Annotated in this window: 46 protein-coding genes and 1 other RNA gene (1 of these 47 cut by a window edge); 22 read left to right on the top strand and 25 right to left on the bottom strand. The window is 60.0% G+C overall.

What is annotated here, in order from left to right:
• Positions 1-127 precede the first annotated feature (127 nt).
• The 6 genes from CKW16_RS13170 (at position 128) to ffs (ending at position 9593) form a co-directional block, all read left to right on the top strand.
• Positions 128-787: a GntR family transcriptional regulator gene (locus CKW16_RS13170; protein WP_046047881.1), complete on the top strand. Its 660-nt coding sequence runs from the start codon at positions 128-130 to the stop codon at positions 785-787.
• A 2-nt stretch (positions 788-789) separates the two neighbouring features.
• On the top strand, positions 790-4278 hold the full coding sequence (smc, locus tag CKW16_RS13165; RefSeq protein ID WP_095128780.1) for a chromosome segregation protein SMC: 3489 nt from the start codon (positions 790-792) through the stop codon (positions 4276-4278).
• A gap of 258 nt (positions 4279-4536) precedes the next feature.
• The gene (gene zipA, locus CKW16_RS13160; RefSeq protein WP_095128779.1) at positions 4537-5391 is read left to right on the top strand and encodes a cell division protein ZipA; all 855 of its coding nucleotides are present in this window, start codon (positions 4537-4539) and stop codon (positions 5389-5391) included.
• Between the two features lie 137 nt (positions 5392-5528).
• Positions 5529-7886, top strand: coding sequence for an NAD-dependent DNA ligase LigA (gene ligA / locus CKW16_RS13155; protein ID WP_095128778.1), 2358 nt, complete (start codon positions 5529-5531; stop codon positions 7884-7886).
• Positions 7887-8040: 154 nt separating this feature from the next.
• A complete protein-coding gene (locus tag CKW16_RS13150) occupies positions 8041-9207 on the top strand; it encodes a putative zinc-binding metallopeptidase (RefSeq protein ID WP_095128777.1) in 1167 nt (388 codons plus the stop codon).
• Between the two features lie 289 nt (positions 9208-9496).
• An RNA gene (gene ffs, locus CKW16_RS13145) (signal recognition particle sRNA small type) lies at positions 9497-9593 on the top strand.
• Between the two features lie 181 nt (positions 9594-9774).
• Here the strand turns inward: ffs and CKW16_RS13140 are convergent.
• Positions 9775-10089 carry a helix-turn-helix domain-containing protein gene (locus tag CKW16_RS13140; protein ID WP_008146799.1) on the bottom strand — a complete coding sequence of 105 codons (315 nt, stop codon included), beginning with the start codon at positions 10087-10089 and terminating at the stop codon, positions 9775-9777.
• Positions 10090-10372: 283 nt separating this feature from the next.
• On the opposite strand from CKW16_RS13140, the gene CKW16_RS13135 reads away from it, so the two are divergent.
• Positions 10373-12073, top strand: a complete 1701-nt coding sequence (locus CKW16_RS13135) for a bifunctional diguanylate cyclase/phosphodiesterase (RefSeq protein WP_095128776.1) — start codon at positions 10373-10375, stop codon at positions 12071-12073.
• Positions 12074-12225: 152 nt separating this feature from the next.
• Here CKW16_RS13135 and CKW16_RS13130 read toward each other — a convergent pair whose 3' ends face one another.
• Positions 12226-12972: an ABC transporter substrate-binding protein gene (locus CKW16_RS13130; RefSeq protein ID WP_095128775.1), complete on the bottom strand. Its 747-nt coding sequence runs from the start codon at positions 12970-12972 to the stop codon at positions 12226-12228.
• 144 nt (positions 12973-13116) lie between these two features.
• On the opposite strand from CKW16_RS13130, the gene dnaX reads away from it, so the two are divergent.
• The 5 genes from dnaX to CKW16_RS13100 all read left to right on the top strand — a co-directional run bounded on the left by dnaX (position 13117) and on the right by CKW16_RS13100 (position 18914).
• Complete coding sequence (gene dnaX, locus CKW16_RS13125) at positions 13117-15201, top strand: DNA polymerase III subunit gamma/tau (RefSeq protein ID WP_095128774.1); 2085 nt, start codon at positions 13117-13119, stop codon at positions 15199-15201.
• Positions 15202-15268: 67 nt separating this feature from the next.
• Positions 15269-15607, top strand: a complete 339-nt coding sequence (locus tag CKW16_RS13120; protein ID WP_008028561.1) for a YbaB/EbfC family nucleoid-associated protein — start codon at positions 15269-15271, stop codon at positions 15605-15607.
• 272 nt (positions 15608-15879) lie between these two features.
• A complete protein-coding gene (locus CKW16_RS13110) occupies positions 15880-16914 on the top strand; it encodes an NADP-dependent oxidoreductase (RefSeq protein WP_095128772.1) in 1035 nt (344 codons plus the stop codon).
• Positions 16915-16979: 65 nt separating this feature from the next.
• Positions 16980-17582 (top strand): recombination mediator RecR, encoded by a 603-nt coding sequence (gene recR, locus CKW16_RS13105; protein ID WP_046047871.1) that lies wholly within the window; start codon positions 16980-16982, stop codon positions 17580-17582.
• 183 nt (positions 17583-17765) lie between these two features.
• A complete protein-coding gene (locus tag CKW16_RS13100; protein ID WP_095128771.1) occupies positions 17766-18914 on the top strand; it encodes an acyl-CoA dehydrogenase family protein in 1149 nt (382 codons plus the stop codon).
• Between the two features lie 144 nt (positions 18915-19058).
• Here the strand turns inward: CKW16_RS13100 and CKW16_RS13095 are convergent, their stop codons facing one another.
• The 8 genes from CKW16_RS13095 to ccoG form a co-directional block, all read right to left on the bottom strand.
• Complete coding sequence (locus tag CKW16_RS13095; protein ID WP_008146813.1) at positions 19059-19607, bottom strand: adenine phosphoribosyltransferase; 549 nt, start codon at positions 19605-19607, stop codon at positions 19059-19061.
• A gap of 78 nt (positions 19608-19685) precedes the next feature.
• Positions 19686-20420, bottom strand: coding sequence for a fumarate/nitrate reduction transcriptional regulator Fnr (gene fnr, locus CKW16_RS13090; RefSeq protein ID WP_046047868.1), 735 nt, complete (start codon positions 20418-20420; stop codon positions 19686-19688).
• Positions 20421-20549: 129 nt separating this feature from the next.
• Positions 20550-21932, bottom strand: a complete 1383-nt coding sequence (hemN, locus tag CKW16_RS13085; protein ID WP_095128838.1) for an oxygen-independent coproporphyrinogen III oxidase — start codon at positions 21930-21932, stop codon at positions 20550-20552.
• 268 nt (positions 21933-22200) lie between these two features.
• Entirely contained in the window at positions 22201-22884 is a 684-nt protein-coding gene (locus CKW16_RS13075; protein WP_095128770.1) for a sulfite exporter TauE/SafE family protein, read from the bottom strand.
• Positions 22877-23095 carry a cbb3-type cytochrome oxidase assembly protein CcoS gene (gene ccoS / locus CKW16_RS13070; RefSeq protein WP_007905420.1) on the bottom strand — a complete coding sequence of 73 codons (219 nt, stop codon included), beginning with the start codon at positions 23093-23095 and terminating at the stop codon, positions 22877-22879. The genes CKW16_RS13075 and ccoS overlap by 8 nt, the downstream gene beginning before the upstream one ends.
• 22 nt (positions 23096-23117) lie before the next feature.
• A complete protein-coding gene (locus CKW16_RS13065; protein WP_095128769.1) occupies positions 23118-25568 on the bottom strand; it encodes a heavy metal translocating P-type ATPase in 2451 nt (816 codons plus the stop codon).
• A gap of 135 nt (positions 25569-25703) precedes the next feature.
• Complete coding sequence (locus CKW16_RS13060) at positions 25704-26243, bottom strand: FixH family protein (RefSeq protein WP_095128768.1); 540 nt, start codon at positions 26241-26243, stop codon at positions 25704-25706.
• Positions 26244-26254: 11 nt separating this feature from the next.
• Positions 26255-27667: a cytochrome c oxidase accessory protein CcoG gene (ccoG, locus tag CKW16_RS13055; RefSeq protein ID WP_056744262.1), complete on the bottom strand. Its 1413-nt coding sequence runs from the start codon at positions 27665-27667 to the stop codon at positions 26255-26257.
• 495 nt (positions 27668-28162) lie between these two features.
• Between ccoG and CKW16_RS13050 the strand changes: the two genes are divergently transcribed.
• Positions 28163-29182 carry a metallophosphoesterase gene (locus CKW16_RS13050; RefSeq protein ID WP_095128767.1) on the top strand — a complete coding sequence of 340 codons (1020 nt, stop codon included), beginning with the start codon at positions 28163-28165 and terminating at the stop codon, positions 29180-29182.
• Between the two features lie 80 nt (positions 29183-29262).
• Here CKW16_RS13050 and ccoP (CKW16_RS13045) read toward each other — a convergent pair whose 3' ends face one another.
• The 8 genes from ccoP (CKW16_RS13045) to ccoN (CKW16_RS13010) all read right to left on the bottom strand — a co-directional run bounded on the left by ccoP (CKW16_RS13045) (position 29263) and on the right by ccoN (CKW16_RS13010) (position 36174).
• Positions 29263-30237, bottom strand: a complete 975-nt coding sequence (ccoP, locus tag CKW16_RS13045) for a cytochrome-c oxidase, cbb3-type subunit III (RefSeq protein ID WP_095128766.1) — start codon at positions 30235-30237, stop codon at positions 29263-29265.
• Entirely contained in the window at positions 30234-30419 is a 186-nt protein-coding gene (locus CKW16_RS13040) for a CcoQ/FixQ family Cbb3-type cytochrome c oxidase assembly chaperone (protein WP_003175465.1), read from the bottom strand. The genes ccoP (CKW16_RS13045) and CKW16_RS13040 overlap by 4 nt, the downstream gene beginning before the upstream one ends.
• Before the next feature lie 5 nt (positions 30420-30424).
• On the bottom strand, positions 30425-31033 hold the full coding sequence (gene ccoO, locus CKW16_RS13035; RefSeq protein ID WP_018925301.1) for a cytochrome-c oxidase, cbb3-type subunit II: 609 nt from the start codon (positions 31031-31033) through the stop codon (positions 30425-30427).
• The gene (gene ccoN / locus CKW16_RS13030; RefSeq protein ID WP_008157290.1) at positions 31033-32475 is read right to left on the bottom strand and encodes a cytochrome-c oxidase, cbb3-type subunit I; all 1443 of its coding nucleotides are present in this window, start codon (positions 32473-32475) and stop codon (positions 31033-31035) included. The genes ccoO (CKW16_RS13035) and ccoN (CKW16_RS13030) overlap by 1 nt, the downstream gene beginning before the upstream one ends.
• 483 nt (positions 32476-32958) lie before the next feature.
• Positions 32959-33912 (bottom strand): cytochrome-c oxidase, cbb3-type subunit III, encoded by a 954-nt coding sequence (gene ccoP / locus CKW16_RS13025; RefSeq protein WP_095128765.1) that lies wholly within the window; start codon positions 33910-33912, stop codon positions 32959-32961.
• Positions 33909-34109, bottom strand: a complete 201-nt coding sequence (locus CKW16_RS13020) for a cbb3-type cytochrome c oxidase subunit 3 (protein ID WP_095128837.1) — start codon at positions 34107-34109, stop codon at positions 33909-33911. Before CKW16_RS13020 ends, ccoP (CKW16_RS13025) begins: the two co-directional genes overlap by 4 nt.
• Positions 34110-34130: 21 nt before the next feature.
• Entirely contained in the window at positions 34131-34739 is a 609-nt protein-coding gene (ccoO, locus tag CKW16_RS13015; protein ID WP_008157297.1) for a cytochrome-c oxidase, cbb3-type subunit II, read from the bottom strand.
• A 10-nt stretch (positions 34740-34749) separates the two neighbouring features.
• Positions 34750-36174 (bottom strand): cytochrome-c oxidase, cbb3-type subunit I, encoded by a 1425-nt coding sequence (gene ccoN / locus CKW16_RS13010; RefSeq protein WP_095128764.1) that lies wholly within the window; start codon positions 36172-36174, stop codon positions 34750-34752.
• A 109-nt stretch (positions 36175-36283) separates the two neighbouring features.
• Here ccoN (CKW16_RS13010) and CKW16_RS13005 point away from each other — a divergent pair, with 109 nt between their 5' ends.
• On the top strand, positions 36284-36961 hold the full coding sequence (locus CKW16_RS13005) for an alpha/beta family hydrolase (protein WP_095128763.1): 678 nt from the start codon (positions 36284-36286) through the stop codon (positions 36959-36961).
• A gap of 138 nt (positions 36962-37099) precedes the next feature.
• Here the strand turns inward: CKW16_RS13005 and CKW16_RS13000 are convergent, their stop codons facing one another.
• The 3 genes from CKW16_RS13000 to acnA all read right to left on the bottom strand — a co-directional run bounded on the left by CKW16_RS13000 (position 37100) and on the right by acnA (position 42546).
• Complete coding sequence (locus CKW16_RS13000) at positions 37100-38665, bottom strand: PAS domain-containing methyl-accepting chemotaxis protein (RefSeq protein WP_095128762.1); 1566 nt, start codon at positions 38663-38665, stop codon at positions 37100-37102.
• 103 nt (positions 38666-38768) lie between these two features.
• Positions 38769-39560 carry a CPBP family intramembrane glutamic endopeptidase gene (locus CKW16_RS12995; protein ID WP_095128761.1) on the bottom strand — a complete coding sequence of 264 codons (792 nt, stop codon included), beginning with the start codon at positions 39558-39560 and terminating at the stop codon, positions 38769-38771.
• A gap of 244 nt (positions 39561-39804) precedes the next feature.
• Positions 39805-42546 carry an aconitate hydratase AcnA gene (gene acnA / locus CKW16_RS12990; protein WP_095128760.1) on the bottom strand — a complete coding sequence of 914 codons (2742 nt, stop codon included), beginning with the start codon at positions 42544-42546 and terminating at the stop codon, positions 39805-39807.
• A 222-nt stretch (positions 42547-42768) separates the two neighbouring features.
• Here acnA and rlmM point away from each other — a divergent pair, with 222 nt between their 5' ends.
• The gene (gene rlmM / locus CKW16_RS12985) at positions 42769-43842 is read left to right on the top strand and encodes a 23S rRNA (cytidine(2498)-2'-O)-methyltransferase RlmM (RefSeq protein WP_095128759.1); all 1074 of its coding nucleotides are present in this window, start codon (positions 42769-42771) and stop codon (positions 43840-43842) included.
• A 185-nt stretch (positions 43843-44027) separates the two neighbouring features.
• On the top strand, positions 44028-44279 hold the full coding sequence (tusA, locus tag CKW16_RS12980) for a sulfurtransferase TusA (RefSeq protein WP_007907805.1): 252 nt from the start codon (positions 44028-44030) through the stop codon (positions 44277-44279).
• Here the strand turns inward: tusA and CKW16_RS12975 are convergent.
• Entirely contained in the window at positions 44276-45685 is a 1410-nt protein-coding gene (locus tag CKW16_RS12975) for an MATE family efflux transporter (RefSeq protein ID WP_095128758.1), read from the bottom strand. The two genes, tusA and CKW16_RS12975, sit on opposite strands and share 4 nt — an antisense overlap.
• Before the next feature lie 331 nt (positions 45686-46016).
• Between CKW16_RS12975 and pdxB the strand changes: the two genes are divergently transcribed.
• Entirely contained in the window at positions 46017-47162 is a 1146-nt protein-coding gene (gene pdxB, locus CKW16_RS12970) for a 4-phosphoerythronate dehydrogenase PdxB (RefSeq protein ID WP_095128757.1), read from the top strand.
• 182 nt (positions 47163-47344) lie between these two features.
• On the opposite strand, the gene CKW16_RS12965 is transcribed toward pdxB, so the two are convergent.
• Entirely contained in the window at positions 47345-47524 is a 180-nt protein-coding gene (locus tag CKW16_RS12965) for a PA1571 family protein (protein ID WP_095128756.1), read from the bottom strand.
• Positions 47525-47785: 261 nt separating this feature from the next.
• Between CKW16_RS12965 and CKW16_RS12960 the strand changes: the two genes are divergently transcribed.
• Entirely contained in the window at positions 47786-49573 is a 1788-nt protein-coding gene (locus CKW16_RS12960) for an ABC transporter transmembrane domain-containing protein (RefSeq protein WP_176471550.1), read from the top strand.
• Positions 49574-49687: 114 nt separating this feature from the next.
• Here the strand turns inward: CKW16_RS12960 and CKW16_RS12955 are convergent, their stop codons facing one another.
• Positions 49688-51616, bottom strand: a complete 1929-nt coding sequence (locus CKW16_RS12955) for a transglycosylase SLT domain-containing protein (protein WP_095128755.1) — start codon at positions 51614-51616, stop codon at positions 49688-49690.
• A 213-nt stretch (positions 51617-51829) separates the two neighbouring features.
• On the opposite strand from CKW16_RS12955, the gene CKW16_RS12950 reads away from it, so the two are divergent.
• Positions 51830-53749 carry an ATP-binding cassette domain-containing protein gene (locus tag CKW16_RS12950; RefSeq protein WP_095128754.1) on the top strand — a complete coding sequence of 640 codons (1920 nt, stop codon included), beginning with the start codon at positions 51830-51832 and terminating at the stop codon, positions 53747-53749.
• Positions 53750-53816: 67 nt separating this feature from the next.
• Here the strand turns inward: CKW16_RS12950 and CKW16_RS12945 are convergent, their stop codons facing one another.
• Positions 53817-54254 carry a universal stress protein gene (locus CKW16_RS12945; RefSeq protein ID WP_008151425.1) on the bottom strand — a complete coding sequence of 146 codons (438 nt, stop codon included), beginning with the start codon at positions 54252-54254 and terminating at the stop codon, positions 53817-53819.
• Positions 54255-54358: 104 nt separating this feature from the next.
• Between CKW16_RS12945 and CKW16_RS12940 the strand changes: the two genes are divergently transcribed.
• The 3 genes from CKW16_RS12940 to fadA form a co-directional block, all read left to right on the top strand.
• Entirely contained in the window at positions 54359-54796 is a 438-nt protein-coding gene (locus tag CKW16_RS12940) for a hypothetical protein (protein WP_095128753.1), read from the top strand.
• 540 nt (positions 54797-55336) lie between these two features.
• The gene (gene fadB / locus CKW16_RS12935; protein WP_095128752.1) at positions 55337-57484 is read left to right on the top strand and encodes a fatty acid oxidation complex subunit alpha FadB; all 2148 of its coding nucleotides are present in this window, start codon (positions 55337-55339) and stop codon (positions 57482-57484) included.
• 29 nt (positions 57485-57513) lie between these two features.
• Positions 57514-57671: the 5' end (the start) of an acetyl-CoA C-acyltransferase FadA gene (gene fadA / locus CKW16_RS12930; RefSeq protein WP_076030378.1), read on the top strand. It continues 1018 nt past the right edge of the window; the window shows 158 of its 1176 coding nt (coding positions 1-158); the start codon lies at positions 57514-57516; its stop codon lies off the right edge, out of view.

Genomic DNA, 57671 nt, shown 5'->3' with positions numbered 1-57671 from the left:
CCCTCACGGGATAGCCTGCTTTTTGCTTGAATCGTGCCAAAAACCGCTGAGTGGGCACTCCGCCATGACCCTTCATGTGCGTTACACTGCGCCGCTTGTGCAGATCGAAGAGTTTGAAGGGACAACCATGACGTTCAAGGCGCCGGACAGCCTCGCCGAGCAAATTGCTCACCACCTCGCCGAACGCATCATTCGTGGCGAAATGAAGCCCGGGGAGCGCATCCAGGAACAGAAGGTCACGCTGGCCCTCAATGTCAGCCGCGGTTCGGTCCGTGAAGCCTTGCTGATCCTCGAGCGCCGCCACCTGATCGCGATCCTGCCGCGACGTGGCGCCCACGTGACCGAGCTCACGGTTCACAAGGTCCAGAGCCTGTGCACGCTGATGAGCGAGCTTTACATCCTGCTGGGCAATGCAGTGGCCAGCGGCTGGCAAGTCCAGGCCGACATGGCGCCGTTCGTGCAAATCCAGCAGCGTCTGACCGCCAGCTACGAGCGCCAGGACATTCGCACCTTTGTCGACGACAGCTTCAGTGTGATGCGCGCCGCGTATCCGTTCGCCAACAACCCGTACTTGCAGGAAACCGTCGAGAATCTGCAGCCGGCGATGAGCCGCGCGTATTTCCTCGCCCTGGAACAGCGCAAGGCCTCGATGAGCGAGTTCCTGGAGTTGTTCGAACGCTTGCTCGCCGCCGTGCTGGCCCGTGATTTTCCGCAGATCCGCATTGTGCTGACGGCGTATGCCCAGCGCAGCAGTGATCTGGTGGTCTCCGCCCTGACGGACGCTTAAGCGTGCGGCTAAAGTGCATCAAGCTGGCGGGGTTCAAATCCTTCGTCGACCCGACCACGGTGAACTTCCCCAGTAATATGGCGGCGGTGGTCGGGCCCAATGGTTGCGGCAAGTCGAACATCATCGACGCCGTGCGTTGGGTGATGGGCGAGAGCTCGGCCAAGAACTTGCGCGGCGAGTCGATGACGGACGTCATCTTCAACGGCTCGACCAGCCGTAAACCGGTGAGCCAGGCGAGCATCGAGCTGGTGTTCGATAACTCCGACGGCACCCTGCTCGGCGAATACGCGGCCTACGCGGAAATTTCCATTCGCCGCAAAGTGACCCGCGACAGCCAGACCACTTACTACCTCAACGGCACCAAATGCCGTCGTCGCGATATCACGGATATTTTCCTCGGCACCGGCCTCGGCCCGCGCAGCTACTCGATTATCGAGCAGGGGATGATCTCCAAGCTGATCGAGTCCAAGCCGGAAGACTTGCGCAACTTCATTGAAGAAGCGGCAGGCATCTCCAAGTACAAGGAGCGCCGGCGCGAGACTGAAAACCGCATCCGCCGCACCCACGAAAACCTGGCTCGCCTGACCGACCTGCGCGAAGAGCTCGAGCGTCAGCTTGAACGCTTGTACCGCCAGGCCGAGGCTGCCAAGAAGTATCAGGAATACAAGGGCGAGGAGCGTCAGCTCAAGGCCCAACTGTCGGCCCTGCGCTGGCAGGCGTTGAATGAACAGGTCGGTCAGCGCGAAGCGATCATCGGCAATCAGGAAGTCACCTTCGAAGCGCTGGTGGCCGAGCAACGTAATGCCGATGCGGCTATCGAGCGCTTCCGGGACGGGCACCACGACCTGTCCGAACGCTTCAATCTGGTGCAGGGGCGCTTCTATTCGGTCGGCGGCGACATCGCCCGGGTCGAGCAGAGCATCCAGCACGGTCAGCAGCGTTTGCGCCAATTGCAGGACGACCTGAAAGAAGCCGAGCGCGCGCGTCTGGAAACCGAATCTCACCTGGGCCACGACCGCACGTTGCTGCTGACGCTAGGCGAAGAGCTGGACATGCTCACCCCCGAACAGGAAGTCACCAGCGCCGCCGCCGAAGAGGCCGCCGCCGCGCTGGAAGAATCCGAAACTACCATGCACGCCTGGCAAGAGCAGTGGGACACTTTCAACCTGACGGCCGCCGAGCCGCGTCGCCAATCCGAAGTTCAGCAGTCGCGGATCCAGCAGCTGGAAACCAGCATGGAGCGCCTGGCCGATCGTCAAAAGCGTCTTGGCGAAGAGCGCGCGTTGCTCTCGGCAGACCCGGAAGACGCGGCGATCATGGAACTCAGCGAGCAATTGGCCGCGAGTGAAGCGACGCTGGAAGATTTGCAGGCCAGTGAAGAAGCCCAGGTCGAACGCCTCGAGCAACTGCGTCAGGAATTGCAATTAGCGCTGCAAAATCAGCAACAGGCTCAGGGCGATTTGCAGCGTCTGAACGGTCGCCTCGCCTCCCTTGAAGCCTTGCAGCAAGCCGCGCTCGATCCGGGCACCGGCACCGCTGAATGGCTGCGCGAACAACATTTGGCTGACCGTCCGCGATTGGCCGAAGGCCTGAAAGTCGAAGCCGGTTGGGAGCTGGCGGTGGAAACCGTGCTTGGTGCCGACCTGCAAGCGGTGCTGGTGGATGACTTTAGTGACTTCGATCTGGCCGGTTTTGCCCAGGGCGATTTGCGTTTGCTCAGCCCCGCCACTGATGGCGTGCGGGTGCCCGGCAGCTTGCTCGATAAAGTTGAAGCGCAGATCGATCTGGCGCCATGGTTGGGGCAGGTTAAACCGGTCGACAGCCTCGAACAGGCGTTGGCCCTGCGCAATCAATTGACCGCCGGCCAGAGCCTGATCAGCCGCGACGGTTACTGGGTCGGTCGACACTTTTTGCGCGTGCGCCGGGCCAGCGAAGCGGAAAGCGGTGTGCTTGCCCGCGGCCAGGAAATCCAGCGTCTGGGCCTTGAGCGCGAAGAGCGCGAAGCCACGGTCGAAACCCTGGAAACCCAACTTCAGAATCTCAGGGCGCAACAGCGTCAGCAGGAAAACGGTCGCGAACATCTGCGCCGTCTGCTGCAAGACGAAGCCCGTCAGCAAGGTGAGTTGAAAGCCCAGTTGTCCGCCGGCAAAGCCAAGGCCGAACAACTGACCTTGCGCCGTACACGACTGGACGAAGAACTCACCGAGCTGGCTGAGCAACGCGCTCTGGAACACGAAAATATCGGCGAAGCACGCCTGCAATTGCAGGAAGCCCTCGACAGCATGGCGCTGGACACCGAGCAGCGCGAGTTGCTGCTGGCCCAGCGCGACAGCTTGCGCGAGCGACTTGATCGGGTGCGGCAGGAAGCCCGGCAGCACAAGGATCACGCCCATCAACTGGCAGTGCGTCTGGGTTCGCTCAAGGCACAACACGACTCGACGCGTCAGGCGCTGGAACGTCTGGAAATGCAATCCGAGCGCCTGACCGAGAAGCGCGAACAGCTCAGCCTCAATCTGGAGGAGGGCGAGGCGCCGCTGGAAGAACTGCGGTTGAAACTTGAAGAACTGCTCGACAAACGCATGACCGTCGACGAAGAACTCAAGACTGCGCAGATCGCTCTGGAAGACGCCGACCGTGAACTGCGCGACGCGGAAAAACGTCGCAGTCAGGCTGAGCAGCAATCGCAATTGATTCGCGGCCAGATGGAAACCCAGCGCATGGAATGGCAAGCCCTGACCGTGCGCCGCAAGACTCTCGAAGATCAGTTGCTCGAAGACGGCTACGATCTGCATGGCGTGCTCGCCACGCTGACGGCTGAAGCCAATGAAAAGGACGCCGAAGAAGAGCTCGAACGCATTGCCGCGCGGATTCAGCGCCTCGGTGCGATCAACCTGGCGGCCATCGACGAATACCAGCAACAATCCGAGCGTAAACGTTATCTGGATGCGCAGAACGACGATCTGGTCGAGGCGCTGGATACGCTCGAAAACGTGATTCGCAAGATCGACAAGGAAACCCGAAACCGCTTCAAAGATACCTTTGATCAGATCAATGGCGGTTTACAGGCCCTTTTCCCAAAAGTTTTCGGTGGAGGACGCGCCTATTTGGAACTGACGGGCGAAGATCTACTCGATACAGGGGTAACGATCATGGCGCAGCCGCCAGGAAAGAAGAACAGCACCATCCATTTGCTCTCCGGTGGCGAAAAAGCCCTGACGGCCCTGGCTCTGGTTTTTGCCATCTTCAAGTTGAATCCGGCGCCGTTTTGCATGCTCGATGAAGTTGACGCGCCATTGGATGACGCTAACGTTGGACGCTACGCACGACTGGTCAAGGAGATGTCGCAGACGGTGCAGTTCATCTATATCACCCACAACAAGATCGCTATGGAAATGGCCGAGCAACTGATGGGGGTGACGATGCACGAGCCGGGTTGTTCGCGTCTGGTAGCGGTGGATGTCGAGGAGGCGATGGCGATGGTGGATGCCTGAGTCGGCGCTTGTAGGAGAGGTATTTTTGAGTTGTAGGACTTATTTACCTGCCCTGACTTGCTGGCCAATCGACATATTCGCGCAAGCCGTTGTGACAGACGGTGTAAAGTTGCCTTTGGTCGTGCTAGTTTAATGTCAATTTTTCGTATACGTGGGCAAAACGCCTGTCAGAACATAGAGTTGGCGCCACGTTTTAAAGCGGTTTGCGAGTTGTAAACCCCTTATTTTTCAGCATTTTTTATAGAGGCACGGGATTACATGGAAATCGGTCTGCGCGAGTGGCTGATCGTCATCGGCATTATTGTCATTGCCGGTATTCTTTTCGATGGCTGGCGTCGCATGCGCGGCGGCAAGGGGAAACTGAAATTCCGTCTCGACCGAAGTTTGTCCAACTTGCCGGACGAGGACACCAGCGCCGAGCTGTTGGGCCCGCCCCGCGTGCTGGACACGCATAAGGAACCGCAACTGGACGAGCACGATCTGCCGTCCGTGAGCATGCCTGCTCGTGAGCCGCGTGAGTCGGGTTCCAAGCGCGGCAAGCGTAGCCATGGCGAGCCTTCGCAAGGCGACATGAACCTCAGTCTGGATCTGGACGGCGGCCCGAGTTTCAGCAGCCGTGACGACGATTTCCCGGATGACACCAAGGCTTCGAGTTCGGCCAGCGACAAGGAACAACCGCAGGCCGAAGAAGTGCTGGTGATCAGCGTGATCTGCCGCGACGCTGCTGGCTTCAAAGGCCCGGCGCTTCTGCAGAACATTCTGGAAAGCGGTCTGCGTTTCGGCGAGATGGACATTTTCCACCGCCACGAAAGCATGGCCGGCAACGGCGAAGTCCTGTTCTCGATGGCCAATGCGGTCAAGCCGGGCGTTTTCGATCTGGACGATATCGACCACTTCAGCACACCGGCGGTGAGCTTCTTCCTCGGTCTGCCAGGCCCACGTCATCCGAAGCAAGCCTTCGACGTGATGGTGGCCGCAGCGCGCAAACTGTCCCAGGAGCTGAACGGCGAACTGAAAGACGACCAGCGCAGCGTACTGACTGCCCAGACGATCGAGCACTACCGTCAGCGCATCGTTGAATTCGAACGTCGCGCCTTGACCCAGAAGCGTTGATCTGTAGGAGCACGGCTTGCCGGCGATAGCGTTCTCAGGATCGCCATCGCGAGCAAGCTCAGCTCCTACAATGAGCTTTAGCCGCATCAACAGATAGAGCAGCCTCGGCTGCTCTTTTGCTTTATGAGAGAACACCCATGACCGCCGCCAAAAACCGCATTCTAGAGCTGCGTGCTGAGCTGGATCAGCACAACTATCGCTACCACGTGCTGGACGAGCCGAGCATTCCGGACGCGGAATACGATCGGTTGTTCCACGAGCTCAAGGCCCTCGAAGCGGCCCATCCCGAACTGATCACCAGCGACTCGCCGACCCAGCGTGTCGGCAGCGCGGCGCTGTCGGCGTTCACTCAGGTGCGTCACGAAGTACCGATGCTCAGCCTCGGCAACGCCTTCGAAGAAACCGATATGCGTGAGTTCGATCGCCGGGTAACGGAAGGTCTCGACCTGCCGGTTGGCGACTTGTTCGGCGGCGGCGCGGCGGTGGAATACAGCTGCGAACCCAAGCTTGATGGCCTGGCGGTCAGCTTGCTGTATCAGGACGGCGTGCTGGTGCGCGGTGCGACTCGCGGCGACGGCACCACCGGCGAAGACATCAGCGTCAACGTTCGTACCGTGCGCAACATTCCGCTCAAGTTGCACGGCACTGGCTGGCCAGCGACCCTGGAAGTACGCGGCGAAGTGTTCATGTCCAAGGCCGGTTTCGAACGCCTCAACGCCACTCAGCTGGAAGTCGGCGGCAAGACCTTCGCTAATCCGCGCAACGCGGCGGCCGGCAGCTTGCGTCAGCTCGATTCGAAGATCACCGCCAACCGTCCGCTGGAGTTCTGCTGCTATGGCATCGGTCAGATTTCGGCCGATATTGCTGATACGCACATTGGCAATCTGCAGCAGCTCAAGGCTTGGGGCATGCCGATCAGTCATGAGTTGAAACTGGCTCATGGCATCGTTGAATGCCTGGACTATTACCGCGACATCGGTGAGCGCCGAAATTCGCTGCCCTACGAAATCGACGGCGTGGTGTTCAAGGTCAACAGCATTGCCTCTCAGCGTGAGCTGGGCTTCCGTGCTCGTGAACCGCGCTGGGCGATCGCGCACAAATTCCCGGCGATGGAAGAGCTCACTGAATTGCTCGACGTGGAATTCCAGGTCGGTCGTACCGGTGCGGTGACGCCCGTGGCGCGCCTGAAACCGGTCAAGGTGGCCGGCGTGACCGTGGCCAATGCGACGCTGCACAACATGGACGAAGTGGCGCGTCTGGGCCTGATGATCGGCGACACGGTGATCATCCGCCGCGCCGGCGATGTGATTCCGCAGGTGGTGCAAGTGGTCATCGAGCGCCGCCCGGACAACGCACGACCCGTACAGATTCCCGAGAAGTGCCCGGTCTGCGGCTCGCATGTCGAGCGCACGCAACTGGTCAAGCGCAGCAAAGGTCGCGAGACCGTCAGCGAAGGCGCGGTGTACCGCTGCGTCGGTCGTCTGGCCTGCGGTGCGCAACTCAAGCAGGCAATCATTCACTTCGTCTCCCGTCGTGCCATGGACATAGAAGGCCTGGGTGAGAAGAGCGTCGAGCAGTTAGTGGATGAAGGACTGGTGAATTCGCCGGCCGATCTATACGCCCTGACGTTCGAGCAAATCGTCGATCTGGAAGGCTTTGCCGAACTGTCGAGCAAGAACTTGCTCAGCGCCATCGAAGACAGCAAGCAGCCGAGCCTGGCACGCTTCATCTACGCCCTCGGAATTCCCGATGTCGGCGAAGAGACGGCGAAGGTGCTGGCGCGTTCTCTCGGCTTGCTGGAGCGGGTTCAGCAGGCGTTGCCGCAAGTGCTCACGTATTTGCCGGACGTTGGTCTGGAAGTGGCTCACGAGATTCACAGCTTCTTCGAAGATGCGCATAACCAGCAGGTGATCAAGGATCTGCTCAAGCACGGCATGCACATTCAGGATCAGGGTGAGCTGGGTGCCGAGTTTTCCGCCAGCACTACGTTGGGTGGCTTCCTCGACAAGCTGCACATTCCCTCGGTGGGGCCAGGTGGGGCGCAGAAACTGGCGGACAAGTTTGGTTCGCTTGAAGGGGTTTTCAACGCCGACTGGCTGGATATGCGTCAGGCGCTGCCAGAAAAACAGGCTGCTTCGGTTCGGGAATTCTTTGCGGTTGCGCAACATCGTCAGATTGCTGAAGCCGCCGAGAAACAGCTGCGTGATTTCGGCATGCATTGGCAGAGCGAGAAGAAAGTCGTTGAAGGCTTGCCGCTGGCTGGGCAGACCTGGGTGCTGACCGGTTCGCTGGAGTTGATGAGCCGCGACATCGCCAAGGACAAACTTGAAAGCCTCGGTGCCAAGGTGGCGGGCTCGGTATCGGCGAAGACCCATTGTGTGGTCGCCGGGCCAGGAGCAGGTTCCAAGTTGGCGAAGGCCAATGAGCTGGGGTTGAAGGTTCTGGATGAAGAGGCGTTTGTCGAATTCCTGACGAAGCACGGTATTTCTGTTTAGTCGATCGTTCCCACGCTCCGCGTGGTAACGCATCCCGTGACGCTCCGCGTCACAGCGGACGCGGAGCGTCCGGGGTGGCATTCCCACGCAGAGCGTGGGAACGATCTTCGCGCGGGAATGATCTAGTCTTGGCAAGCCTCAGGGAGAGATCGTCATGTACCGCTTCTTCGAACAGCTCAGCTCACGCATCGCCGCGCCCTTCATCGGCGAAAGCTCGCGAAACAGCAAGGTCTGGCAGTGTCGCTGCGGGCAGTCGCTGTTTTTTCGCAACAGCCAGTGCCTGGCCTGTTCGGCGGCGTTGGGGTATCAACCGGAGGAGAGTCGCCTTTCGTCGCTGCAGCCCGGCGTGCAGGCTGATACCTGGTTGCTCGACGCCGATCTCGAAGCAGGCGTCTGGCGCCGCTGCGCCAACCTCGATTCCCCGGCCGCGTGCAATTGGCTGTTGCCCGCCAATGACCATGATGCGTTATGCATCGCCTGTAGCCTGAACCACACCATCCCCGACCTGTCGATTGCCGAAAACCACGAACGCTGGCGCAAGGTCGAAACGGCCAAGCGGCGTCTGGTCGCACAGTTGGTCAGCCTGGGTTTGCAGGTGATTCCCAAAACCGTGGACGAAGAGACGGGGCTGGCTTTCGATTTCATCGGTGTCGACCTCGAAGGCAAGCCGCCGACCACTGGTCACGCCAACGGGCTGATCACCCTCGATATCAAAGAAGCCGACGACGCTCATCGCGAGCAGATTCGGGTGCAGATGCACGAACCTTATCGCACGCTGCTCGGGCATTTTCGTCATGAAGTCGGGCATTACTACTGGGATCGGCTGATCGCCAACAGCCATTGGCTGGAACCGTTCCGCGGCCTGTTCGGCGACGAGCGCGCCAGCTATGCCGACGCCCTCGAACGGCATTACCAGCAAGGTGCGCCGCTCGACTGGCAGCAACATTACGTCAGCGCCTACGCGACCATGCATCCGTGGGAGGATTGGGCCGAAACCTGGGCTCACTACCTGCACATGATGGACGCGGTAGATACGGCGTTGGGGTTCGGGATGAGTGCCAGGGAGATGGACTTCGACTATCAGCCGTTTCCCCCAAGCACCCTCTACGATCCACAGCATCCCGGCGGCGCGGCGTTCCTGTCGTTCGTCAATGCGTGGATCGAACTGGCCGGCATGCTGAATGAACTGTCACGCAGCATGGGGCAGCCGGATTTCTATCCGTTCGTCCTGCCGCCGACAGTGATCGCCAAGCTGCACTTCATCCACCTGGTGATCCAGCAAGAGGGCGGCCGGGCGGATGAGGTGATGCAAGACCTGTAGCAGCTGTCGAGCCTGCGAGGCTGCGTTCGGCTGCGTTCGGCTGCGAAGCAGTCGTCGATCCGAAACTCGTGAAATTTACCTGAAAAACCGCGCTGTCTGATTTTACGACTGCTTCGCAGACGAACGCAGCCTCGCAGGCTCGACAGCTGCTACCGGCAGTGGTGTTCCGCGCCCTGTGCATGTCCTTGACCTGATTCATATTTTTAATCTGGATCGAACGGTTGTAACTTCGTCTCAGATAGGTACAATGGCGCCGTTCGCCGTCAGGTGAACGTCGTTATGGTGATCCCATCGGTCCCCCCGCAACGATTACCCGTGAACCTGGTCAGATCCGGAAGGAAGCAGCCACAGCGGGAACATTGTGTGCCGGGGTGTGGCTGGTGGGGTTGCCTCCATAACGCACCGCGAGTCCTCTCTCGCGTTATCTGTCTAAAAATACATTCTTGTTGCTCTGCCATGGATCTTGTCCAGGGCGGTGTTTTTTCGTTTCCGGTTTTCAGAGCGAACACATAAAAGGAGGCCGAACTGTCGAATGCGACAGCTCGGCCTCCTTTTTTATTTCTGGCGCTAAGGCTTGGACAAGGCCTGGTCAACCGCTGCAATCAGCTTTCCCAGATCCTTCGGGGTGGCTTTATGTATGACACCGAACAGATACGCCCGCTGTTCATCTTCATCGCCTAAATCTGCGAAAAAGGCTTTCAGCTTCACACCCAGCACATCGGCAAACAGGAACAAGGCTTCCACGCTGGGGGTGTAGGTGCCGGTTTCGAAGCGGCTGATGGTTTTGGGGTCAAAACCGGTTTTTTCACCGAGTTCAGCCTGAGTAAGCCCAGCGACCTTGCGGTAGCGCCGAATGGCCGCACCCAAACTTGAAATTTGCATCGCTTAATTCCCATTTAGAATCAAGAACTTAACGATAGATTTTTGCATTAGACAACTGCATGATCCATCACCTTGCTTTGCAAAATGTGATGCGTTTCGTAGAATTGCCGCACAAAATGGGTATTTTGGGCCTTTAAGGTTAGTTGATCTCTGCTATCAGGAGGCCATCAAACGCTGTTCATGGAGCGATATCGTGTTGCTGCGCATTACCTGTAAAAACACCTCTTCCGGGCATCCTGCACGGGTCGAGCGGTACCACCGCTAGCCACAGCGAGCCTGACTCATGGATGAGAAATACCGCAGGGCCGTGGATGCCGCCGCGATTTTTTCCGAGACCGATCTGAGCGGCCGGATCACCCACGTCAACGATCAGTTCTGTGTCGTGTCCGGCTACAGCCGCGAAGAACTGCTCGGGCAGAACCATCGTCTCCTCAACTCGGGTCTGCACTCCGCCGATTTCTTCGCGGCCATGTGGCGCACCATCGCCTTGGGCAACGTCTGGAAGGGCGAGATTTGTAATCGCGCCAAGGACGGCAGCCTGTATTGGGTCGACAGCACGATGGTGCCGGTGCTCGATGACGCTACCGGGCGGGTTAACCGTTATCTTTCGATTCGTTTCGACATCAGCGAAAAACACCAATTGCTGCATTCACTGCAATGGCGGGTGGGGCATGACGTGCTGACCGGGCTGCCGAATCGCGCCTTCCTCTCGGATTTGCTGGATCAGGCGCTGGAGTTCTCCCGTCACGAAAACATCCCGCTGGCGGTATGCATGCTCGACCTCGACGGCTTCAAGGCGGTCAACGATGGCTACGGGCATGCCAGTGGCGATCTGCTGTTGGTCGAGGTGGCCAAGCGTTTGCGCACCATTGTGCGCGGCGAAGATGTGGTGGCGCGGCTGGCCGGTGATGAGTTTGTGCTGGTGTTGCGTTACGTGCGGGATCTGCCGGAACTGCGTGCGGCGTTGAACCGGGTGCTCGGCGCCATTTCGGCGCCGTACTCGTTGCATGGCAAGGGCGTCAATGTGTTTGCCAGTATCGGCGTCACCTTGTTCCCCGACGACAATCAAGATGCCGAAACCTTGTTGCGTCATGCCGATCAGGCCATGTACGTGGCGAAACAACGTGGTCGCAATCGCTTTCATTTGTTCGACGTGTCCCGGGATCAGGAGGTCAAGGCCACTCACCAGACGGTTGAGCGAGTACGTCAGGCGCTGGCTGCCGGTGAGTTGCGAGTGCATTTCCAGCCCAAGGTGAACATGCGTCGCGGTGAGGTTGTCGGCTTCGAGGCGTTGTTGCGTTGGGAGCATCCGCAACACGGCATGGTGCCGGCCCGGGAGTTTTTGCCGCTGGTGGAAGAAACGGACCTGATCATCGATATTGGTGAGTGGGTGATGGATCAGGTCCTGTCGCAGTTGCACCATTGGCAGCAAGCGGGGCAGGGCTGGCCAGTCAGCATTAATATTGCGGCACGACATTTCCAGCGCGCGGATTTCGTCGACCGGCTCAAGCACGTGCTCGCCCGGCATGCCCAAGTGGCTCCGCAGATGCTCGATCTGGAAATCGTCGAGTCGGTGGCGATCGAGAATATTCAGCATGTCAGCGCCTGTTTACAGGCCTGTCAGGCGCTGGGGGTGCAGTTTTCACTGGGGGACTTTGGCACCGGTTATTCGTCCCTGAGCTACCTCAAGCGTTTGCAAACCCAAACCATCAAGATCGACAAATCGTTCGTGCGCGACATCCTTAATGATCGGGATGATCTGGCCCTGACCATGGCGGTCATTGGTCTGGCTCGGGCCTTTGGTCGGCAGGTGATCGCCGAAGGGCTGGAAAGTATCGAGCACGGTGAATTGCTGCTGCGCCTGGGCTGCGAAGTTGCTCAAGGCCATTTCATTGCCCGGCCGATGCCGCCCGCAGAGGTGGCGGGCTGGGTCGAGGGTTTTGTCGCGCCGCCGCAATGGCAGGTGCTGGATCAAGCAGGCTGAACTCGGTCCATGTAGCAGCTGCCGAAGGCTGCGTTCGGCTGCGAAGCAGTCGTCAAAATCAGACGCTTATTTTTCCCGATAAATCCTGCACACTGGTTTTGCGACTGCTGCGTCCGATCGCGGCCCGAGCCGAACGCAGCCTTCGGCAGCTGCTACAAATCTCCGGGACCACCGATATACAGTCGGATAATGTCGTCGATTTCCCCGGACATTTTCATTCGCTCCAAGGTGCGCAAAATGCGCTGCACGGGCACCTTGGGATCGTTGCGGATATAGCAACCGACACTCTGTTCCTGCAAAACCGCCACGCCTTGCAGTTGCTGTCCAGGCAGCAGGCGCTGATTGAACCAGTCCAGCGTCCATTGATTGCTCACGGCGTAGTGATAGCGTCCGGCCAGGAGTTTTTCCAGCACCTGTTCCTGGTTGCGCGCATCTTCGCGATGCAGTCGGTCGGCGTCGAACAGCGGTTGCAGGGTCGGGTAGCTGTAGCCGAGTACCGTGCCGATGGATTGTCGCGACAAGTCCGCAGGCGCCACTGAGGTCAGCGGATCTGCCCGGCTGATCAGCATGTCGCGCTGAAACCAGAGTGGAATGCTCCAGATGTAATCCCCGGACGGATTCGGCTGCCAGGACTGCGCCGCATAGCAGCGGATATCGACTTCGCCGTGCTCCATGGCGTTTTGCACTCGCGTGCGAGGCAGCACGTGAAACTCAGCCGGCGCGCCGACCTGGGTCGCGAGGCTGACCATCACGTCGTGCAGGATGCCTTGAGTGGAGCGGCCGCGGTCCAGTTGCACCATAGGCATCGCCCAACTGTCGGGCACCACGAAGCGCAATGGCGGCTCGGCGCCAGCGACATTCAGGCTGATCAACAGCAGTGCCCCCAAGGCCAGCCGCATAAACGCTCCGGTGCTGATAAAACCCGAGCCGATAAAAGCCCCCCAAAGACCATCTTAGCCAGATTAGACGAGCGCACCGGATGCAATTTTGGCCTTGCTCCGATAGCATTAGCCGCTTCTGTTCCTTCGTTGCGACGGTTTTCGATGAGTTATCAGGTTCTTGCACGTAAATGGCGTCCGCGCTCGTTCCGCGAAATGGTCGGCCAGACCCATGTGCTCAAGGCTCTGATCAATGCCTTGGACAGCCAGCGGCTGCACCACGCCTATCTGTTTACCGGTACCCGCGGGGTCGGCAAGACCACCATCGCGCGGATCATCGCCAAATGCCTTAACTGTGAAACAGGTATCACTTCAACGCCTTGCGGCGAGTGCTCGGTGTGCCGCGAGATTGATGAAGGTCGCTTTGTCGACCTGATCGAGATCGACGCCGCGAGCCGGACCAAGGTCGAGGACACCCGCGAACTGCTCGACAACGTGCAGTACGCGCCGAGCCGCGGGCGCTTCAAGGTCTACCTGATCGACGAAGTGCACATGCTCTCCAGCCATTCCTTCAATGCGCTGTTGAAAACCCTTGAAGAGCCGCCGCCCTACGTCAAGTTCATCCTGGCGACGACCGATCCGCAGAAACTTCCTGCAACCATTCTTTCGCGGTGCCTGCAGTTCTCTCTGAAGAACATGACGCCGGAGCGCGTGGTCGAGCATTTGACCCACGTGCTGGGTGTCGAGAACGTGCCGTTCGAAGACGACGCGCTGTGGCTGCTGGGCCGTGCTGCCGACGGTTCGATGCGCGACGCCATGAGCCTGACCGACCAGGCGATTGCCTTCGGTGAAGGCAAAGTCATGGCCGCCGACGTACGGGCAATGCTCGGCACGCTCGATCACGGTCAGGTCTACGACGTTCTGCATGCGCTGATCGAAGGCGACGCCAAGGCCTTGCTCGAAGCTGTCCGTCACCTGGCCGAACAAGGCCCGGACTGGAACGGCGTACTCTCGGAAATTCTCAACGTGCTGCACCGTGTCGCCATCGCCCAGGCCCTGCCTGAGGGCGTCGACAACGGTCATGGCGACCGTGACCGGGTGCTGGCACTGGCTCAGGCTCTGCCAGCCGAAGACGTGCAGTTTTATTACCAGATGGGCCTGATCGGTCGCCGCGACTTGCCGCTGGCGCCGGACCCGCGCGGTGGCTTCGAAATGGTCTTGCTGCGGATGCTCGCGTTCCGACCGGCAGACACCGAGGACGTCCCGAGGCAACCGCTAAAGCCAGTGGGGATCAGCCAGGCCACAGTTGATTCCGCAAACTCAGTGGCTGCCGCGCCCGTTGTTGCGCCGGTAGTCGCTACGGCAGTTGCACCCGTCGCGCCTGCGCCGGTGGCGGCGGTGGTTGCTCCAGTGCAAGCGCTCGCGCCTGAGCCGGTTGCGCCCGTCGTTGCGCCCGAGCCTGTCGTTGAGGCCGCAGCGGCCGAAGCCGTCGTCGATTTGCCCTGGAACGACCCGATAGAACCCGAAGTCGTTCAGCAACCCGCCGTCGAGCCGGTGCTGGAAATCGCCAGCGAACAACCCGAATTGGCGCCGATGCCATTGCCGACCCCCGACAGCGTAGTGCCGGACGCGCCGGAGTGGGCCGCTGCGCCGATTCCTGAGCCGTCGGTAGCCGAAGTCGATGCCGCGACACCGGGCATGGACCTGGACGACGAGCCGCCGCTGGACGAGGACTACATCGAGCCGGACATGGAATCGGCCTACAGCTACCTCGATGAACTGGCCAGCGAACACACCGCTGAGCCAGCGCCGGAAGCCGAACCTGAACCGGCCGCCATGCCGGCCACCGGTCTGGCGGCGCAATGGCTGGAGTTGTTCCCGAAACTGCCGATCTCCGGCATGACCGGCAGCATCGCCGCCAACTGCACGCTGATCGCCGTCGAGGGTGACAATTGGCTGATGCACCTGGACCCGGCCCACAGCGCGTTGTTCAACGCGACTCAACAGCGTCGCTTGAACGATGCGTTGAACCAGTTTCACGGGCGTACGCTGACCCTGCGCATGGAGTTGATCAAGCCCGAGCAGGAAACTCCGGCCCAGGCGGCGTCCCGCCGTCGTGCGAACCGTCAGCGCGAGGCCGAAGAGTCGATCCACGGTGATCCGTTCATCCAGCAAATGATGCAGCAGTTCGGTGCGGTGGTCCGTAACGATACTATTGAACCTGTCGAGACCCTGGTCACTCAGGGCTAATAACTGAAGGTGTTCGGCCAAAAGGGCCGGGCGCTGTATTTATCCAAGTACTTTTGAGGTGATTCCCATGATGAAAGGTGGCATGGCCGGCCTGATGAAGCAGGCACAGCAGATGCAGGAAAAAATGGCCAAGATGCAGGAAGAACTGGCCAACGCCGAAGTCACCGGTAAAGCCGGTGGCGATATGGTCACTGTGGTGATGACTGGTCGTCACGACGTCAAGCGCGTGACCATCGATCCAAGCCTGGTCGAAGGCTTGAGCGAAGACGACAAAGAGATGCTGGAGGCCGTGTTCGCCGCCGCTGTCAACGATGCCGTGCGCAAGATCGAAGCCAACAGCCAGGACAAAATGTCCGGCATGACCGCTGGCATGCAACTGCCACCGGGTATGAAACTGCCATTCTGATTCGCCAAAGCGCGTCGGATGGGCTACAAAAAAATGCCAGGCATCGCGCCTGGCATTTTTGTTTCTGGCACACCGATCGTTTCCACGCTCTGCGTGGGAATGCCTCTTGTGACGCTCTGCGTCACGCTTTGGGACGCGGAGCGTCCCGGGCTGCATTCCCACGCAGAGCGTGGGAACGATCAGTGCCGGTGTGTCAGAAACATCGAACGCGCTATCGTCACAACGGTCTGCTCCCTATACCGCCGAATTCATCGATCAAAGGAGAAGCTCACATGCCACAAGCATTGACCCTCAACCAACGTATCGTCCTGGCGTCCCGCCCGGTAGGCGCGCCGACGCCGGAGAATTTCCGCCTGGAGCGCGTTGCGCTGCCGGACCTGGCCGACGGCCAGGTGCTGCTCAAGACCCTTTACCTGTCACTCGACCCCTACATGCGCGGACGCATGAGTGACGCGCCGTCCTACGCCGCTCCGGTTGAAATCGGTGAGGTGATGACCGGTGGCGCTGTCAGCCGGGTCGAGCGTTCGCTGAATCCGAAATTCCACGAAGGTGATCTGGTGGTCGGTTCTACCGGTTGGCAGAGCCACAGCATCAGCGACGGTCGCGACATCATTCCGGTGCCGTCCGGGCTGCCGAGCCCGTCAATGTCGTTGGGCGTGTTGGGCATGCCCGGCATGACCGCGTACATGGGTCTGATGGACATCGGCCAGCCCAAGGCCGGCGAAACCCTGGTGGTTGCGGCTGCATCCGGCGCCGTGGGTTCGGTGGTCGGCCAGGTGGCGAAGATCAAGGGCTTGCGCGTGGTCGGCGTGGCCGGTGGCGCGGACAAGTGCCGTTATGTGGTCGATGAGCTGGGTTTTGATGCCTGCATCGATCACAAGGGCCCGAACTTCGCCGATGAATTGGCCAAGGCGTGCTCCGAAGGCATCGACATCTATTACGAAAACGTCGGCGGCAAGGTGTTCGATGCGGTGCTGCCGTTGCTCAAGCCCAAGGCGCGAATTCCACTCTGCGGTCTGATCGCGTCCTACAACGCTCACGAAGCACCGACCGGCCCGGATCGTCTGCCGCAATTGCAGCGCACGCTACTGACCAAACGTGTGCGAATCCAGGGCTTCATCGTGTTCGACGACTACGGTGATCGTCAGCCGGAATTCGTCAGCGCCATGGCGCCTTGGGTGCGCGACGGCAAGGTGAAGTTCCGCGAAGACGTGGTCGATGGCCTGGAGCAGGCACCTGAAGCGTTCATCGGTCTGCTGGAAGGACGCAACTTCGGCAAACTGGTTGTGCGGGTCGCCCAGGACTGAGTAATTGACGCTAAACAGAGGCGCGGGTATAAACCGCGTCTCGTTGTTTTGTCGGACTTTTCACCATGAGCTTCAGCCCTTTGATTCGCCAACTGATCGACGCCCTGCGAATTTTGCCAGGTGTGGGTCAGAAAACTGCCCAACGCATGGCGTTGCAGCTGCTCGAGCGTGATCGCAGCGGCGGCTCGCGACTGGCGCTGGCACTGAGCCAGGCCATGGAAGGGGTGGGCCATTGCCGGTTGTGCCGCACGCTGACCGAAGACGACCTCTGCCCGCAATGCGCCGATACCCGTCGCGACGACACCTTGCTCTGCGTGGTGGAAGGGCCGATGGACGTCTACGCGGTGGAGCAGACCGGCTTCCGTGGTCGCTACTTTGTGCTCAAGGGCCACCTGTCGCCACTCGACGGACTCGGGCCGGAAGCCATCGGTATTCCGCAACTGCTGGCGCGGATCGAAGAGGCGGGCACGTTCACTGAAGTTATTCTGGCGACCAATCCGACCGTGGAAGGTGAGGCCACGGCGCACTACATCGCCCAGTTGCTCAGTAACAAAGGCCTGATCGCCTCACGCATCGCCCATGGCGTGCCGTTGGGTGGCGAGCTGGAACTGGTGGATGGCGGGACGCTGGCGCATTCGTTTGCCGGGCGTAAGCCTATTGTCTTGTAGTGCTTGAACTGACGCCATCGCGAGCAAGCCCGCTCCCACATTTGACTTGTATACGCTGGAGATCAAATGTGGGAGCGGGCTTGCTCGCGAAGGACGCGCCTGGGTTTATCTGATTCACACAATTCTGTTGAAAACCAAGCAAGCGCTCGGTTAACTTCGCTGAACCTTCAGTGGAGCTCGCCGATGCCTGCCTTTCAGGAATACTTCGACCCCAGCCACCAATTGGTCCGCGACAGCGTCAGACGTTTCGTCGAGCGCGAGATCTTGCAGGACATCGACCAGTGGGAAGAAGCCGAAAGCTTTCCCCGTGAGCTCTACCTCAAGGCCGGCGCAGCGGGGATTCTGGGGATCGGTTATCCCGAAGCCCTGGGTGGCAGCCATGAAGGTGATCTGTTCGCCAAGGTCGCCGCCAGCGAAGAGCTGATGCGCTGTGGTTCCGGCGGCTTGGTGGCGGGGCTCGGCTCGCTGGACATCGGCCTGCCGCCGATCCTCAAGTGGGCCAGGGCTGAAGTCCGCGATCTTGTTGTGCCGCAAGTGCTCGCCGGCGAGAAGATCAGCGCCCTGGCCGTGACCGAGCCCAGCGGTGGCTCCGACGTCGCCAACCTGCAAACCCGCGCCGTGCTTGACGGCGACTTCTACCGGGTCAGCGGCAGTAAAACCTTTATCACCAGCGGCGTCCGCGCGGATTTCTACACCGTCGCGGTGCGCACCGGTGCGCCGGGTTTCGGTGGCATCAGCCTGCTGTTGATCGAGAAGGGCACGCCCGGTTTTACCGTCGGCCGTCAGTTGAAGAAAATGGGTTGGTGGGCGTCGGACACTGCGGAACTGTTCTTCGACGATTGCCGGGTGCCGGTAGGCAATCTGATTGGTGCTGAAAACATGGGCTTCGCCTGCATCATGGGTAACTTCCAGAGCGAACGCCTGGCGCTGGCGCTAATGGCCAACATGACCGCGCAACTGGCGCTGGAAGAGAGCCTGAAATGGGCTCGCCAACGTGAAGCATTCGGTAAACCCATAGGCAAGTTTCAGGTGCTCAAGCATCGCCTTGCCGAAATGGCGACGGCGCTGGAGGTGTCACGGGAATTCACCTATCGCCAGGCAGCGAAAATGGCGGCGGGGCAGAGTGTGATCAAGGAGATTTCCATGGCCAAGAATTTTGCGACTGACACGGCAGATCGGATTACCACGGATGCGGTGCAGATTTTGGGTGGCCTCGGTTATATGCGCGAGAGCCTGGTGGAGCGGCTGTATCGGGATAACCGGATCTTGTCGATCGGCGGCGGTACGCGAGAAGTGATGAACGAGATCATCAGCAAGCAGATGGGGCTTTAACAGACATTGAGATAGGTGGTGCTGCCATTCGCGAGCAAGTCGAATCGTCGCACCGCCGCTCCCACATTAGACCGCGTCCGCCTGGACAACTTGATCAACTGTGGGAGCGGGCTTGCTCGCGAAGGCGTCGGTGCAGACGCCGCGTTACTTATCAGACAACGCAAACTGCGTCAGGCAAAACGTCGGAATTCCCATATCTTCCAACCGCTGGGACCCGCCCAACTCCGGCAAATCAATGATCGCCGCCGCTTCATGGACCCGTGCGCCCATGCGCCGAACCAGGTTCGCCGCCGCAATCAGCGTCCCGCCCGTGGCGATCAGGTCATCGAACATCACCACCGAATCGCCCTCGCACAGGCTGTCGGCGTGGACTTCGAGGAAGGCTTCGCCGTATTCGGTCGCATAACCCTCGGCCAGCACGTCGGCCGGCAGTTTGCCTTGCTTGCGGAACAGCACCAGCGGCTTGTTCAACTGATAGGCCAGGACCGAACCGATCAGAAAACCACGCGCGTCCATCGCACCGATGTGGGTGAAGTCGGCCTCGACATAACGGTGGGCGAAGCTGTCCATCACCAGGCGTAGGGCCGTGGGCGACTGGAACAATGGGGTAATGTCGCGAAAGATCACGCCCGGCTTGGGAAAGTCGATCACAGGGCGGATGAGGGATTTGATGTCGAAGGAGTCGAAGACCATCGTCGGGTGTCCTGGCAGGCTGCAAACGACGCAGTATAACGGCGGCTGAACCGTTTCGCTCAGCCGCCATCGCCGAAATCAGCCGTCTAGCGAGCCGCCGGCCAAGGCGCAGAGCTGGATCGGGTCGAGGATATGGATTTCCTTGCCTTCGGCGGCGATCAGTTCGTTTTGCTGGAAGCGCGTGAACACCCGGGACACGGTTTCCACCGCCAGGCCCAGGTAATTGCCGATTTCGTTGCGCGACATGCTCAGGCGGAACTGGTTGGCCGAGAAACCCCGAGCGCGGAAACGGGCCGACAGGTTGACCAGGAACGTGGCGATGCGCTCGTCGGCGGTTTTCTTCGACAGCAGCAACATCATTTGCTGATCGTCGCGAATCTCGCGGCTCATCACGCGCATCAACTGACGGCGCAGTTGCGGCAGTTGCAGCGCCAGTTCGTCGAGGCGTTCGAAAGGGATTTCACACACCGATGTGGTTTCCATGGCTTGCGCCGAGACCGGGTGTTTTTCGGTGTCCATGCCCGACAGGCCGACCAGTTCGCTCGGCAGGTGGAAGCCAGTGAGTTGTTCTTCGCCGCCATCGCTCAGGCTGAACGTCTTCAGAGCGCCAGAGCGTACTGCATAAACGGAATCGAAGGTGTCGCCCTGGCGGAACAGGAATTCGCCCTTTTTCAGCGGGCGGCCACGTTTAACGATTTCGTCCAGCGCATCCATGTCTTCCAGATTCAAAGAAAGTGGCAAGCAGAGGGGGGCCAGGCTGCAATCCTTGCAATGGGCCTGACTATGAGCGCGCAGCTTTACTGGCTCGGACATTTCTTAAATCCTTGTGGGAAAACACACATAAGCCGTAAGGGTAACCCACGGGAGGACATTCAGGCACGCGGCGATTTTGTCGCAGGGGCGTAAAGCCTGCGTTTCGCAGACCGGCCGGTGAATTGATGGCTAGATCACCCGCGAAAACCGCTGGCGATTGTGCTGTTCCAGGTACGCGTCGAACACCATGCACACCGAACGCACCAGCAATCGTCCGGCGGGCAGTACGGTAATCCGTTCGTTATCCAGTTCGATCAGGCCGTCTTCGGCCATTCCCTGCAACTGTGGCCAGAGTTCGCCGAAGTAACCCTGAAAGTCGATGTTGAAGGCGTGTTCGATCTCGGCGAATTCCAGGCTGAAATTACAGATCAGTTGTTGGATGACCGCACGTCGCAGGCGGTCATCGGCGTTGCACAGCAGACCACGGCTGGTGGCTAGCTGCGCGCTGGCCAGCGTGTTCTGGTACTGATTCAGGTCGCTGCTGTTCTGGCAATACAAGTCGCCGATCTGGCTGATGGCCGACACGCCCAGGCCAATCAGGTCGCAATGACCGTGGGTGGTGTAGCCCTGGAAGTTGCGTTGCAGGGTCGATTCTTCCTGAGCAATCGCCAGTTCATCGTCGGGCAGCGCGAAGTGATCCATGCCGATGTAGCGGTAACCGGCCTGGGTCAGTTGTTCGATGGTGCCCTGGAGTATTTCCAGTTTTTGCGCCGGAGTCGGTAGCTCGTCGCTGTTGATTCGCCGTTGCGGCATGAAGCGTTCCGGCAGGTGCGCGTAGTTGAACACCGAGAGGCGGTCCGGTTGCAGGTTGATCACTTCATCGACGGTGCGGGCGAAATTCTCGGGTGTTTGCCTTGGCAAGCCATAGATCAGGTCAATGTTGATCGAGCGAAACTGCAGCGTGCGGGCAGCGTCGATCACCGCGCGGGTTTCTTCCAGGCTTTGCAGGCGATTGACTGCCCGTTGCACCGCCGGATCGAGGTCTTGCAGGCCGATACTGACCCGATTGAAACCCAGTTCACGGAGCAGGCCCATGGTCGACCAGTCGGCTTCGCGAGGGTCGATTTCGATGCCGTAGTCGCCGGAATCGTCGTCCAGCAAGTTGAAGTTTTTACGCAACTGGGCCATCAACTGGCGCAGTTCATCGTGACTGAGAAAGGTCGGGGTGCCGCCGCCGAAATGCAATTGTTCGACTTTCTGCGCGGGGTCGAGGTGGCAGGCGATCAGCTGGATTTCCTGCTCAAGGCGCTGCAAATAGGGCTGGGCCCGGCCGCGGTCCTTGGTGATGACTTTGTTGCAGGCGCAGTAATAGCAAATGTTCGCGCAGAACGGCACGTGCACATACAGCGATAACGGGCGCAGGGCTTTACGGCTGTCGCGCAGGGCGTGGAACAGGTCAAACGTGCCGACCTGACCGTCGAATTGCGCCGCGGTCGGGTAGGAGGTGTAGCGCGGTCCCGCCAGGTCGTAACGGCGGATCAGATCGGTGTCCCAACGAATGGCGTCGAGCATCATGCGGGCATTCCCCCGGATAGGCTGGCAGTGTCAGCGAGTCTAGGGGGCGCGGCGGTGGGGCATCTTGATTTGCATCAACGGTGTCATTGCCAAACATCACCCTGTAGCAGCTGCCGAGCCTGCGAGGCTGCGTTCGGCGGCGAAGCCGTCGTGAAATCAGGCTGTGCGGTGCTTCAGGTGAATTTGGTACTCAGGGTTTACGACGGCTTCGCCGCCGAACGCAGCCTCGCAGGCTCGGCAGCTGCTACAAGGGTGTGCTGCCGATCTAATGGCCCATGAGCCAATGCTGATGCGGTCCCGGCAAGGTCCAGATGCCGAACAGGATCACCAGTAACCCGCCCGTCATCCGCACGCTACGTTTGCGCAACAACGCCGTGACCCGCTCAGCCGCCAACCCCGTGGCGAGCAACACCGGCCAGGTGCCGAGCCCGAACGCGAGCATTAAAAGCGCACTGTCCAGCGCATTGCCCTGACTCGCCGACCACAGCAGGGTGCTGTAAACCAGCCCGCACGGCAGCCAGCCCCAGAGCGCGCCCAGCAGCAACGCGCGGGGTAGGCTCGACACCGGCAACAGTTTGTTGGCAACCGGCTGGATGTGCCGCCACAGGCCACGACCGAGGCTTTCGATGCGAGTCAGGCCGCTCCACCAACCGGCGAGGTACAGGCCCATGGCGACCAGCAGCAATCCGGCAATGACGCGCATGAACATCGCCGCCGGGCTGTTGGCCACCGCCCAACCGGCCAGACCGATCAGCAGGCCGGCTGTTGCATAGCTGAGAATTCGCCCCAGGTTGTAGGCCAGCAGCAGTCGAAAGCGTCGGCTGCGTTGCTCCTTGGGAATTGCCAGGGTCAACGCGCCCATCAATCCGCCGCACATGCCCAGGCAATGCCCGCCACCGAGCAGACCGAGAATCACCGCAGACACCAGCAGTGGCGCCAACTCAAGCATGAGGCGGCGCCTTGTCGTCCGGTTTGGCCGGATGGCCGCTGGCTTCGTCGACTGCAGCTTTGTGGTTTGGGTCCTGATCGTCGAACAGGATGCTGTGGGCCGGGCCGTCGAGGTCGTCGTACTGACCGCTGTCGACTGCCCAGAAGAAGATGTAAATAGCGATGGCCACGATCAGCAGCGCGGCCGGGATCATCACGTAGAGAGCTGGCATCTTGACTCCATGCCCGCGCGGCTCAGGCCGGCAGCGGACGGGTTTCTGGCGTGGCGCTGATCGCAGGCGTGTTTGGCATGCGAGTCAGGCGCAGGGCGTTCAGCACCACGGTCAACGAACTGATGGACATGCCGACCGCGGCCCATACCGGAGTGATCCAGCCGAGGGCGGCGAACGGCAACATGAGGCCATTGTACAGCCCGGCCCACAGCAGGTTCTCGATGATTACCCGACGGGTGCGTCGAGCCAGGCTAAAGGCTTGGACCAATGCATCGAGGCGGTTCGACAGCAATACCGCGTCGGCACTGGTTTTCGCCAGATCGGTGGCCGAACCCATGGCCACGCTGATGTCGGCGGCGGCCAGCACGGGCACGTCGTTGACCCCGTCACCGAGCATCAACACCTTGCGGCCTTCTTTGTGCAGCTGTTGCAAGACCTGCAATTTATCGTCTGGACGCAAGCCGCCTCGGGCTTCATCGATGCCCAGTTCCGCAGCGACACTGGCGACCATCGGTGAGCTGTCGCCGGACAGCAGCAGCGTGCGCCAGCCGCGAGCCTTGCAGGCCGCGAGCAGGGCGGGCGCGTCGGCACGCAGACGGTCGTCGAGAACAAACCATGCCAGCGGCCCCTGGCTGTCGCCAAGCAACAGCCATTGACCGGCTTCGTCCGGCATCGATGGCACGGCAGCACCACTGAGTTCACAGACAAAACCCGGTTGGCCGATGCGCAGGCGTTGTTCACCGACCAAGCCTTCGAGGCCTAGCCCCGGCGTGCTGTGGACTTCTTCGGCGGCCAGCGGCGCCCGACCAAACGCGCGGGCGATCGGGTGCTCAGAGCGGTTTTCCAGGGCGGCGGCCAGGCTCAGGCATTGATCGCTGTTGAGCGCGCCGAGCGGGCGGATCGAACGCAACGCCAGGCGCCCTTCGGTGAGTGTGCCGGTCTTGTCGAAAATTACTGTGTCGATCTGGTTCAGACCTTCCAGCACATGGCCGCGAGTCAGCAGCAAGCCGAGTTTGTGCAGTGTGCCGGTGGCGGCGGTGAGGGCGGTCGGTGTGGCCAGGGACAGGGCGCACGGGCACGTTGCAACGAGCATCGCCAACACAATCCAGAAGGCTCGCGACGAATCCAGTTCCCACCAGATCAGGCCGATGACGGCGGCGGCAATCAGCGACAGCAGCAGGAACCACTGCGCGGCGCGGTCGGCAATTTCCGCCAGTCGCGGCTTCTCGGCCTGAGCGCGGTCCAGCAGACGGACGATGGCGGACAGTCGGGTGTCCTGGCCAAGGGCCAGGACTTCCACGGTCAATGCACCTTCGACGTTCAGGGTGCCGGCGGTGACGGCATCGCCCGGCGTGCGCGGCTGTGGCAGGTATTCGCCGGTCAGCAGGGATTCGTCGATGCTCGACTGGCCGTCGAGGATCTTGCCGTCAGCCGGGAGGATCGCGCCGGGGTGCACCAGCACTTGATCGCCGACGCGCAGTTCGCTGAGCAGGATCCGCTCGCTCTGGCCGTCGGCACTCAGGCGCAGACACGAGGCGGGCAATAGATTGACCAGTTGTGCGGTGGCGGCGGCGGTACGTTCGCGGGCGCGACGCTCCAGATAACGCCCGGCCAGCAGGAACAGTGCGAACATGCCGACCGCATCGAAATACAGTTCGCCGACGCCGGTGATCGAGGTCCAGATCCCGGCGATGTAGGCGCTGCCAATCGCCAGCGACACCGAAACGTCCATGGTCAGGTGGCGGGTGCGCAAGTCACGCATGGCGCCTTTGAAGAATGGTGCGCAGCTGTAGAACACGATCGGAGTGGTGAGGAACAGCGCGACCCAACGCAGGATGGTGTGCAGTTCGGGACTGAGGTCGATGTTGAATTCCGGCCAGGTGGCCATGGTCGCCATCATCGCCTGGAACCACAGCAGCCCGGCTACGCCGAGTTGGCGCAGGGCCAGGCGGTTTTCGCTGGCCAGTTGTTCGCTGGCGCGGTCGGCCTGATAGGGGTGCGCGGCGTAACCGATGTGGCGCAATTCGCTGAGTACCTGGCTCAGCGGCAGTTGCGCATCGGCCCAGCGCACATGCAGGCGATGGTTGGACAGGTTCAGGCGCGCTTCGGCCACCGCCGGCAAGCCACGCAGGTGTTTCTCGATCAGCCAGCCGCAGGCGGCGCAACTGATGCCTTCCATCAACAGGGTGGTTTCGGCGAGTTCGCCTTCGTGGCGGACGAAGGGGGCTTGCACGTCGGCGCGGTCGTACAGCGCCAGTTCATCCACCAACTGCACCGGCAGCGCTTCGGGGTTGGCCGATGACTCGCTGCGATGCTGGTAATAGGTTTCCAGTCCGCCGGACACGATGGCTTCGGCCACGGCCTGACAACCCGGGCAGCAGAACTCGCGGGTTTCACCGAGGACGGCAGCGGTGAAGCGGCTGCCGGCCGGGACGGGCAGGGCGCAGTGGTAGCAGGGGAGTGGAGTGTTCATGAGGCGTAGTCCGATGATCGTTCCCACGCTCTGCGTGGGAATGCCTCCCCGGACGCTCCGCGTCCGCTTCGGCTGGGACGCGGAGCGTCCCTGGCTGCGTTCCCACGCAGAGCGTGGGAACGATCAGGGTAAGGCTTACTTCTTCAGGTCTTCGGCGCCTTGCAGCGGTTCATCACCCAGCAGCAGATCCTTGTCATGGCTGACCTGTTCTTCTTCGAACATGCGCCAGGTCTTGTCATCCTGCACGCCCAGCAGTTCTACAAAACGGCGACCGTCGACCTTATCGTTCAACTGGCCAATGTAGCGGCCCTGTTCGGTTTCGCTGCGTGCCAGGGTGATCTTGCGATCCTTCTCCGGCTGGGTCGGCGAGATCAGGTTCAGCTCCAGGGTTTTGGGTTGGCTGTTGCCGCTCAGACGCAGGTCGACTTCGCCGGTCACGCCGTCCAGATGCACGCTGGCGCGCAGCAGCAGGGTCTGCGCCAGCAATTCACGGTCGAGGGAGCGGTTGATGCCTTTGCCGGCCTCGTAATAGTTGTCGTTGACCAGGTTGTCCGGGTTGTTCACCGCGATCGTCACCATGGACAAGGTCAGGGTCACGGAACACGCCAGGATGGCGATGATGATCCACGGCCAAAGGTGCTTGTACCAGGGGCTTGCGGCAGTTGCTGTGGGCATGATCACTTCTCTCAACGAACTTGTGGGCCGATGAACCGGCTCTTGGCTTCAATGTGGACGCTGTCGTCATCGGCATCCTTGAGGATGAATTTCACCTCGTTGGTGCTCGATGGCAGTTTTTCCGGTGCGCTGGACAGTTCGACCGGCTGGCTGAAAATTTCCCCGGCGGCGACCTTGATCTCGCGCTTGCCTTGCAGCTTGAGGTCCGGCAGGCCAGCGGCTTCGAGCACGTAGGTGTGGTCGCGCTGATCCTTGTTCATGATCTTCAGGCTGTAGACGTTTTCGATCCGGCCTTCGGCGTTCTCGCGGTACAGCACGCGGTCCTTGCTGACGTCGAAACCGACCAGCGAACGCATGAAGAACGCGGTCATCAGCAAGGCGATCATCGCCAGCAGCACCGTGGCATAGCCAATCAGGCGCGGGCGCAGTTTATTGGTTTTTTGCCCGGACAGGTTGTGCTCGGTGGTGTAGCTGATCAGGCCGCGCGGGTAATCCATCTTGTCCATGATGCTGTCGCAGGCATCGATGCAGGCCGCACAGCCGATGCATTCGACTTGCAGGCCGTCGCGGATGTCGATACCGGTCGGGCAGACCTGGACGCACATGGTGCAGTCGATGCAGTCGCCCAGGCCCATGGCCTTGTAGTCGGCGCCTTTCTTGCGCGGGCCGCGGCCTTCACCACGACGCGGGTCGTAGGAAACGATCAGGGTGTCTTTATCGAACATCACGCTCTGGAAGCGCGCGTACGGGCACATGTAAATGCACACCTGCTCGCGCAACCAGCCGGCATTGCCGTAGGTGGCGAGGGTGAAGAAACCGACCCAGAAATACGACCAGCCGTCGGCTTCGCCGGTGAAGAAGTCGATGGTCAGTTCGCGGATCGGCGAGAAGTAACCGACGAAGGTCATGCCGGTCACAAAACCGATCAACAGCCACATCGTGTGTTTGCTGAATTTGCGCAGGAATTTGTTGGCGCTCATGGGAGCTTTGTCGAGCTTGATGCGCTGGTTGCGGTCGCCTTCGGTGACCTTCTCGCACCACATGAAAATCCAGGTCCAGACACTCTGCGGGCAGGTATAGCCGCACCAGACCCGTCCGGCGTACACGGTAATGAAGAACAGGCCGAAGGCGCTGACGATCAAGATCCCCGAGAGCAGGATGAAGTCCTGAGGCCAGAAGGTTGCGCCAAAGATGAAGAATTTGCGTTCCGGCAGGTTCCACCAGACGGCCTGATGGCCGCCCCAGCTCAGCCAGACCGTACCGAAATACAACAGAAACAGCCCGGCACCGCCCATCATCCGCAGGTTGCGGAACAGGCCGGTGAAGGCGCGGGTGTAGATTTTTTCTCGAGAGGCGTAGAGGTCGACGCTGTTGTTCGCGTTCTTGGCAGGGGTGACGTCGTGTACCGGAATCTGGTTGCTCATCATTGCATCCCACGGCAGTGGAAAAATGCCTCGGTCAGTACATGCCGACCGCGGTCAAAAATAGGTGTTGCAGTGGCGCAATGATACGCCTGTCGCTCTAGCTCAAGGGTGCGACCTTTGGTCGCGTTGGGGAAAATTCGTGGATGGTGTAGCAAATGTAACAAATCGTGATACAGATCAATTGACTTGTTCAGTATGGACGGTTTTTCGCGCCCTGCCTTCCAACACACTATCCGTCTGTTGCGGTGAGCCTGAGGGCATGCTGGCGATTCAATGACTGTTATGAGTTTTTTTAATCTTCGTATTGTTATTATTGGAGTGCTTGCATAAGGGAACTTGTGGGTGTTTCTGTAGATGCGTTAGTTGTTGGTTGGAAATATAGTTAATTGATTGTCGGGTGTTGGGTGTTTGTGTGTGTTCGAGGTTTGTTATATGTTCGTGTTCAGGCAAGATGCCTGTCGCTCTATTATCAATGTTAGATGGAAATGGAATTCTATGAACTTATCAAATTCTGGCAGTTTGCTGGCGTGTCTGGCCTTTGCTGTCACGACCCCTTTTGCGCATTCGGCACCCACAACTGTATCTCCGATGGATATGGTCTTTACCTCCGATCCGCAATATCCGTGGACTGAGAAAACCGATGCCGGTGAAACCCAGACCGACTCGTATCGGGATTCGCGCTCTAAGTGGCTGATCGAAACCCAATATAATGACATTGCCAGTTTCAGGCAGAACTTCGGCGGCGCCGCGCAGGTGCCGGTGATGATCAACGGCGATATCACTGCCTATGGCCATGGCTGGCAGCGCTCGGTGGTCAAGCCGATTCTGGACAGTAAACTGCTCGGCCTGTATGACTATGGCCTGGGTAATCACGACTATGAGAATAATGTCGATGATTGCCTTTTTAATAATTGTGCCGCAGGGAGTGTTGAGGACTTTCTGGCACGCTATACCGGTAAAGATGGCAGGGCCGACAGCATTGATGTTCAACTGGCGGAGGAGGGTAGCGTAAAGAAAAGGGTGTCTGGCAGTCTGGCTTACTCCAGGAATTTTGGAGATGTTCATATGGTGCAGCTAAATAATGAGCCTACTTACTCGGTTAGCTTCACCGCTTATGACTGGCTTGTACCGAAGAGCTATCACCTGACGGACGCACTTGACTGGCTGGAACAGGATTTGAAGGGCGCCCGTGAAAAAGGCCAGATCATTATTCTGAATATGCATAAACCCAAGTGGGATGGCAGTGACCAGCAATTGAGTCGCTTCAGTAAGATGATCAAGGATTACAAGGTGACTGCGGTGTTTGCCGGGCACTTCCACTGGTTTAGTGGCCAATACAGAAGCGCCTCCAGCGAGTTTGGTGACGTGCCATTGTTCCTGAGTGGGGCGGCTTCGCAACAGACGTACCTGATTGCGAGCTTCTCCAGGGAAAGGGACAAGTTGATGATCTACCGCGTGACGGGCAATAACTGGCCGAGTCGCAAGCTTGAGTCGACCATTGCGGTTCAGCGCTAAGTCGCACAGATCCTGAAACCAGAACGGCCCCGCCAATTCTCACTGGCGGGGCCGTTTGTTGTTGTGGTCAAGCGTTTGCCTTACTCGGCGTCGGCAGCTTTCTCACCGTGGGAGAGGCTGTAGACGTAAGCGGCCAGCAGGTGAACCTTGTCGTTGCCTTGCAGCTGTTCTTGAGCAGGCATCTGGCCCTGACGGCCGTAACGGATGGTCTGCTGCAGTTGAGCGAAGCTCGAACCGTAGATGAAGCCGGCCGGGTGGGTCAGGTCAGGGGCGCCCATGGCTGGGGTGCCTTTGCCTGCTGGACCGTGGCACACCACGCAGTTGGCAGCGAAGAGCTTTTGACCGGCAGCCGGGTCGGCCTTCGCGTCTTCTGGCAGTTTGCGGCCATGCAGGTTGGTCACGACGAATGCAGCAACGTCACGAATGCCCTGGTCCTTCAGTTGATCCCACGCCGGCATCACGGCATGACGACCGCCCATGATGGTGGTCTTGATGGTTTGTGCATCGCCGCCCCAGCGCCAGTCGGCGTCGGTCAGGTTAGGGAAACCATAAGCGCCCTTGGCATCGGAACCGTGGCAGACCGAGCAGTTGGAGGCGAACAGGCGGCCACCCATCTTCAGGGCTTGCGGGTCCTTGGCGACTTCTTCAATCGGCATGGAAGCGAACTTGGCGAAGATCGGGCCGAACTTGGCGTCCGACTTGGCCATTTCCTTTTCCCACTCGTGAACGCCGGTCCAGCCGCTCTGGCCGTTGGCGAACGCGGTCTGCTTTTCGTTATCGAGGTAGTTGTAACCCGGCAGCAGGCCTTTCCAATTGCCCAGGCCCGGGTACAGCACCAGGTAGCCCAGGGCGAAGATGATGGTGCCCACGAACAGCATGAACCACCATTTTGGCAGTGGGTTGTCGTACTCCTCGATCCCGTCGAAGGAGTGGCCAACCGTTTCTTCGGTGGCTTCGCTGCGCTGGCCCTTGCGGGTGGACAGCAGCAGCCAGGTCAGGGCGAAGATCGTGCCGAGACTGAGGACTGTGACGTACAGACTCCAGAACGTAGTCATTCTTTGTTACTCCTAGAAGCTTGCTCGACGTGCTTGATGGCTTCGGGATCATCCGCGAAAGGCAGCAAGGTCGCGTCTTCAAACTCCGACTTGCGCTTGGGACTGAATACCCACAACGCCAGACCGATGAAGGCCACCATCACAACAACGGTGCCCAGGCCACGAATCATCCCGATATCCATCTAAATCACCGTTTGCTTTTGATGATGGTGCCCAGGCCTTGCAGATAGGCCACCAGCGCGTCCATTTCGGTTTTGCCCTTCACAGCATCCTTGGCGCCGGCGATGTCTTCGTCGGTGTAAGGGACGCCGAGCGTGCGCAAGACTTCCATTTTCTTGGCGGTGTCTTTGCCGTCGAGCTTGTTTTCCACGAGGAACGGGTAGGCCGGCATTTTCGACTCAGGCACCACGTTGCGCGGGTTGTACAAATGCGCACGCTGCCAGTCATCGGAGTAACGACCGCCAACACGGGCCAGGTCCGGACCGGTGCGCTTGGAACCCCACAGGAACGGGTGGTCCCAAACGCTTTCACCGGCGACCGAGTAGTGGCCATAACGTTCGGTTTCAGCACGGAACGGGCGGATCATCTGCGAGTGGCAGCCGACACAACCGTTGGCGATGTAGATGTCGCGGCCTTCCAGTTCAAGGGCGGTACGAGGCTTCATGCCTTCGACCGGCTTGTTGGTGACGTCCTGGAAAAACAGCGGAACGATCTGGGTCAGGCCGCCGATGCTGACGGCGATAACCATGAAGAAGGCCAGCAGGCCAATGTTCTTCTCGACTGCTTCATGCTTCATCAGTGAGCTCCAACTACAGCAATCTGTTCAGCAGCTTTGGCTTCAGCCGGGTTCGAGGCACGTACGGTACGCCATACGTTGTAGGCCATGAACAGCATGCCGCTGGCGAAGAACGCACCGCCTAGGGCGCGAACGATGAAACCAGGATGGCTGGCTTGCAGCGCTTCAACGAACGAGTAGGTGAGGGTGCCATCGTCGTTGATTGCACGCCACATCAGACCCTGGGTGATGCCGTTGACCCACATCGAAGCGATGTACAGAACGGTACCGATGGTCGCGAGCCAGAAGTGCGTGTTGATCAGGCCGATGCTGTGCATCTGCACACGACCGAACAGTTTCGGGATCATGTGGTAGATCGCGCCGATCGAGATCATCGCTACCCAGCCCAAGGCACCGGCGTGTACGTGGCCGATGGTCCAGTCAGTGTAGTGAGACAGCGAGTTGACGGTCTTGATGGCCATCATCGGGCCTTCGAAGGTCGACATGCCGTAGAAGGCCAGCGACACAACGAGGAAGCGCAGGATCGGGTCGGTGCGCAGCTTATGCCAGGCGCCCGACAGGGTCATCATGCCGTTGATCATGCCGCCCCAGCTTGGTGCCAGCAGGATGATCGACATCGCCATGCCCAGCGACTGAGCCCAGTCCGGCAGCGCGGTGTAGTGCAGGTGGTGCGGACCGGCCCAGATGTACAGGGTGATCAGCGCCCAGAAGTGCACGATCGACAGACGATAGGAGTAGATCGGACGCTCGGCCTGCTTCGGAACGAAGTAGTACATCATCCCCAGGAAGCCAGTGGTCAGGAAGAAACCCACCGCGTTGTGGCCGTACCACCACTGGATCATCGCGTCAGTCGCACCGGCGTAGGCCGAGTAGGACTTGAAGAAACTGACCGGCAGGGAAGCGTGGTTGACGATGTGCAGCATCGCCGTCACAACGATGAAGGCACCGTAGAACCAGTTGCCCACATAGATGTGCTTGGTTTTGCGCTTGGTAATGGTGCCGAAGAACACCAGACCGTAAGTAACCCAGACGATGGCCAGCAGAATAGCCAGGGGCCATTCCAGTTCCGCGTATTCCTTGGTGGTGGTGTAACCCAGCGGCAAGGTAACGATCGCGCCGACGATCACCGCTTGCCAACCCCAGAAGGTGAAGGCGGCGAGGCTGTCGGAAATCAGTCGCGTTTGGCAGGTTCGCTGCACGACGTAATAAGAAGTGGCAAACAGAGCACAACCACCGAAGGCGAAAATCACCAGGTTGGTGTGCAACGGGCGTAAGCGTCCAAAAGTCGTCCACGGCAGACCGAAGTTCAATTCCGGCCATACAAGCTGTGAGGCGATGAAGACACCAAGCCCCATGCCAAGGATCCCCCAGACCACCGTCATGATGGCGAACTGGCGGACTACCTTATAGTTATAAGCAGTCGGACTGATTGCTGTGCTCATTCTAAGGTTCCACGGTTTGGGTGTTTTATTAGGAGTAAAAATCGGCCGCAAGTATGGAGAAAGCGGGGGGTCATTGCAACGCGCCATGACCTGGGTCAATGCTTTCAAAAGCTGATTCTGCGGCCTTTCCATGCGCCGCGTAGGGACAAAATTGCCCAAGGGCAAAATGTCGCAGCAGACGAAAATGGTGAGGGGGTCAGGTCGGATGTAACGGGGTGTGTTCAAACACAACGATCGGGTGACAGATGGCAATTGGCACGACAGCCGGTATCTACCAGCCTTTGCGGCCTGTCATCGAGCAGATTCGTCGAACACATCGGGTTGGGTCGACCTGGAACCGGCTCATGCCAGTCCGCACCGGGGGAAGCTTAGCCCCGAATCTGGGGAACCGAAAGGAGGACCAACGGAGGGGTGCGACAATGGGTCGCAAAGGGGCAGGGAACTGCCGCATCCGGGAGAATGCGGCAGCAGAGCGGTCGAGATTTATTCGTGTTTGCCTTCAGCCTGCAAACGCTCGGTGCTCAACCCATGAGACAAGCTGTAAACGTAAGCGGCCAGCAGTTGCACCTTGTCGTTGCCGAGCAGTTCGTTCTGCGCCGGCATATGGCCCTGGCGGCCATGACGAATAGTCTGTTGCAGTTGCGCCAGGCTTGTACCGTAGATAAAGCCGGCCGGTTGCGTCAGATTCGGCGCACCCATGGCTTCAGTGCCCTGGCCGTTTGCCCCATGACAAGCTACGCACATCGTGCTGAACGCTTGCTGTCCGGCGTGCAGGTCGGCACCGCTGTCGGCAGGCAACGGCAGGCCGGCCAAGTCATGGCGCACATAGGCCGCGACGTTCTTCACCCCGGCATCACCAAGGATCTCACCCCAGGCCGGCATTGCGGCCATGCGGCCACCCATGATCGTGGTTTTGATGGTGTCGGCGTTGCCGCCCCAGCGCCAGCTGTTGTCGGCCAGGTTGGGGAAGCCAAAGGCGCCCTTGGCATCCGAGCCGTGGCAGACCGCACAATTGGAGGCAAACAGGCGACCGCCCATTTTCAACGCCAGTGGGTCCGTCGCCACTTCTTCCACGGGCATCGCCGCGAATTTGGCGAAGATCGGGCCGAACTTCGCATCGGCCTTGTTCATCTCCTTTTCCCACTCGTGGACGCCGGTCCAGCCGTCCTCGTAACCCGGCAGAATGCCTTTCCAGTTGCCCAGGCCGGGGTAAAGCACCAGATAGCCCACGGCAAACACCAGCGTGCCGGCGAACAGCATGAACCACCACTGCGGCAGCGGGTTGTCGTACTCCTCGATGCCGTCGAAGCTGTGGCCCATGGTCTGGTCGACGCTGCCCTTGGTTTCGCCCTTGCGGGTGCCGATCAGCAGCCAGGTCAGGCCGATCAGGCTGCCGATGGTCAGTACGCAGATCCACGTACTCCAGAAGGTGGTCATGGCCGGGTACTCCTTGTTTCAGGTTCTTGGGTGGCGTCATCGGATAGGGGTTCATCGGCGAACGGCAGCAAACGCGCTTCGGCGAATTCCGGATTGCGCTTGCGGTTGAACACCCACAGCGTCAGGCCGACGAAGGCCACGAACACCACGACCGTGCCCAGGCCGCGGATCATTCCACTGCTCATTACGCTTACGATTTCAAAGGGCATGGACATGGCTCACCTCTTGCTCTTGATGGATGTGCCCAGCACTTGCAGGTAAGCGACCAGCGCGTCCATTTCGGTCTTGCCCTTGAGCGAGGCGACTGAGCCGGCGATGTCGTCGTCGGTGTACGGCACGCCGAGGGTGCGCATCGCCTTGATCTTGGTTTCGGTGTGGCTGCTGTCGAGTTGATTGGCCACCAGCCACGGATAACCGGGCATTTTCGATTCCGGCACCACGTTGCGCGGGTTGTACAAGTGCGCGCGGTGCCAGTCTTCGGAGTAGCGACCGCCGACCCGGGCGAGGTCCGGACCGGTACGTTTCGAGCCCCACAGGAACGGGTGATCCCAGACGCTTTCACCGGCCACCGAGTAGTGGCCGTAGCGTTCGGTCTCGGCGCGGAACGGACGGATCATCTGCGAATGGCAGCCGACGCAGCCTTCGCGGATGTAGATGTCGCGACCTTCCAGTTGCAGCGCGGTGTAGGGCTTCATGCCTTCCACCGGTTTATTGGTCACGTCCTGGAAGAACAGCGGGACGATCTGGGTCAGACCGCCGATGCTCACGGCCAGCACCATCAGCAACATCAGCAGGCCGACGTTTTTCTCGATTGTTTCGTGTTTCATGGCGGCCTCCTCAGGCGATCTGCGCGGCAGCGGCGGCTTCGGCAGGCTGCGAGGCCCGCACGGTGCGCCAGGTGTTGTAGGCCATCAGCAACATGCCACTGAAGAAGATCGCACCGCCTACCAGGCGCACGACGAAGCCTGGGTGGCTGGCCACCAGGGTTTCGACGAAGGAGTAGGTCAGCGTGCCGTCTTCATTGACTGCGCGCCACATCAGGCCTTGGGCGATGCCGTTGACCCACATCGAAGCGATGTACAGCACGGTGCCGATGGTCGCCAGCCAGAAGTGCGCGTTGATCAGGCCGATGCTGTGCATCTGCGTGCGGCCGAAGATTTTCGGGATCATGTGGTACAGCGCGCCGATGGAGATCATCGCGACCCAACCGAGGGCGCCGGCGTGAACGTGGCCGATGGTCCAGTCGGTGTAGTGGGAGAGGGCGTTGACCGTTTTGATGGCCATCATCGGCCCTTCGAAGGTCGACATGCCGTAGAACGCCAGCGAGACCACGAGGAAGCGCAGGATCGGGTCGCTGCGCAACTTATGCCAGGCGCCCGAGAGCGTCATCATACCGTTGATCATCCCGCCCCAGCTCGGTGCCAGCAGGATCAGTGACATCACCATGCCCAGCGACTGCGCCCAGTCCGGCAGCGCGGTGTAGTGCAAGTGGTGCGGGCCGGCCCAGATGTACAGGGTGATCAGCGCCCAGAAGTGCACGATCGACAAGCGATAGGAATACACCGGACGCTCGGCCTGTTTCGGCACGAAGTAGTACATCATCCCGAGGAAACCGGCGGTCAGGAAAAAGCCTACGGCGTTATGTCCGTACCACCACTGAACCATGGCATCGGTCGCACCGGCGTACACCGAGTAGGACTTGGTGAAACTCACCGGCAGCTCAAGGTTGTTGACGATGTGCAGAATCGCCACGGTGATGATGAACCCGCCGAAGAACCAGTTGCCGACGTAGATGTGCTTGGTCTTGCGCTGCATGATCGTGCCGAAGAACACGACGGCGTAGGCCACCCAGACAATGGTGATCAGGATGTCGATCGGCCATTCCAGCTCGGCATATTCCTTGGAACTGGTGTAACCCAGCGGCAGGCTGATGGCCGCCAACAGAATCACCAGTTGCCAGCCCCAGAAGCAGAACGCGGCGATTTTCGGCGCGAACAATCGGGTCTGGCAGGTGCGCTGCACCGAATAGAACGAACTGGCGAACAGGGCGCAACCGCCAAAGGCGAAGATCACTGCGTTGGTGTGCAACGGGCGCAGGCGCCCGAAGCTGGTCCACGGCAGATTGAAGTTGAGTTCAGGCCAGACCAATTGAGCCGCGAGAAAAACCCCGAGCCCCATACCGACGATGCCCCACACCACCGTCATAATGGCGAATTGGCGGACCACCTTGTAGTTGTAGGCGGTACTGATAGAAGTGTTCATGGTTCCCCATCCACGGTTCAGGCGAAGTGAAGGCCTGCCTTTGCGAGTAAGCCGCACGGCAGACGCTTCCTTCGCCTGGAGTTATAGGCAGACTAAAAGCGAGGCAAGCATGGACAAAGAGCACAAGGCCAGTATTGACGGGGATCAATGGGCGCGGTGTGTGCAGGATCACGGATGGTTGTGGAATGCCGCCTCAGCGCCGGCATCGGCGACGTTGATTCTCGCCCATGGCGCCGGTGCGCCGATGGACAGCGGCTGGATGAACGACATGGCTGCGCGCCTTGCTGCATCTGGGGTCAACGTGTTGCGCTTCGAGTTTCCGTACATGGCGCAACGACGTGTTGATGGCGGCAAACGTCCACCGAACCCGGCCCCGAAACTGCTCGAGTGCTGGCGTGAGGTGTATGCCGTGGTGCGACGCCATGTCGCTGGACGTCTGGCCATTGGTGGCAAGTCCATGGGCGGGCGGATGGCCAGTCTTTTGGCGGATGAACTGGAGGTCGATGCGTTGGTATGCCTCGGTTATCCGTTTTATGCGGTCGGTAAACCGGAGAAGCCTCGGGTTGAGCATTTGGCCGCGCTCAAGACACCGACGTTAATCGTGCAAGGTGAGCGGGATACGCTGGGGAATCGTGAAGCGGTCGAGGCTTACACGTTGGCGCCGAGTATCGAGGTGTTCTGGCTGGTCGCGGGGGATCATGACTTGAAGCCGTTGAAGGCTTCGGGGTTTACCCATGAGCAGCATTTGGCGGCTGCGGCAAAGAAGGTGGCTGATTTCCTTCGCTAAGTGATCGTTCCCACGCTCCGCGTGGGAATGCCTCAACGGACGCTCTGCGTCCGCTTCTGGGACGCGGAGCGTCCCGGGCTGCATTCCCACGCGGAGCGTGGGAACGATCAGGCGATGAGGCGATCAGTCGAGGGACGATCAGCGGTTAAACCGCTCCACCAACGAATACTGAGTATTCGCCGTCTTCGTCAGCTCTTCACTCAACAGTGCCGAGTGTTGCGCCTGTTCCGAGGTCTGATCCGCCAGGTGCGAGATGTTGCTGATATTGCGGCTAATTTCTTCGGCCACTGCACTTTGCTCTTCAGTCGCCGCAGCGATCTGGGTGGTCATGTCGGTGATGTTGGCCACCGCTTCGCTGATCCCCACCAGTGCCTGATCCGCTTCCAGAACCCGCGCCACACCTTCTTCGGCCTGGCGATGGCCAGCCTCCATGGTTTGCACCGCCGTGCTGGCGGTTTGCTGGAGCTTGGCGATCAGGGCGTGGATCTGCCCGGTGGATTCGCTGGTGCGCTGCGCCAGTTGGCGAACTTCGTCGGCGACCACCGCAAAGCCACGACCCATCTCACCGGCACGGGCCGCTTCGATAGCAGCGTTCAAGGCCAGCAGGTTGGTCTGGTCGGCGATGCCTTTGATCACATCGACCACGCCACCGATTTCGTCGCTGTCCTTGGCCAGTTGGGTCACGGTCAGACCGGTTTCACCGACCACCACCGACAGGCGCTGGATGGCTTCGCGGGTTTCCCCGGCGATATCGCGGCCGCGACCGGTCAGGCGATTGGCTTCTTGAGTCGCATCGGCCGTGCGCTGCACGTGGCTGGCGACTTCCTGAGTGGTGGCGGCCATCTGGTTGACGGCAGTGGCTACTTGCTCGGTTTCGACGCGTTGGCGTTCCAGACCGTTGGAGCTGTTATGCGCCAGGGTGTCGGACTGTTTCGCTTGGTCGCTCAGGTGCTCGGCAGTGTCCTGCAGACGGGTCAGGCAGGTTTTCAGGCGGGCTTCCTGACTCAGGATCGACATTTCCAGTCGCGCCTGAGCGCCACGGCTGTCGGTGTACATCTGCGCGATCAGCGGGTCGGACGTGGTCTGTTCGGCCAGACGTAGCAGGCGCTTGAGGCCGCGCTGTTGCCAGCTCAAACCCAACAGGCCCAATGGCACCGACAGGCCGGCGGCCAACGCAAAACCCCATTGGGAATTGAGCGACGCACCGATCATGAAGCTCAGCTGGCTGACCAGAATGAACGGCAGCCAGTCCTGCAGCACCGGTAGCCATTTGTCCGTTGAAGGAATCGCCGACTTGCCCTGGTTGATGCGTTGGTAGAGCGCTTCGGCACGGCGGATCTGCTCGGCGGTGGGTTTGACCCGCACCGATTCGTAACCGACCACCTGATTGCCTTCGAAAACCGGCGTGACATAGGCGTTAACCCAGTAGTGATCACCGGTCTTGCAGCGGTTCTTGACAATGCCCATCCATGGCAAGCCTTGTTTCAGTGTGCCCCACATGTGCGCGAATACCGCGGCCGGGACGTCAGGGTGACGGACCAGGTTATGCGGCGCACGGATCAGTTCCTCACGAGAATACCCGCTGATCTCGACGAAAGCGTCGTTGCAGTAGGTGATCACGCCCTTGGCATCGGTGGTGGAAATCAACCGTTGCTGAGCCGGGAAGGTCCGTTCGCGTTGTGTAATAGGCTGGTTGTTACGCATGGCTTTTTCAATCCGCAAGGCTTTGACAGGGTGTCGGCAAGATCGGGAATTTATTGAAATAATTTTTCAATAATCAGTGGTTCGTCGCAAAACGACCATTGCGTCACCCGGCAAGCATCGGATAGGTGAACAGGCCGAAATGCAGCAGGTTCAGGCCGAAATGGGTGGCGATGGCCGCACCCAAGCCACCAAAACGGTAGGCCAGACCATAGCCGACACCCGCCAGGCTCGCCAGTAACACCCATTGCCAGCCGGCGCCCACATGCACCAGGCCGAACAGCAGCGAGGCGAGGAGCAGGGCGAGGTTTTCACCGTAGGGCAGGTTTTTGAAGCACCGGGTCAGACCGCCCTGGATGTAGCCGCGAAAGAGTGCTTCCTCGACCAGCGTCACCAGCAGCAGGTTGTTCAGCGTCCATAACCAGGCTTGATCGGGCCACTTCGGTGCCCAACTGATCACGCCCAACAACAACGCGCCACCCAAGGCCAGCACGGCGCTGATCGTCAGGGCCATGGCGGTGGCATAGATCGACAGCCGAAGCGAACGCCTGCCGACAATCCATGGACAGACCAACAACAGCCAGAAGCCGATCAGGGGTTTGTCCAGATTCAGGTACATGGGAAACGGCACGGCATCGTCGGTGAATCGCTGAGGGTCGATGGCGCGACCGTTGTAGAAGCCGGGAAGCCAGTGCATCGCCAGTGCCAGGGCCATGAAGATGAACAGGCCGTGGCCGAGGTAGTGGCCGATCCGGATCTGCTGTTGGCGAACCGCAAAACCGGCGGTCAGCAGCAACGCGATGGAAATCCCGGCGAGCCCGCCGAGGTGGCCATAGGTCAGGGCCAGGCCGTAGCCAGTAGAAAGAAGGGCCAGGTAGATCCATGGCAGGGCAATCATGTGAAGTCCTTGGTCTTTTGGTCAGCCGATAATCTGTAGCAGCTGCCGAAGGCTGCGTTCGGCTGCGTAGCAGTCGCAAATCAGGCACCGCGGTTTTTCAGATTCATCGTGGATTCAGGGTTTACGACTGCTACGCAGCCGAACGCAGCCTTCGGCAGCTGCTACATAGAAGTGCGGGATTATAGGGACGCTCGCGGCCCAAACAAAAACACCGCCCGAAGGCGGTGTCTGTGTCAGCAGGCTGTTACGAGGCAATCAACTGTCGCAACACGTAATGCAAAATCCCCCCCGATTTGAAGTACTCCACCTCATTGAGGGTATCGATCCGGCACAATACCTCGACTTTCTCGCGGCTGCCGTTTTCACGGGTGATCACCAGCGTCAGGTTCATCCGCGGCGTCAGTTCGACGCCGGTCAAACCCAGAATATCCAGTGTCTCCTTGCCGGTCAGGTTCAGGCTCTTGCGGTTTTGATCCAGCTTGAACTGCAACGGCAACACGCCCATGCCCACCAGGTTGGAGCGGTGAATCCGTTCGAAACTTTCGGCAATGACCGCTTTGACCCCCAATAGATTGGTGCCCTTGGCTGCCCAGTCGCGACTCGAGCCGGTGCCGTATTCTTGCCCGGCAATCACCACCAGCGGCGTGCCCGAGGCTTGATAACGCATCGCCGCGTCGTAGATCGGCATCCTCTCCCCGGTGGGAATGTAAATCGTATTGCCGCCTTCTTCGCCGCCGAGCATTTCGTTGCGAATGCGGATGTTGGCGAAGGTGCCGCGCATCATCACTTCGTGGTTGCCGCGACGGGAGCCGTAGGAGTTGAAGTCCCGTGGTTCCACGCCTTTCTCGCGCAGATAGTGGCCTGCGGGGCTGTCGACCTTGATGTTACCGGCCGGGGAAATGTGGTCGGTGGTCACCGAGTCACCCAGCAACGCGAGGACTCTGGCACCGGCGACGTCTTTGACCACCGGCGGCGGCCCGCCGATGTCATCGAAGAACGGTGGATGCTGGATGTACGTCGAATCGTCCTGCCAGACATACGTCGCCGCTTGCGGCACTTCAATCGCCTGCCATTGCTCGTCGCCGGCAAACACTTCGGCGTATTCCTTGTGGAACATCGCGGTGTTGACCTGGTTCACCGCGTCGGCAATCTCTTTGGTGCTTGGCCAGATGTCCCGCAGATAAACCAGATTGCCCTCTTTGTCGGTACCCAAAGGCTCGCTGCTGATGTCGATTCGCACCGTCCCGGCCAACGCATAAGCGACGACCAGCGGGGGGGAGGCCAGCCAGTTGGTTTTCACCAGGGGATGCACGCGACCTTCGAAGTTGCGGTTGCCCGACAGCACCGAGGCGACGGTCAGGTCGGCGGCTTGTATGGCTTTTTCGATCGGCTCCGCCAATGGCCCGGAGTTGCCAATACACGTGGTGCAGCCGTAGCCGACCAGGGCAAAACCCAGTTCATCAAGGTATTGAGTCAGGCCGGCAGCCTTGTAGTAGTCGGTGACCACTTTTGAGCCTGGGGCCAGCGAACTCTTGACCCACGGTTTGCGCTTGAGGCCTTTCTCCACGGCTTTCTTCGCCACCAGGCCGGCGGCCATCATCACGCTCGGGTTGGAGGTGTTGGTGCAGGAGGTGATCGCGGCAATCACCACCGCGCCGTTTTTCAATCGATAGGTCTGACCGTCGTATTCGTAGTCGGCTTCACCGGCCAGATCGGCATTGCCCACCGCGACGCCACCGCCGCCTTCACTTTCCAGACGACCGATTTCCTTGCTGGTGGGTTTGAATTGCAGGTCGACGAAGTCACTGAACGCTTGCGCGACATTCGGCAGCGATACCCGGTCCTGTGGGCGTTTTGGCCCGGCAAGGCTGGCTTCGACGCTGCCCATGTCCAGCGCCAGGCTGTCGGTGAACGCCGGTTCCTGGCCCGGCAGACGCCACAGCCCCTGGATTTTGCTGTAGGCCTCGACCAGTTTCACGGTTGCGCTGGGGCGACCGGATAAACGCAGGTACTCCAGGGTGATGTCGTCCACCGGGAAGAAGCCGCAGGTGGCGCCGTATTCCGGGGCCATGTTGGCGATGGTCGCGCGGTCGGCCAGCGGCAGGTCGGCGAGGCCGTCACCGTAGAACTCGACGAATTTGCCGACCACGCCTTTCTTGCGCAGCATCTGAGTGACAGTCAGCACGAGGTCGGTGGCGGTGATGCCTTCCTTGAGCTTGCCGGTGAGTTTGAAGCCGATCACTTCCGGGATCAGCATCGACACCGGTTGGCCGAGCATCGCCGCTTCCGCTTCGATCCCGCCGACGCCCCAGCCGAGCACGCCGAGGCCGTTGATCATGGTGGTGTGGGAGTCGGTGCCGACCAGGGTGTCCGGGAAGGCATAGGTGCGCCCGTCCTCGTCCTTGGTCCAGACCGTGCGCCCCAGGTATTCCAGATTCACCTGGTGACAGATGCCGGTGCCCGGCGGCACCACGCTGAAATTGTCGAAGGCGCTTTGGCCCCAGCGCAGGAACGCATAACGTTCACCGTTGCGCTGCATTTCGATGTCGACGTTCTGTTCGAAGGCGCTGGCGCTGGCGAACTTGTCGACCATCACCGAGTGGTCGATCACCAGATCCACGGGGGAGAGCGGATTGATCCGCTGCGGGTCGCCACCGGCCTTCGCCATCGCGGCACGCATGGCGGCCAGGTCGACCACGGCGGGAACGCCGGTAAAGTCCTGCATTAATACCCGCGCGGGACGGTATTGAATTTCACGGTCGGAGCGACGTTCCTTGAGCCAGGCGGCAATCGCTCTGAGGTCGGCGCCGGTGACGGTTTTTTCATCTTCCCAGCGCAGCAGGTTTTCCAGCAGCACTTTCAACGACATTGGCAGCTTGTCCAGATCGCCCAAGCTCTTGGCGGCATCCGGCAAGCTGAAATAGTGATAGGTCTTGTCGTCAACTTGTAAGGTTTTAAGGGTTTTCAGGCTATCGAGGGACGGCATTGAAATAACTCCTTTGAGTCCGCACGGCTACGGACTGAGGGAACGAACAGAGGTTTAAACCTAGTCCTGTTTGGTGCTTAAGGCTAATAACTGGACTCTATGGCCAAGTCCAAGGTTCCGAACTCGGCTATCATGCGCCCGTTTTCGTGACAGGCTTTGCTTCAACGCAAGTCTGGGCATCGCGCAGTGGTTGAATTTCTCGCCATCTGCCCAGGAGTAAGAATGAACACCCTCTTTATGCATTGCCGGCCGGGCTTCGAAAGCGAAGTCTGTTCCGAGATTTCCGAACACGCCGCGCGGCTGAACGTGGCCGGTTATGCCAAGGCCAAGCCCGCCAGCGCCTGCGCCGAATTCATCTGCACCGAAGAAGACGGCGCCGAGCGCCTGATGCGTGGCCAGCGTTTCGCCGATCTGATCTTCCCGCGGCAGTGGGCTCGCGGGATCTTCATCGATCTGCCGGAAACCGACCGCATCAGCGTGATCCTCGCGCACATGGCGGACTTCCCGCTGTGCGGCAGCCTGTGGCTGGAAATGGTCGACACCAACGATGGCAAGGAACTGTCGAACTTCTGCAAGAAGTTCGAAGGCCACCTGCGCAAAGCGCTGATGGCGGCCGGCAAACTGGTGGAAGACGCCCACAAGCCGCGTCTGCTGCTGACTTTCAAAAGTGGCCGCGAAGTGTTCATGGGGCTGGCCGAGTCGAACAACTCGGCGATGTGGCCGATGGGCATTCCGCGGCTGAAGTTCCCGCGTGAAGCGCCGAGCCGTTCGACGCTGAAGCTGGAAGAGGCGTGGCACCATTTCATCCCTCGCGATCAGTGGGACGAGCGTCTGCACAGTGACATGACTGGCGTCGACCTTGGCGCTGCTCCCGGCGGCTGGACCTGGCAACTGGTCAACCGCGGCATGCTGGTGACTGCAATCGACAACGGTCCGATGGCCGAAAGCCTGATGGACACCGGTCTGGTGCAACACTTGATGGCCGACGGTTTCACCTTCAAGCCCAAGCAACCGGTGGACTGGATGGTCTGCGACATCGTCGAGAAACCGGCACGCAACGCCGCGATGCTGGAAGAATGGATTGGCGAGGGGCATTGCCGCGAAGCGGTGGTCAACCTCAAGCTGCCGATGAAACAGCGTTACGCCGAAGTGAAGCGCTTGCTGGAACGCATCGCCGACGGGTTCAAGGAACGCGGCATTCGGGTCGAGATCGGCTGCAAGCAGCTGTACCACGACCGTGAAGAAGTGACCTGCCATTTGCGCCGGATCGACGTAAAGAAACCCAAGTCCCGCTGATCTTGCACATTGATCGTTCCCACGCTCCGCGTGGGAATGCCGCCGGGGACGCTCCGCGTTCCGCCTTTGGATGTGACGCAGAGCGTCACGGGATGCATTCCCACGCGGAGCGTGGGAACGATCAGCTGCCAGTGACTAGACCCCCGGCAATGCGCGACAATGCCGGCAAGTTTCAGGAGTGAATCATGAGTGAAATGATTGATACGCCGGTTGACGGCACCCTCGACGCCACCGGCCTCAACTGCCCGGAACCGGTGATGATGCTGCACCAGCACATCCGTGACCTGGTGCCCGGCGGCCTGCTCAAGGTGATCGCCACCGACCCGTCGACCCGTCGCGACATTCCCAAGTTCTGTGTGTTTCTCGACCACGAACTGGTGGCGCAGCACGAAGAGGCAGGCACCTACCTCTACTGGATCCGCAAGAAACTCGCTTAACCCGCCGAATGGCTGATGCGGATCCGCTTGCGTGCACTGCGCGTCAGGCGGATCGACAGCATCAGGGCCGCGCAACTCAAGCCGACGATCAAACCCTGCCACAGCCCGCTCGGGCCGCTCGGCGCGCCGAACCAATCGGTCAGGCCCAGCGCGTAACCCACCGGCAAGCCAATCCCCCAGTAAGCGAACAGCGTCAGGATCATCGTCACCCGAGTATCCTGATAGCCGCGCAACGCGCCGGCAGCCGTCACCTGGATCGCATCGGAAAACTGGAACAGCGCCGAATACACAATCAGCATTGCCGCGACATGAATCACCGTCGGATCAGACGTGTAGATCGTTGCGATGTGTTCACGCAGCAACAGCATCATGCTCGCGGAAATGCACGCATAGGCCAGCGCCGTGCCCATGCCGACACCGGCAGCGAAACGGGCTTCACGCGGTTCCTGACGGCCGAGCGCCTGGCCAACGCGCACGGTCACGGCCATGCCGAGGGAGTAGGGAATCATGAACACCAGCGAGCTGAAGTTCAGCGCGATCTGATGCCCGGCCACCACCGTTGCGCCGAGGCTGCCGATCAGCAGCGCAATCACCGCGAAGATGCTCGACTCGGCGAACACCGCGATGCCGATCGGCAGGCCGATGCCCAGCAGGCGTTTGATCACCGACCATTGCGGCCAGTCGAAACGGCTGAACATCTCACTCGACTGATACGCCGGCGCCCAGCGCTCCCACCCGGCCATGCCCAGGGCCATCACCCACATCACGATCGCCGTGGCCCAGCCGCAACCGACACCGCCCATGGCCGGCACACCGAAGTGGCCATAGATGAAGACGTAGTTCAGCGGAATGTTCAGCGCCAGCCCGCACAGACCCAGCACCATGGCCGGACGCGTGCGCCCCAGGCCATCACTGAAACAGCGCAGCACATGGTAGAACGCGACGGCGGGCAAACCGCTGGCGATGCCATGCAGGTATTGCATGCACGGGCCGATCAATTCGGGATCGACCTTCATGATGTGCAAAATCGGTTCGGCGCTAAACAACATGCCGGTCGCCATCAACCCCACCACCAGCGCCAGCCACAGTGCCTGGCGCACGATCGGGCCGATCTCGCTGTGGGTGCCGGCACCGAAACGCTGGGCGACTTTCGGGGTAGTAGCCAGCAGCGTGCCGGTCATCAACAGAAACACCGGCACCCAGATCGAGTTGCCCAGCGCCACCGCCGCCAGATCCCGCGGCCCGACCCGGCCCGCCATCACCGCATCGACGAAGCCCATGGCGGTGGTCGCCAGTTGCGCGATCATGATCGGCAGGGCCAGGCCGAGCAGGTTTTTCAGCTCCAGGCGAACCCGGGCCGGGCGGGTGAGGGAAGTAGCGGCGGGGCGGTCAGTCACGGAATTCAAGGGCGAAACGTCCAAAGATGTTGATGCGCAAGGCGGCGCATTCTACGCCCTGACGCACTGGTCAGGAAAAGTCCTGTGTTGCGGATTTGTAATCGGATTTTGATTCCCTATGGCGCCGCAGACCCTGTAGCAGCTGGCGAAGCCTGCGTTCGGCTGCGCAGCAGTCGTAAACCCTGTGCTCGCGATTTACCTGATACACCGCGCGGCCTGATTTCACGACTGCTGCGCAGCCGAACGCAGGCTTCGCCAGCTGCTACAGGAGCTGTGCAATGCTTGCTGGCTCACACTGGCCATCTCCGCCTACACTGCCGATCCGCCAAAGGAGCCTGCCATGCTGATTGTTGCCGACGAAAATATCCCGCTGCTCGATGCCTTCTTCGAAGGTTTCGGTGAAATCCGCCGGGTGCCGGGACGTTCCATTGACCGCGCCACCGTCGAACAGGCTGATGTGCTGCTGGTGCGTTCGGTGACCAACGTTAACCGCGCGTTGCTCGAAGGCAGCAAGGTACGCTTTGTCGGCACTTGCACCATCGGCACGGATCACCTGGATCTGGATTACTTTCAGCGGGCCGGCATCACCTGGTCCAGCGCACCCGGCTGCAACGCCCGGGGCGTGGTCGACTACGTGCTCGGCAGTCTGCTGACCCTGGCCGAAATCGAAGGCGCCGACCTGACTCAACGCACCTACGGCGTCGTCGGTGCCGGTGAAGTGGGGGGGCGGTTGGTCAAGGTTCTGCAAGGTCTGGGCTGGAATGTACTGGTCTGCGATCCGCCAAGACAAGCCGCTGAAGGTGGCGATTATGTCAGCCTTGAACAGATCATCGAGCAGTGCGATGTCATAAGCCTGCACACGCCGTTGAAGAAACATGGTGCCCAGTTGACCTGGCATCTGTTCGATAAAAACCGTTTGAGCCAGCTCAAACCCGGTACCTGGCTGATCAACGCCAGTCGTGGCCCGGTGGTGGACAATGCCGCGCTGCGCCAGGTGCTGCTGCAACGCGAAGACCTGCAAGCGGTGCTGGATGTCTGGGAAGGTGAGCCTGAGGTCGATGTGGCACTGGCCGAACTCTGTGTGCTGGCGACGCCGCACATTGCCGGTTACAGCCTCGACGGCAGACAGCGTGGGACCGAGCAGATCTACCAGGCGTATTGCGATTTTCTCGGGCAACCGGCCCAGATCAGCTTGACCGATTTGCTGCCCGCACCCTGGTTGTCGCAAGTGACCTTGAACGCTAACAGCGATCCGGCCTGGTCGCTGGCCATGTTGTGCCGTGGCGTGTACGACCCGCGCCGCGACGATGCGGATTTCCGTCGCAGCCTTGTAGGCAATGTGAACGAACAGCGTGCGGCGTTCGATTTACTGCGTAAGCATTATCCGCTGCGGCGTGAGATTGATGGTTTGTCGGTGCGGATCGATGGGGATTCGCCGGCATTGCAGAAGATCGTGGTGGCGTTGGGTGCGCACATTATTCCGTAATTAGCGCTGGCCCTATCGCGGGCAAGCCTTGCTCCTACGGGGGGGGCGTCGTTCACGATATGGCGAGCGACATAAAACCTGTAGGAGCAAGGCTTGCCCGCGAAGGCCGCACCGCAAATCCCGGATCAGCACCCATAAAAAACCCGGCCATCAGAGGCCGGGTCAAGAAGACGGTGGCTATATCACTTTTGTTCGGCAGGCTTGACCAATCGCTTTTCCAGTTCGCTGCAGGCTTTCTGGATCATGTCTTCAGTGATCGGTACTTCGCGCCCATCCTTATCGATAATCGAGCAACCCAGAGACTGGTCTGGCTGTGTGCGGATCACTTCAATCTTGTCTTCGCTGCTGTTTTGCAAGGACATTGCCTGTCTCCTCATCAGGTTGTGTGCTTACTGTAGAACCGCCAGGTGACCGGGCTGTGACAACTCCCTGCGATCTTTCCAAGGGCGGTCGCATCAGTCCACCAGAAATACGGCGGTGTTGCCACCCGGACTTTAGACCAATACCGTCTAGGACCTAGTCTTTGCGGTCATATTTAACCTGACTCATTATGATTAACAGCGTTCAAGCGCATCGACCGGTGTAGGCTTGAACGCGTCAAACCCTACTGGTTGCGCCATCGAATGATCCCCATCCTCTCATCCCGTCAACGGCGCGCCATGCGCCTGGCCCTGCGTTTCATCGCGCCTTATCGCTGGCCGGCCGTCGGTGCCTTGCTCGCATTGATCGTCACGGCGGGAATTACCTTGTCCATGGGGCAGGGCATTCGCCTGCTGGTGGATCAGGGTTTCATGACCCAGTCGCCGCATTTGCTCAACCAGTCCATCGGCCTGTTCATGTTACTGGTGGTCGGGCTGGCGATTGGCACCTTCGTGCGTTTTTACCTGGTCTCATGGATCGGCGAACGCGTTGTCGCGGACATCCGTCGTCAGGTGTTCAACCATCTGATCTACCTGCACCCAGGATTCTACGAAGACAACCGCAGCTCCGAGATCCAGTCGCGGTTGACCGCTGACACCACGCTGCTGCAATCGGTGATCGGCTCTTCACTGTCGCTGTTTTTGCGCAATCTGTTGATGGTGATCGGCGGGATCGTCCTGCTGTTTATCACCAACCCCAAGCTCACCAGCATCGTGGTGGTCGCGTTGCCGTTGGTGATCGCGCCGATCCTGATCTTCGGCCGTCGGGTGCGTAGCCTGTCGCGCCTGAGCCAGGACCGGATTGCCGATATCGGCAGCTATGTATCCGAAACCCTGGGTCAGATCAAAACCGTGCAGGCCTACAACCATCAGGTCCAGGACGAGCAGCGCTTTGCCGCAACGGTGGAGGAGGCCTTCAACACCGCTCGCAAGCGGATCTTCCAGCGGGCCTGGCTGATTACCCTGGTGATCGTGCTGGTGCTTGGCGCGGTCGGGGTGATGCTCTGGGTCGGCGGAATGGATGTCATCGCCGGGCGGATTTCCGCGGGCGAACTGGCAGCGTTTGTGTTTTACAGCCTGATTGTCGGCAGCGCATTCGGCACGTTGAGCGAAGTGATCGGTGAGCTGCAGCGTGCTGCCGGCGCCGCCGAGCGGATAGCCGAGTTGCTGCGCTCGGAAAACATTATCCAGTCACCGACTACTGGCCTGGTGACCTTGCCTGAACGGGTGAAGGGTGACCTGGTGCTGCAAGACGTGCGCTTTTCCTACCCGTCGCGTCGCGAAAGCTATGCGGTCGATGGTTTGAATCTGACCATCAATGCTGGCGAAACAGTCGCATTGGTAGGCCCCTCCGGTGCCGGCAAATCGACGGTTTATGACTTGCTGCTACGCTTTTACGATCCGGCCGAAGGACTCATCCTGCTCGATGGCGTGCCGCTGACTCAACTCGATCCGTTGGACCTGCGCCGCTGCTTCGCCCTGGTCTCGCAATCCCCGGCGCTGTTCTTTGGCAGCATCGAAGAGAACATCCGCTACGGCAACCCGACGGCAACCCTGGCTCAGGTTCAGGAAGCGGCGAAAATCGCTTACGCCCACGACTTCATCGTACAGATGCCCAACGGCTACCAGACCCACCTGGGCGACGCTGGCCTCGGTTTGTCCGGTGGTCAACGCCAACGCCTGGCCATCGCCCGGGCGCTGCTGGTGGACGCGCCGATTCTGCTGCTGGACGAAGCCACCAGCGCCCTTGACGCCCAGAGCGAACACCTGATCCAGCAAGCCCTGCCGAGCCTGATGAAAAACCGCACCACGCTGGTCATCGCCCACCGGCTGGCCACGGTGAAAAACGCTGACCGGATCGCGGTGATGGACCAAGGGAAACTGGTGGCGGTGGGGACGCATCAGGAATTGATTGCGAGCAACGCGCTGTATGCGCGGTTGGCGGCGTTGCAGTTCAGTGATGGCAAGGCTGAACTCGACATACACCCGTAGGCACTGCCGCGCCCCTTTTTGGACGATGCACTAACACCTGTAGGAGCACGGCTTGCCGGCGATGGCGTTTTTGAGATCGCCATCGCGAGCAAGCTCGGCTCCTACAGACGTGGTTCATTGATCGTCAAAGTAGCGCTCATGCCAATCCACCAGCGGTTGCGGTGAGTTGAGCTTCTGGCCGTAGATCACCGAATACGACAACACGTTTTGCACGTACTGGCGGGTTTCGTCGAACGGAATGCTTTCCACCCACACGTCGAAGCTCAGGTGGTCCGCACCGCGCAGCCACTGACGCACGCGGCCGGGGCCGGCGTTGTAGGCGGCAGAGGCGAGGACGCGGTTGCCGTTGAACTGGCTGTGGACCTGGCTCAGGTAAGCGGCGCCGAGCTGGATGTTCTTGTCCGGGTCGAACACTTGCTGCGGCGAGGCCAGTGGAATGCTGAACTTGCGCGCAGTTTCCTTGGCGGTGCCGGGCATCAGTTGCATCAGGCCGCTGGCGCCGACGCCGGAACGGGCGTCGGCCATGAAAGCACTTTCCTGGCGGGTGATGGCAAACACCCAGCTCGAATGCAGTCCACGGACCTTGGCTTCACGGACCAGGGTTTCGCGGTGGGCCATCGGGAAGCGAATATCCAGGTCGTCCCAGTACTTCGCCTGACTGATGGTACGGATCGCCGGGAAATACCATTTCAAGTCGTAGGCCAGTTTCGCTTGGGCGACCATTTCGTCGCGGCTGAAGTGGCGGCTGACGTGGTACCACTCGCGCCGACCATCGACGATCTGTCCGCGAGCATGAAACTCAAGCGCACGACGCACGCCTGGGGTATTGCGGACCTTGTTGATCAGCGCCTGGCTGAGCACCAGCGGTTTGTTGTTCAGCGAGTAGGGCAACTGCGAGCGATCCGCCGCGAGGAAACCGTAAAAATCACGCTCGCGGGCGAGGCCCTTATACAGCGTCTGCGCTTCCGGGTTCTGCGGCTGCGCCAGTTCCAGGCTGCGGGCCTGCCAGTAGCGCCAGCGGTTGGTGGTCGCCAGATCCTGCGGCAAACGGCGAGTCAACTGATAGGCATCGTCCCAGCGGGCCAGGCGCAGCAGCAGACGCATACGCCATTCGGAAACCGTGTTGTCACGCAGTTCCGGGTCGTACTTGGTCATCACGTCCAGCGCGCGGCTGTCGAAGCGTTTGGCGAGAGTCAGCCCGATTTCCCGGGCGATCGCGACTTTTTCGTCACGGGAGAAGTGCATGCTGCTGGCATAACCGTCGAGCAGGGCCATGGCCTTGTCCGGATCTTGCTTGGCCAAGCGGCGCAGGCCGAGGCTGACGATGTCAGACATCGGTTCATCGGCCGGGGTGAAGCGTGAAGGCTGGTTGAGCAGTTCGGGTTTCTGCGCCACATCGATCAGCAAACGACCGCGAGGGGCGAGGGTGGTCAGGCCGTTGACCAGGCTGTTGGCCAGCGGATAGTTGCGTGCCTGGGCGGCAAGCTTGGTGCGCTCCCAGCGTTTCTGCTCGGTCAACTGGCCTTCGGCAGCCCATTGACCGAACAGCGCATCGCACGCGGCGGGTTGGGATTTGCCGGTCAGCCAGAGTTTATTGGCGTTGGCGTAACCTTCGGCTTTCTGGTTATGCCCGATCTGATACTGCGCGTTCAGGCAGTCCAGTTCGGTGAAATTGAGCTTGGGGTCGTAGTACTTGACGAAGGTCGCCCAGTCGCCGCGTTCGGCCAGCCAGCGCAGCCAGCGCAACTTCATCCAGTTGGCCTGGGGCAGGTCACCGTGCTCGGCGAGGAATTTCTCGATTTCGGCATTGCTCGCGGTTTTAAGGCGAGCGGTCAGTTCGTCATACGCCAGGTACGGCTCCAGCGGGTAATCGCTGAGGGCCTGGCTGTAACGGAAATAAGGACCGGTATCCCCCTTGGCGAGGGCACGCTTGGCTTCATCGTAATACTGGCGTTGGGTGGACAGGTCCACCGCCTGGGCGGTTTGAACGGCAGTGGCAGAAAGAAGAAAACAGGATAAGAGACTGAAAAGGCGGCTGCGCATGAGACGTCCGGGCAGAGAAATCATGACAAGTGCGGGCATGGCCTGCACTGAATTGTCTGTAGCTTAGCCTTTTGCCAGCAGCAGGCGAAAGCTTTGCCGGCCTGTCAGCATCAGTTCGCAACATTTGTCATGCAGAGTGTCGCGAAGGTGAAATTGCCGGCCTTCTGAAGCCTCAAGTCAGGTAGAATGCGCGCCCGGTTTTTGGAGAAGCTCATGACCCTGCTCAAATTCAGCGATGTGTCCCTTGCTTTCGGCGCTATGCCGTTGTTGGACAAGGTGTCCTGGCAGATCGCCCGTGGTGAGCGGGTGTGCATCATCGGCCGCAATGGCACTGGCAAGTCCAGCATGATGAAGCTCGTCAAGGGCGACCAGAAGCCTGATGACGGCTCCGTTTGGCGCGCACCCGGCCTCAAGATTGGCGAATTGCCGCAAGAATTGCCGGTAGCCGACGAGCGGACCGTGTTCGACGTGGTGGCCGAAGGCCTGGACGGTGTCGGCGAGCTGCTCGCGCAGTATCACCACCTCAGCCAGAACATCGTCACCGACGCCGACCTGGACAAACTGATGCACGTCCAGCACGACCTCGAAGCCCGTGACGGCTGGCGTTTGCAGCAATTGGTCGACAGCACCTTGAGCCGTCTGCAGTTGCCGGCCGACAAGACCCTCGCCGAGTTGTCCGGCGGCTGGCGTCGTCGCGTCCTGCTGGCTCAGGCTCTGGTTTCCGAACCCGATCTGCTGCTGCTCGACGAACCGACCAACCACCTGGACATCGGTGCAATTGCCTGGCTCGAAGAAGCGCTGAAGGATTTCCAGGGCGCCGTGCTGTTCATCACGCACGACCGTTCATTCCTGCAGAACCTCGCGACCCGCATTCTCGAACTGGACCGCGGTGGCCTGATCGACTGGAACGGCGACTACGCCAGCTTCCTCGTGCACAAAGAAGCGTCGCTGGCGGCTGAAGAAACCGCCAACGCGCTGTTCGACAAGAAACTGGCCCAGGAAGAAGTCTGGATCCGTCAGGGCATCAAGGCCCGTCGCACCCGTAACGAAGGCCGCGTCCGCGCATTGAAAGCCTTGCGCGTCGAGCGTAGCGAGCGTCGTGAGCGCACCGGCAAGGCCAACATTCAACTGGATACCGCCGACAAGTCCGGCAAACAGGTTATGGTCCTCGATAACGTGAGCTTTGCTCACCCGGGCGGCCCGTTCCTGATCAAGGATTTCTCGATGGTCCTGACGCGCGGCGACCGTATCGGTCTGCTCGGCGCCAACGGTACCGGCAAGACCACACTGCTCAAGCTGATGCTCAGCGGTCTGCAACCAACCAGCGGCACAGTGGAAGAGGGGACGCGCATCGACGTGGCCTACTTCGACCAGTTGCGCCATCAACTGGACCTGGAAAAGACCGTAATCGACAACGTTGCGGAAGGTCGCGACTTCATCGATATCGATGGTCAGAGCCGTCACGTGCTGAGCTACCTCGGCGACTTCCTGTTCAGCCCGCAGCGTGCCCGCACGCCGGTGAAGGCGCTGTCCGGTGGTGAGCGTGCCCGTCTGTTGTTGGCGAAACTGTTCAGCAAACCGGCGAACCTGCTGGTCCTCGATGAGCCGACCAACGACCTCGACGTCGAAACCCTCGAGTTGCTGGAAGAGGTCTTGCTGACCTTTAACGGCACCGTGCTGATGGTCAGCCACGACCGGGCATTCCTCGACAACGTGGTCACCAGCACCCTGGTCTTCGAAGGTGAAGGCAAGGTTCGCGAATACGTCGGTGGTTATCAGGACTGGCTGCGTCAGGGCGGCTCGCCGCGCCTGCTGGGCGTGACCGAGAGCAAGTCCGGCAAGGCCGACCTGACCTCCGCGGTCGTGACAGCCGAAGCTGCGCCAGTCGCTGCTGTCGTCGAAGCGCCGGTGGCGAAGAAGAAGCTCAGCTACAAGTTGCAGCGTGAGTTGGAGATGTTGCCGGGCCAGATCGAAACCATGGAACAGCAGATCGCTACCGTTGAGGCGCAAATGGCCGATGCCGGTTTCTATCAGCGTCCTGCTGCCGAGACCGCTGCAGTGATCGCTCAGTTGGAGCAGTTGCAAGCAGAGCACGACATAATGGTCGAGCGCTGGGCCGAGCTGGATGCCTGATTAATCCTGCTATAAAAAAAGCCCGGCGTTCAGTGATGAGCGCCGGGCTTTTCGCAGGAGCTGTGGTTTAGCTTTTGATCAGGCGCACCGCGAGCACATCACAGGGTGCACCATGCAGCACGTCATTGGCAGTCGAACCCAGCAGCAATGCCAGGCCGTGTCGGCCATGACTGCCCACCACGATCAGGTCGCAGGTTTGTTCCTTGGCCAGGTGGTGGATCTCCTGGCGTGGCTGGCCGTAGGTCAGGTGGCTGTATTCCTTGGAGAGTTCCGGATACTTCACGATCAGCCGGTCGAGGCGTTCCTTGGCCTGATCGAACTGCTGTTGTTGCAGTTGTGACAGGTCCATGGGGACGTCGCCGCCAAAGGCCATGGCCATTGGCTCGACAATGTGCACCAGGGACAATTTCGCCCCGTTGCTCACCGACAGTTCGCGAGCGCGGTGGATTACAGGATCGCACTCTTCGGTTAGATCTACAGCGACCAGAATGTGGTTGTAGGGCATGAGGTGCTCCTCCTGAGGGTTGCAATATTGGTAAGTATGGCTGGTTTCAAGCGCATTGTTTTCAAAGTGACCCAATGCGCCCATCAAGAATCGGGAGTACAGATATGACGGTCTGGATAGTGGTGTCAATCCTGTTGGTGGTACTGAGTCCGCTGGCATGGTTGCGGCCGTCGCGCCACCAGAGCGGCCGCATGGCCCTGCGCATGGAGGCGCGACGCATCGGATTGGCGATGCAACTGGCGCCTCAGGACTGGCCGCACTGGCTGAGCAAGGAGCCGCCGAGCCCTTGCGCCCAATACCATCGACCGCGGCGGGGCAATCGGCCGGCGTGTTGGAGTTATTGGCAAAAAGCGCCGGGTGTATGGGTCAACCAGTGGCAGGAGGTTTGCGAGGAACCGGCGTTGCTGATTCATTTCGAAAAGTTGCCAGACAACGTTTACAAGGTCGAAGCAGACAAGCAGATGATCACGTTGTATTGGGGCGAGAAGGGCGAATCGACGGTTTTGCAGGATATTGATGCGGTGCTGAAGGCGCTGGCATAAATCGCGGAAATTTCGCGCCGCAATGGCGCGAAACGTCTGGCAGACAGGCAATAAAAAGCCCGACATCATCACCGGGCTGGAGTTGGCCAGGCAGGCCGGTAATTCGGTGTGGCGCTGATATTACGCTGGGCATTCGCCAAAAGCGTTCATGTTTTTTCCTCAAGGTCCCGCCAGCGTAGCTTGTTAAACAAAGGCTGCAGCGAATTAGGGCGACTTTTCTAACTATTGATCCTATGAATGGACTTACATGCAGCCGCGTGTTGCAGGGCTTCGCGGTACGGAAATGACCGGAAAGTCGCATTTCAACCCGTATTTTGGGCGATTGACAATTGTCGGAAATTCCGTGAAGGTGACGTACCCAAATCAAACGGGCGTATGAATTGAGCGTTTGTATTACAGACCGCTCCTACAGAATCCCGACTATCGCGTTGGCGGGTGTGCCGGGTGGATAGGCGTAGCATGGACGTTAAACGTCCTTGCCGAGCCATTCGCCTGCGTCCGACGTGTACTGTTCAGCTTCCATATCGTGGAGATCAGTTGATGATTTACGAAGGTAAAGCCATCACGGTTAAGGCTCTTGAAAGTGGCATCGTCGAATTGAAATTCGACCTCAAGGGTGAGTCCGTCAACAAGTTCAACCGTCTAACCCTGAACGAACTGCGTCAGGCCGTAGACACCATCAAGGCAGATGCTTCGATCAAGGGTGTGATCGTCAGCAGTGGCAAGGACGTGTTCATCGTCGGCGCCGACATCACCGAGTTTGTCGAAAACTTCAAGCTGCCAGATGCAGAGCTTGTTGCTGGCAACCTGGAAGCCAACAAGATTTTCAGCGATTTCGAAGACCTCAACGTCCCGACTGTCGCCGCGATCAACGGCATCGCCCTGGGTGGCGGTCTGGAAATGTGCCTGGCGGCGGACTACCGCGTCATGTCCACCAAGGCCAAGATCGGTCTGCCGGAAGTCAAGCTGGGCATCTACCCGGGCTTCGGCGGTACCGTGCGCCTGCCGCGCATCATCGGTGCCGACAACGCCATCGAATGGATTGCCGCCGGCAAGGAAAACCGTCCTGAAGACGCGCTGAAAGTCGGCGCAGTCGACGCAGTGGTTGCTCCCGAGAAGCTGCAGGAAGCTGCTCTGGAGCTGATCAAGCGCGCCATCTCCGGCGAGTTCGACTACAAGGCCAAGCGTCAGCCGAAGCTTGAAAAGCTCAAGCTCAACGCCATCGAGCAAATGATGTCGTTCGAAACCGCCAAGGGTTTCGTGGCCGGTCAAGCGGGCCCGAACTACCCGGCACCGGTCGAAGCGATCAAAACTATCCAGAAAGCCGCGAACTTCGGTCGCGACAAGGCGCTGGAAGTCGAAGCCAACGGTTTCGTCAAACTGGCCAAGACCTCTGCCGCGCAGAGCTTGATCGGTCTGTTCCTGAACGATCAGGAACTGAAGAAAAAGGCCAAGGCCTACGACGAAATCGCCAAAGAAGTGAAGCAGGCTGCCGTTTTGGGCGCCGGCATCATGGGTGGCGGTATCGCTTATCAGTCGGCCTCCAAAGGGACGCCGATCCTGATGAAGGACATCAACGAGCACGGCATCGAGCAAGGTCTGGCTGAAGCTGCCAAATTGCTGGTGGGCCGCGTTGATAAAGGTCGCATGACCCCGGCGAAAATGGCCGAAGTACTCAACGGCATTCGCCCGACCCTGTCCTACGGTGATTTCGGTCACGTCGACCTGGTCGTTGAAGCGGTCGTCGAGAACCCTAAGGTCAAGCAAGCCGTTCTGGCTGAAGTCGAAGGTAAGGTCAAAGAGGACACCATCCTCGCGTCCAACACCTCGACCATTTCCATCACCTTGCTGGCCAAAGCCCTCAAGCGTCCGGAAAACTTCGTCGGCATGCACTTCTTCAACCCGGTGCACATGATGCCGTTGGTAGAAGTGATCCGTGGCGAGAAGTCCAGCGAAGTGGCTGTCGCCACCACCGTTGCCTACGCCAAGAAAATGGGCAAGAACCCGATTGTCGTCAACGACTGTCCGGGCTTCCTGGTCAACCGCGTGCTGTTCCCGTACTTCGGCGGTTTCGCCAAGTTGGTCAGCGCCGGTGTGGACTTCGTCCGTATCGACAAGGTCATGGAAAAATTCGGCTGGCCAATGGGCCCGGCGTACCTGATGGACGTAGTCGGCATCGACACCGGCCACCACGGTCGCGACGTGATGGCTGAAGGCTTCCCGGACCGCATGAAAGACGACCGTCGTTCGGCCATCGACGTGCTGTACGAAGCCAAGCGCCTGGGCCAGAAGAACGGCAAGGGCTTCTACGCCTACGAGACCGACAAGCGCGGCAAGCAGAAGAAAGTCGCCGATCCGTCGGTACTGGAAGTGCTCAAGCCGATCGTCTTTGAACAGCTTGAAGTCACTGACGACGACATCATCAACTGGATGATGATCCCGCTGTGCCTGGAAACCGTGCGTTGCCTGGAAGACGGCATTGTCGAAACCGCTGCCGAAGCCGACATGGGTCTGGTCTACGGTATTGGTTTCCCTCCATTCCGTGGCGGTGCGCTGCGCTACATCGATTCGATCGGTGTTGCAGAGTTCGTTGCCCTGGCTGACCAGTACGCTGATTTGGGCGCGCTGTACCACCCGACCGCAAAACTGCGTGCAATGGCCAAAACCGGCCAGCGGTTCTTCGGTTAAGCGCCCCCAACTAGAGTGAGAGTGAATATATGAGCTTGAATCCTAGAGACGTCGTGATTGTCGACTTCGGTCGTACTCCGATGGGCCGCTCCAAGGGCGGCATGCACCGCAACACCCGCGCCGAAGACATGTCGGCGCACCTGATCAGTAAACTGCTGGAACGCAACGTCAAGGTTGATCCGAGCGA

Source organism: Pseudomonas sp. Irchel s3h14 (genome assembly GCF_900187425.1).
In the GTDB taxonomy this organism is placed as follows: domain Bacteria; phylum Pseudomonadota; class Gammaproteobacteria; order Pseudomonadales; family Pseudomonadaceae; genus Aquipseudomonas.
Note: the sequence above shows the minus strand (reverse complement) of the source record. Positions and strands in the feature narration are given on the sequence as shown.

Coding starts and splice junctions, on each gene's coding strand:
- CKW16_RS13135 (WP_095128776.1), top strand. CDS start 10,373: ATGGATGAGAAATACCGCAGGGCCGTGGATGCCGCCGCGATTTTTTCC.
- CKW16_RS13140 (WP_008146799.1), bottom strand. CDS start 10,089: ATGCAAATTTCAAGTTTGGGTGCGGCCATTCGGCGCTACCGCAAGGTC.
- CKW16_RS13000 (WP_095128762.1), bottom strand. CDS start 38,665: ATGCGTAACAACCAGCCTATTACACAACGCGAACGGACCTTCCCGGCT.
- ccoS (WP_007905420.1), bottom strand. CDS start 23,095: ATGCCAGCTCTCTACGTGATGATCCCGGCCGCGCTGCTGATCGTGGCC.
- CKW16_RS13040 (WP_003175465.1), bottom strand. CDS start 30,419: ATGGATATCGGGATGATTCGTGGCCTGGGCACCGTTGTTGTGATGGTG.
- CKW16_RS12955 (WP_095128755.1), bottom strand. CDS start 51,616: ATGCGCAGCCGCCTTTTCAGTCTCTTATCCTGTTTTCTTCTTTCTGCC.
- recR (WP_046047871.1), top strand. CDS start 16,980: ATGAGCTTCAGCCCTTTGATTCGCCAACTGATCGACGCCCTGCGAATT.
- CKW16_RS13095 (WP_008146813.1), bottom strand. CDS start 19,607: ATGGTCTTCGACTCCTTCGACATCAAATCCCTCATCCGCCCTGTGATC.
- CKW16_RS12945 (WP_008151425.1), bottom strand. CDS start 54,254: ATGCCCTACAACCACATTCTGGTCGCTGTAGATCTAACCGAAGAGTGC.
- CKW16_RS13100 (WP_095128771.1), top strand. CDS start 17,766: ATGCCTGCCTTTCAGGAATACTTCGACCCCAGCCACCAATTGGTCCGC.
- CKW16_RS13130 (WP_095128775.1), bottom strand. CDS start 12,972: ATGCGGCTGGCCTTGGGGGCACTGCTGTTGATCAGCCTGAATGTCGCT.
- CKW16_RS13075 (WP_095128770.1), bottom strand. CDS start 22,884: ATGCTTGAGTTGGCGCCACTGCTGGTGTCTGCGGTGATTCTCGGTCTG.
- CKW16_RS13110 (WP_095128772.1), top strand. CDS start 15,880: ATGCCACAAGCATTGACCCTCAACCAACGTATCGTCCTGGCGTCCCGC.
- ccoN (WP_095128764.1), bottom strand. CDS start 36,174: ATGAACACTTCTATCAGTACCGCCTACAACTACAAGGTGGTCCGCCAA.
- fnr (WP_046047868.1), bottom strand. CDS start 20,420: ATGTCCGAGCCAGTAAAGCTGCGCGCTCATAGTCAGGCCCATTGCAAG.
- CKW16_RS13050 (WP_095128767.1), top strand. CDS start 28,163: ATGAACTTATCAAATTCTGGCAGTTTGCTGGCGTGTCTGGCCTTTGCT.
- CKW16_RS13060 (WP_095128768.1), bottom strand. CDS start 26,243: ATGCCCACAGCAACTGCCGCAAGCCCCTGGTACAAGCACCTTTGGCCG.
- ccoP (WP_095128766.1), bottom strand. CDS start 30,237: ATGACTACGTTCTGGAGTCTGTACGTCACAGTCCTCAGTCTCGGCACG.
- ccoP (WP_095128765.1), bottom strand. CDS start 33,912: ATGACCACCTTCTGGAGTACGTGGATCTGCGTACTGACCATCGGCAGC.
- ccoG (WP_056744262.1), bottom strand. CDS start 27,667: ATGAGCAACCAGATTCCGGTACACGACGTCACCCCTGCCAAGAACGCG.
- ligA (WP_095128778.1), top strand. CDS start 5,529: ATGACCGCCGCCAAAAACCGCATTCTAGAGCTGCGTGCTGAGCTGGAT.
- rlmM (WP_095128759.1), top strand. CDS start 42,769: ATGAACACCCTCTTTATGCATTGCCGGCCGGGCTTCGAAAGCGAAGTC.
- pdxB (WP_095128757.1), top strand. CDS start 46,017: ATGCTGATTGTTGCCGACGAAAATATCCCGCTGCTCGATGCCTTCTTC.
- CKW16_RS13120 (WP_008028561.1), top strand. CDS start 15,269: ATGATGAAAGGTGGCATGGCCGGCCTGATGAAGCAGGCACAGCAGATG.
- CKW16_RS12965 (WP_095128756.1), bottom strand. CDS start 47,524: ATGTCCTTGCAAAACAGCAGCGAAGACAAGATTGAAGTGATCCGCACA.
- CKW16_RS12940 (WP_095128753.1), top strand. CDS start 54,359: ATGACGGTCTGGATAGTGGTGTCAATCCTGTTGGTGGTACTGAGTCCG.
- CKW16_RS13065 (WP_095128769.1), bottom strand. CDS start 25,568: ATGAACACTCCACTCCCCTGCTACCACTGCGCCCTGCCCGTCCCGGCC.
- CKW16_RS12950 (WP_095128754.1), top strand. CDS start 51,830: ATGACCCTGCTCAAATTCAGCGATGTGTCCCTTGCTTTCGGCGCTATG.
- ccoN (WP_008157290.1), bottom strand. CDS start 32,475: ATGAGCACAGCAATCAGTCCGACTGCTTATAACTATAAGGTAGTCCGC.
- CKW16_RS12995 (WP_095128761.1), bottom strand. CDS start 39,560: ATGATTGCCCTGCCATGGATCTACCTGGCCCTTCTTTCTACTGGCTAC.
- CKW16_RS13005 (WP_095128763.1), top strand. CDS start 36,284: ATGGACAAAGAGCACAAGGCCAGTATTGACGGGGATCAATGGGCGCGG.
- ccoO (WP_018925301.1), bottom strand. CDS start 31,033: ATGAAGCATGAAGCAGTCGAGAAGAACATTGGCCTGCTGGCCTTCTTC.
- acnA (WP_095128760.1), bottom strand. CDS start 42,546: ATGCCGTCCCTCGATAGCCTGAAAACCCTTAAAACCTTACAAGTTGAC.
- CKW16_RS13150 (WP_095128777.1), top strand. CDS start 8,041: ATGTACCGCTTCTTCGAACAGCTCAGCTCACGCATCGCCGCGCCCTTC.
- tusA (WP_007907805.1), top strand. CDS start 44,028: ATGAGTGAAATGATTGATACGCCGGTTGACGGCACCCTCGACGCCACC.
- ccoO (WP_008157297.1), bottom strand. CDS start 34,739: ATGAAACACGAAACAATCGAGAAAAACGTCGGCCTGCTGATGTTGCTG.
- CKW16_RS12960 (WP_176471550.1), top strand. CDS start 47,786: ATGATCCCCATCCTCTCATCCCGTCAACGGCGCGCCATGCGCCTGGCC.
- CKW16_RS13170 (WP_046047881.1), top strand. CDS start 128: ATGACGTTCAAGGCGCCGGACAGCCTCGCCGAGCAAATTGCTCACCAC.
- fadB (WP_095128752.1), top strand. CDS start 55,337: ATGATTTACGAAGGTAAAGCCATCACGGTTAAGGCTCTTGAAAGTGGC.
- hemN (WP_095128838.1), bottom strand. CDS start 21,932: ATGCTCGACGCCATTCGTTGGGACACCGATCTGATCCGCCGTTACGAC.
- dnaX (WP_095128774.1), top strand. CDS start 13,117: ATGAGTTATCAGGTTCTTGCACGTAAATGGCGTCCGCGCTCGTTCCGC.
- zipA (WP_095128779.1), top strand. CDS start 4,537: ATGGAAATCGGTCTGCGCGAGTGGCTGATCGTCATCGGCATTATTGTC.